The sequence below is a fragment of the Dokdonella sp. genome (genome assembly GCF_051958935.1).
GTDB lineage: Bacteria > Pseudomonadota > Gammaproteobacteria > Xanthomonadales > Rhodanobacteraceae > Dokdonella_A.
The window spans coordinates 1-56,916 of record NZ_JBQCFP010000081.1 but is presented as its reverse complement, the minus strand read 5'-3'; the positions used below and the strand labels follow the sequence as shown (position 1 = coordinate 56,916).

Annotated in this window: 51 protein-coding genes and 2 pseudogenes (1 of these 53 only partly in view); 14 read left to right on the top strand and 39 right to left on the bottom strand. The window is 68.5% G+C overall.

Annotated features, from left to right (window positions below):
* The 6 genes from ACTHK2_RS07400 to ACTHK2_RS07375 form a co-directional block, all read right to left on the bottom strand.
* A protein-coding gene (locus tag ACTHK2_RS07400; RefSeq protein WP_440245064.1) for a hypoxanthine-guanine phosphoribosyltransferase crosses the window boundary here: on the bottom strand, positions 1–303 show its 5' portion. Its footprint begins 240 nt before the window's first position; the window shows 303 of its 543 coding nt (coding positions 1–303); the start codon lies at positions 301–303; its stop codon lies off the left edge, out of view.
* The gene (gene nagZ, locus ACTHK2_RS07395; protein ID WP_440245063.1) at positions 300–1,316 is read right to left on the bottom strand and encodes a beta-N-acetylhexosaminidase; all 1,017 of its coding nucleotides are present in this window, start codon (positions 1,314–1,316) and stop codon (positions 300–302) included. The genes ACTHK2_RS07400 and nagZ overlap by 4 nt, the downstream gene beginning before the upstream one ends.
* Before the next feature lie 14 nt (positions 1,317–1,330).
* Positions 1,331–1,834: a CYTH domain-containing protein gene (locus ACTHK2_RS07390; protein ID WP_440245062.1), complete on the bottom strand. Its 504-nt coding sequence runs from the start codon at positions 1,832–1,834 to the stop codon at positions 1,331–1,333.
* Between the two features lie 154 nt (positions 1,835–1,988).
* Positions 1,989–3,290 carry a 23S rRNA (uracil(1939)-C(5))-methyltransferase RlmD gene (gene rlmD, locus ACTHK2_RS07385; protein WP_440245061.1) on the bottom strand — a complete coding sequence of 434 codons (1,302 nt, stop codon included), beginning with the start codon at positions 3,288–3,290 and terminating at the stop codon, positions 1,989–1,991.
* Between the two features lie 61 nt (positions 3,291–3,351).
* Positions 3,352–3,954, bottom strand: a complete 603-nt coding sequence (locus tag ACTHK2_RS07380; RefSeq protein ID WP_440245060.1) for a YdbL family protein — start codon at positions 3,952–3,954, stop codon at positions 3,352–3,354.
* A 31-nt stretch (positions 3,955–3,985) separates the two neighbouring features.
* On the bottom strand, positions 3,986–6,790 hold the full coding sequence (locus ACTHK2_RS07375) for a hypothetical protein (RefSeq protein WP_440245059.1): 2,805 nt from the start codon (positions 6,788–6,790) through the stop codon (positions 3,986–3,988).
* 41 nt (positions 6,791–6,831) lie between these two features.
* Here ACTHK2_RS07375 and ACTHK2_RS07370 point away from each other — a divergent pair, with 41 nt between their 5' ends.
* Positions 6,832–7,593, top strand: coding sequence for a response regulator (locus ACTHK2_RS07370; RefSeq protein WP_440245058.1), 762 nt, complete (start codon positions 6,832–6,834; stop codon positions 7,591–7,593).
* Here ACTHK2_RS07370 and recO read toward each other — a convergent pair.
* The 12 genes from recO to ACTHK2_RS07310 all read right to left on the bottom strand — a co-directional run bounded on the left by recO (position 7,585) and on the right by ACTHK2_RS07310 (position 20,181).
* Positions 7,585–8,304, bottom strand: coding sequence for a DNA repair protein RecO (gene recO, locus ACTHK2_RS07365; protein WP_440245057.1), 720 nt, complete (start codon positions 8,302–8,304; stop codon positions 7,585–7,587). The genes ACTHK2_RS07370 and recO overlap by 9 nt on opposite strands.
* Before the next feature lie 15 nt (positions 8,305–8,319).
* A complete protein-coding gene (gene era / locus ACTHK2_RS07360; RefSeq protein WP_440245056.1) occupies positions 8,320–9,222 on the bottom strand; it encodes a GTPase Era in 903 nt (300 codons plus the stop codon).
* A complete protein-coding gene (gene rnc, locus ACTHK2_RS07355) occupies positions 9,212–9,880 on the bottom strand; it encodes a ribonuclease III (protein ID WP_440245055.1) in 669 nt (222 codons plus the stop codon). The genes era and rnc overlap by 11 nt, the downstream gene beginning before the upstream one ends.
* The gene (locus tag ACTHK2_RS07350) at positions 9,877–10,266 is read right to left on the bottom strand and encodes a DUF4845 domain-containing protein (protein ID WP_440245054.1); all 390 of its coding nucleotides are present in this window, start codon (positions 10,264–10,266) and stop codon (positions 9,877–9,879) included. The genes rnc and ACTHK2_RS07350 overlap by 4 nt, the downstream gene beginning before the upstream one ends.
* A 49-nt stretch (positions 10,267–10,315) precedes the next feature.
* A complete protein-coding gene (gene lepB / locus ACTHK2_RS07345; RefSeq protein WP_440245053.1) occupies positions 10,316–11,149 on the bottom strand; it encodes a signal peptidase I in 834 nt (277 codons plus the stop codon).
* A gap of 108 nt (positions 11,150–11,257) precedes the next feature.
* Positions 11,258–13,048, bottom strand: coding sequence for a translation elongation factor 4 (lepA, locus tag ACTHK2_RS07340; RefSeq protein WP_440245052.1), 1,791 nt, complete (start codon positions 13,046–13,048; stop codon positions 11,258–11,260).
* 148 nt (positions 13,049–13,196) lie between these two features.
* Positions 13,197–14,636: a DegQ family serine endoprotease gene (locus tag ACTHK2_RS07335; RefSeq protein WP_440245051.1), complete on the bottom strand. Its 1,440-nt coding sequence runs from the start codon at positions 14,634–14,636 to the stop codon at positions 13,197–13,199.
* Positions 14,637–14,758: 122 nt separating this feature from the next.
* Positions 14,759–15,703, bottom strand: coding sequence for a MucB/RseB C-terminal domain-containing protein (locus tag ACTHK2_RS07330; protein WP_440245050.1), 945 nt, complete (start codon positions 15,701–15,703; stop codon positions 14,759–14,761).
* A 49-nt stretch (positions 15,704–15,752) separates the two neighbouring features.
* Positions 15,753–16,433 (bottom strand): sigma-E factor negative regulatory protein, encoded by a 681-nt coding sequence (locus ACTHK2_RS07325; protein ID WP_440245049.1) that lies wholly within the window; start codon positions 16,431–16,433, stop codon positions 15,753–15,755.
* On the bottom strand, positions 16,430–17,023 hold the full coding sequence (gene rpoE, locus ACTHK2_RS07320) for an RNA polymerase sigma factor RpoE (protein WP_440245048.1): 594 nt from the start codon (positions 17,021–17,023) through the stop codon (positions 16,430–16,432). The genes ACTHK2_RS07325 and rpoE overlap by 4 nt, the downstream gene beginning before the upstream one ends.
* 84 nt (positions 17,024–17,107) lie before the next feature.
* Positions 17,108–19,696, bottom strand: a complete 2,589-nt coding sequence (locus ACTHK2_RS07315; protein WP_440245047.1) for an EAL domain-containing protein — start codon at positions 19,694–19,696, stop codon at positions 17,108–17,110.
* Positions 19,693–20,181 (bottom strand): hypothetical protein, encoded by a 489-nt coding sequence (locus ACTHK2_RS07310; protein ID WP_440245046.1) that lies wholly within the window; start codon positions 20,179–20,181, stop codon positions 19,693–19,695. Before ACTHK2_RS07310 ends, ACTHK2_RS07315 begins: the two co-directional genes overlap by 4 nt.
* Before the next feature lie 202 nt (positions 20,182–20,383).
* Between ACTHK2_RS07310 and ACTHK2_RS07305 the strand changes: the two genes are divergently transcribed.
* The gene (locus ACTHK2_RS07305; protein ID WP_440245045.1) at positions 20,384–22,432 is read left to right on the top strand and encodes a 3-hydroxyacyl-CoA dehydrogenase NAD-binding domain-containing protein; all 2,049 of its coding nucleotides are present in this window, start codon (positions 20,384–20,386) and stop codon (positions 22,430–22,432) included.
* A gap of 5 nt (positions 22,433–22,437) precedes the next feature.
* On the opposite strand, the gene ACTHK2_RS07300 is transcribed toward ACTHK2_RS07305, so the two are convergent.
* The 5 genes from ACTHK2_RS07300 to ACTHK2_RS07280 all read right to left on the bottom strand — a co-directional run bounded on the left by ACTHK2_RS07300 (position 22,438) and on the right by ACTHK2_RS07280 (position 26,900).
* Positions 22,438–22,923: a GNAT family N-acetyltransferase gene (locus tag ACTHK2_RS07300; protein ID WP_440245044.1), complete on the bottom strand. Its 486-nt coding sequence runs from the start codon at positions 22,921–22,923 to the stop codon at positions 22,438–22,440.
* A 43-nt stretch (positions 22,924–22,966) separates the two neighbouring features.
* Positions 22,967–23,674, bottom strand: coding sequence for a phosphate signaling complex protein PhoU (gene phoU / locus ACTHK2_RS07295; RefSeq protein WP_440245043.1), 708 nt, complete (start codon positions 23,672–23,674; stop codon positions 22,967–22,969).
* A gap of 67 nt (positions 23,675–23,741) precedes the next feature.
* A complete protein-coding gene (locus ACTHK2_RS07290) occupies positions 23,742–24,551 on the bottom strand; it encodes a phosphate ABC transporter ATP-binding protein (RefSeq protein ID WP_440245042.1) in 810 nt (269 codons plus the stop codon).
* Positions 24,552–24,567: 16 nt separating this feature from the next.
* The gene (locus ACTHK2_RS07285; protein ID WP_440245041.1) at positions 24,568–25,833 is read right to left on the bottom strand and encodes a PstA family ABC transporter permease; all 1,266 of its coding nucleotides are present in this window, start codon (positions 25,831–25,833) and stop codon (positions 24,568–24,570) included.
* Entirely contained in the window at positions 25,830–26,900 is a 1,071-nt protein-coding gene (locus ACTHK2_RS07280) for an ABC transporter permease subunit (RefSeq protein WP_440245040.1), read from the bottom strand. Before ACTHK2_RS07280 ends, ACTHK2_RS07285 begins: the two co-directional genes overlap by 4 nt.
* A gap of 146 nt (positions 26,901–27,046) precedes the next feature.
* On the opposite strand from ACTHK2_RS07280, the pseudogene ACTHK2_RS07275 reads away from it, so the two are divergent.
* Both ACTHK2_RS07275 and ACTHK2_RS07270 read left to right on the top strand, forming a co-directional pair.
* A pseudogene (locus tag ACTHK2_RS07275) lies at positions 27,047–28,191 on the top strand (glycosyltransferase family 4 protein).
* A 50-nt stretch (positions 28,192–28,241) separates the two neighbouring features.
* Entirely contained in the window at positions 28,242–28,715 is a 474-nt protein-coding gene (locus ACTHK2_RS07270) for a phosphatase PAP2 family protein (RefSeq protein ID WP_440245070.1), read from the top strand.
* Position 28,716: 1 nt separating this feature from the next.
* Here the strand turns inward: ACTHK2_RS07270 and ACTHK2_RS07265 are convergent, their stop codons facing one another.
* The 9 genes and pseudogenes from ACTHK2_RS07265 to ACTHK2_RS07225 form a co-directional block, all read right to left on the bottom strand.
* Entirely contained in the window at positions 28,717–29,598 is an 882-nt protein-coding gene (locus tag ACTHK2_RS07265; RefSeq protein WP_440245069.1) for a carbon-nitrogen hydrolase family protein, read from the bottom strand.
* A 2-nt stretch (positions 29,599–29,600) separates the two neighbouring features.
* Entirely contained in the window at positions 29,601–30,203 is a 603-nt protein-coding gene (locus ACTHK2_RS07260) for a GNAT family N-acetyltransferase (protein WP_440245039.1), read from the bottom strand.
* Positions 30,200–31,495 carry a TIGR03862 family flavoprotein gene (locus tag ACTHK2_RS07255; RefSeq protein WP_440245038.1) on the bottom strand — a complete coding sequence of 432 codons (1,296 nt, stop codon included), beginning with the start codon at positions 31,493–31,495 and terminating at the stop codon, positions 30,200–30,202. The genes ACTHK2_RS07260 and ACTHK2_RS07255 overlap by 4 nt, the downstream gene beginning before the upstream one ends.
* Positions 31,496–31,646: 151 nt before the next feature.
* Positions 31,647–32,054 carry a ketosteroid isomerase-related protein gene (locus ACTHK2_RS07250; protein ID WP_440245037.1) on the bottom strand — a complete coding sequence of 136 codons (408 nt, stop codon included), beginning with the start codon at positions 32,052–32,054 and terminating at the stop codon, positions 31,647–31,649.
* A 117-nt stretch (positions 32,055–32,171) separates the two neighbouring features.
* Positions 32,172–32,357 (bottom strand): hypothetical protein, encoded by a 186-nt coding sequence (locus ACTHK2_RS07245; protein WP_440245036.1) that lies wholly within the window; start codon positions 32,355–32,357, stop codon positions 32,172–32,174.
* A gap of 101 nt (positions 32,358–32,458) precedes the next feature.
* Entirely contained in the window at positions 32,459–33,109 is a 651-nt protein-coding gene (gene lolA / locus ACTHK2_RS07240; RefSeq protein WP_440245035.1) for an outer membrane lipoprotein chaperone LolA, read from the bottom strand.
* A 63-nt stretch (positions 33,110–33,172) separates the two neighbouring features.
* A complete protein-coding gene (locus tag ACTHK2_RS07235) occupies positions 33,173–35,500 on the bottom strand; it encodes a DNA translocase FtsK (protein WP_440245034.1) in 2,328 nt (775 codons plus the stop codon).
* Positions 35,501–35,604: 104 nt separating this feature from the next.
* The gene (locus ACTHK2_RS07230; protein ID WP_440245033.1) at positions 35,605–36,150 is read right to left on the bottom strand and encodes an NAD(P)-binding domain-containing protein; all 546 of its coding nucleotides are present in this window, start codon (positions 36,148–36,150) and stop codon (positions 35,605–35,607) included.
* A gap of 169 nt (positions 36,151–36,319) precedes the next feature.
* Positions 36,320–36,670, bottom strand: a pseudogene (locus ACTHK2_RS07225) (alanine dehydrogenase); the annotation flags it as partial.
* A gap of 215 nt (positions 36,671–36,885) precedes the next feature.
* Here ACTHK2_RS07225 and trxB point away from each other — a divergent pair.
* The 4 genes from trxB (at position 36,886) to infA (ending at position 40,295) form a co-directional block, all read left to right on the top strand.
* Positions 36,886–37,836, top strand: a complete 951-nt coding sequence (gene trxB / locus ACTHK2_RS07220) for a thioredoxin-disulfide reductase (RefSeq protein WP_440245032.1) — start codon at positions 36,886–36,888, stop codon at positions 37,834–37,836.
* A 144-nt stretch (positions 37,837–37,980) separates the two neighbouring features.
* Complete coding sequence (locus ACTHK2_RS07215; RefSeq protein ID WP_440245031.1) at positions 37,981–39,144, top strand: GNAT family N-acetyltransferase; 1,164 nt, start codon at positions 37,981–37,983, stop codon at positions 39,142–39,144.
* Between the two features lie 102 nt (positions 39,145–39,246).
* Positions 39,247–39,969: a leucyl/phenylalanyl-tRNA--protein transferase gene (gene aat / locus ACTHK2_RS07210; RefSeq protein ID WP_440245030.1), complete on the top strand. Its 723-nt coding sequence runs from the start codon at positions 39,247–39,249 to the stop codon at positions 39,967–39,969.
* 107 nt (positions 39,970–40,076) lie between these two features.
* Positions 40,077–40,295, top strand: coding sequence for a translation initiation factor IF-1 (gene infA / locus ACTHK2_RS07205; protein WP_131997832.1), 219 nt, complete (start codon positions 40,077–40,079; stop codon positions 40,293–40,295).
* Between the two features lie 355 nt (positions 40,296–40,650).
* Here the strand turns inward: infA and clpA are convergent, their stop codons facing one another.
* Both clpA and clpS read right to left on the bottom strand, forming a co-directional pair.
* Positions 40,651–42,930: an ATP-dependent Clp protease ATP-binding subunit ClpA gene (clpA, locus tag ACTHK2_RS07200; protein ID WP_440245029.1), complete on the bottom strand. Its 2,280-nt coding sequence runs from the start codon at positions 42,928–42,930 to the stop codon at positions 40,651–40,653.
* A gap of 180 nt (positions 42,931–43,110) precedes the next feature.
* Positions 43,111–43,437: an ATP-dependent Clp protease adapter ClpS gene (clpS, locus tag ACTHK2_RS07195; RefSeq protein ID WP_440245028.1), complete on the bottom strand. Its 327-nt coding sequence runs from the start codon at positions 43,435–43,437 to the stop codon at positions 43,111–43,113.
* Positions 43,438–43,579: 142 nt separating this feature from the next.
* Here clpS and ACTHK2_RS07190 point away from each other — a divergent pair, with 142 nt between their 5' ends.
* The 4 genes from ACTHK2_RS07190 to acnA all read left to right on the top strand — a co-directional run bounded on the left by ACTHK2_RS07190 (position 43,580) and on the right by acnA (position 48,842).
* Positions 43,580–44,050 (top strand): NUDIX hydrolase, encoded by a 471-nt coding sequence (locus ACTHK2_RS07190; protein WP_440245027.1) that lies wholly within the window; start codon positions 43,580–43,582, stop codon positions 44,048–44,050.
* Between the two features lie 67 nt (positions 44,051–44,117).
* Positions 44,118–45,230: a tRNA 2-thiouridine(34) synthase MnmA gene (gene mnmA, locus ACTHK2_RS07185; protein ID WP_440245026.1), complete on the top strand. Its 1,113-nt coding sequence runs from the start codon at positions 44,118–44,120 to the stop codon at positions 45,228–45,230.
* A complete protein-coding gene (hflD, locus tag ACTHK2_RS07180; RefSeq protein WP_440245025.1) occupies positions 45,223–45,846 on the top strand; it encodes a high frequency lysogenization protein HflD in 624 nt (207 codons plus the stop codon). Before mnmA ends, hflD begins: the two co-directional genes overlap by 8 nt.
* 245 nt (positions 45,847–46,091) lie before the next feature.
* Entirely contained in the window at positions 46,092–48,842 is a 2,751-nt protein-coding gene (gene acnA, locus ACTHK2_RS07175; protein WP_440245024.1) for an aconitate hydratase AcnA, read from the top strand.
* 360 nt (positions 48,843–49,202) lie between these two features.
* Here the strand turns inward: acnA and ACTHK2_RS07170 are convergent, their stop codons facing one another.
* Positions 49,203–49,628 carry a nuclear transport factor 2 family protein gene (locus ACTHK2_RS07170; protein WP_440245023.1) on the bottom strand — a complete coding sequence of 142 codons (426 nt, stop codon included), beginning with the start codon at positions 49,626–49,628 and terminating at the stop codon, positions 49,203–49,205.
* Between the two features lie 142 nt (positions 49,629–49,770).
* Between ACTHK2_RS07170 and ACTHK2_RS07165 the strand changes: the two genes are divergently transcribed.
* Positions 49,771–51,453, top strand: coding sequence for a long-chain-fatty-acid--CoA ligase (locus ACTHK2_RS07165; protein ID WP_440245022.1), 1,683 nt, complete (start codon positions 49,771–49,773; stop codon positions 51,451–51,453).
* 22 nt (positions 51,454–51,475) lie between these two features.
* On the opposite strand, the gene ACTHK2_RS07160 is transcribed toward ACTHK2_RS07165, so the two are convergent.
* On the bottom strand, positions 51,476–51,781 hold the full coding sequence (locus tag ACTHK2_RS07160; RefSeq protein WP_440245021.1) for a PilZ domain-containing protein: 306 nt from the start codon (positions 51,779–51,781) through the stop codon (positions 51,476–51,478).
* A gap of 415 nt (positions 51,782–52,196) precedes the next feature.
* Here ACTHK2_RS07160 and ACTHK2_RS07155 point away from each other — a divergent pair, with 415 nt between their 5' ends.
* Positions 52,197–53,117, top strand: a complete 921-nt coding sequence (locus ACTHK2_RS07155; protein WP_440245020.1) for a crotonase/enoyl-CoA hydratase family protein — start codon at positions 52,197–52,199, stop codon at positions 53,115–53,117.
* A gap of 26 nt (positions 53,118–53,143) precedes the next feature.
* Here the strand turns inward: ACTHK2_RS07155 and ACTHK2_RS07150 are convergent, their stop codons facing one another.
* From ACTHK2_RS07150 to ACTHK2_RS07140, 3 genes are all read right to left on the bottom strand, one after another.
* Positions 53,144–55,294: an ATP-binding protein gene (locus tag ACTHK2_RS07150; RefSeq protein WP_440245019.1), complete on the bottom strand. Its 2,151-nt coding sequence runs from the start codon at positions 55,292–55,294 to the stop codon at positions 53,144–53,146.
* Positions 55,295–55,327: 33 nt separating this feature from the next.
* Positions 55,328–56,377 (bottom strand): HD domain-containing phosphohydrolase, encoded by a 1,050-nt coding sequence (locus ACTHK2_RS07145; protein WP_440245018.1) that lies wholly within the window; start codon positions 56,375–56,377, stop codon positions 55,328–55,330.
* A 139-nt stretch (positions 56,378–56,516) separates the two neighbouring features.
* A partial coding sequence (locus tag ACTHK2_RS07140; protein WP_440245017.1) for an amino acid--tRNA ligase-related protein occupies positions 56,517–56,916 on the bottom strand: 400 nt, incomplete at its 5' end.

The following is a 56,916-nucleotide window of genomic DNA, read 5'->3' as shown; positions in this document are numbered from 1 at the left end:
CAGCACGGTCCTGCCAGCGAGCGAAATCGACGGCTGCTTGATCCACATCAGCGCGCCGCCGCTGGTGGCGCCGCGATAGCGCGTCGCGTGCACGTAGTCGAACACGAGCGGCGCGCGCATCGCGGTCGCGAGCTGGCCCGCGAACGGCAGCGCGCCTTGCATGACGGTGAGGAAGACCGCGGGCGCGCCGGCGAGTTCGGCATCGATTTGCGCACCGACGCGTTCGATCGCCGCGGCGAGCGTCGCGCGGTCGTGGACGAGATCGGCGCGCACGAGCACGTCGGCGAGGTCGGCTGTGCTCATGGCGTGGTCCGTGCGTCATCGAGCTGGTCGAGGCGCGCAATGAAGGCGTCGCGTTGCGGGTTGGCCACCAGCGCATCCCAGGTCTGCGCGACCGCGCCTTGCAACGCGGCGACGCATTCGGGGTCGCATGGCGTGGCGTGCGCGCTCGCCGCGATCGATTCGTCGACGATGGCCGGGCTGCAGGCGAGCAGCAGGTCGCAACCGGCGAGCAGGTGCGCCTCGATGCGCGCGGCGATGCTGCCGACCTGCTCCGCCGCGGCCATGCCGATGTCGTCGCCGATCACGCAGCCGCGAAAACCGAGTTCACCGCGCAGCACGTCCTCGATCCACGCGCGGGAATAGCCCGCCGCGCGCGCATCGACCGCGGGGTACGTCACATGCGCCATCATCACGGCTTCGGCACCGCTCGCGATCGCGTCGGCGAACGGCACGAGGTCCGTCGCGAGCAGTTCCTCGAGCGGGCGCGGATCGACCGCCGCATCGAAATGCGTGTCCTCGGCGACCGTGCCGTGGCCGGGAAAATGCTTGATCGTTGCCGCCATCCCGGCGAGCCGCATGCCGCGCAGGTACGCCTGCGCGAGTTCGGAAGCGACGTGCGGGTCCGCATGGAAGGCACGCTCGCCGACGGCGCGGTTGCCGCGCGCAAGATCGACGACGGGCGCGAAACTCAGGTCCACCCCGATCGCGCGCATCTCGCTCGCCATCACCCAGGCGTGTTCTTCGGCCGCGCGGATCGCCGCGTGCGCGTCGCGCTCGTACAGCTCGCCGATGCGCGCGAGCGCCGGCAGGTGCGTGAAGCCCTCGCGGAAGCGCTGCACCGGGCCACCTTCCTGGTCGACGCAGACGAGGAAAGGTTCGGGGCGCTCGGCGCGGATGTCGTCGATGAGGTCGACGACCTGGTCGCGGCTCTCGAAATTGCGCGAGAAGAGGATCACGCCGCTGACCTGCGGCGCGGCGAGCTGGCGCCGGTCCGCGTCGGTGAGGGTCTTGCCGGGAAGTCCGATGATGAGCATGGGCGTGGATCGTATCAGGCCGCGTCGCCGGCGTTGCGTTCGGTCTCGCTCCAGCACGCATACGGGTGCGTCGCGAGGCGCAGGTTGTAGTAGCGCTCGAGATGGCTCACCTCTCGGCCGAGCCAGGCCGGCCGCGGGAACGGTGCATCGACCGCCGCGAGTTCGATCTCCGCGACGACGAGCCCCGCGTTGGCACCGGCGAACTCGTCGATCTCGAATAGATGGCCCTCGACCTCGACATGATGGCGCACCTTCGCGACGACGTCACCCGCGAGCGTCGCGAGCATGCGCCGCGCATCGTGGAACGGGATCGCGTACTCGTACTCGTCGCGCTGCACGCCCGCGGTCGCCGACTTGATGTTGAGGAAGGCGCGCACGCCGGCTAGGCGCACGCGCACCGAGCAACGCGCGGCCGGAGGACCGGCGAGATAACCCTGCTCCATCGGCTCGCTGTGCGAAACCTCGTCGCGCCAGGCATCGCCGGAGAGGAGGAATTTCCGTTCGATTTCGATTGGCATGGTTCGAGACCAAAGGAAGGATTGAAACACGAAGGACATGAAGGAAAGAAAAAAAGTCTTTCTTGCGCTCCGCTTCGTGTCCTTCGTATCGAAAGCTCCTGCTCTTCGCCGGCTCCGCTCAACGCTCGAACAGGGCGATCGATTCGACCTCCGCTCAACGCTCGAACAGGGCGATCGATTCGACGTGGGCGGTGTGCGGGAACATGTCCATCACGCCCGCGGCGACGAGTCGGTAGCCGTGTTGCGTGACGAGCGTGCCGGCGTCGCGCGCGAGCGACCCGGGGTGGCAGGAGACATAAACGACGCGGTCGGTGCCCTTGCGCGGCAGGTATTCGAGCACGGCGGCCGCGCCCGAGCGTGGCGGGTCGAGCAGCAGCTTGTCGTAGCGCGCCTGCGCCCAGGCGGTGCCGCGCTGGTCGGCGGCGAGATCGGCCGCATGGAACTCCGCATTGGCGATGCCGTTGCGGGCGGCGTTCTCGCGCGAACGGGCGACGAGCGCCGCCTCGCCCTCGACACCCACCACCTCGCCCGCGACGCGCGCGATCGGCAGGGTGAAGTTGCCGAGGCCGCAGAAGAGGTCCAGCACGCGATCGTCCGCACGCAGGTCGAGCAGTTCGAGCGCACGCGCGATCATGCGCTGGTTCATGCCCGCGTTGACCTGGATGAAATCGAGCGGGCGAAAGGCAATGTCGATGTCGGACGCGGGGATGCGGAACGACAGCGGCACGTGCTCGGGCCACAGCGGCACGACACTGTCCGGTCCCCCCGGCTGCAACAGGATCGCGAGGGCGTGATGCTGGCCGAACGCGACGAGCGCGGCGCGGTCGCCATCCGACAGGGGCCGCAGGTTGCGGAACGTCAATGCGACCGTGTCGTCACCCGCGGCGATCTCGATCTGAGCGATCTCCGCGCGGGCATCGAGCGAGCCGACCAGCGCGCCGAGTTCGGCGAGCCGCTCGCCGACCTCGGGCAACAAGGTATGGCAGCGTGCAAGGTCGGCGACGAAGCGCGGATTGTCCTCGCGGAAACCGACCAGCGCCTTGTCCTTCTTCGCGACCCATTTGACCGAGAGGCGGCCCTTGCGGCGATAACCCCACGGGTCGCCGGTGAGCGGCTCGAGCCAGCGATCGGGCGCGACCTTGCCGATGCGTTCGAAGTTCTCCACCAGCACGTGCTGCTTCGCGGCGATCTGCGCCTCGGGCGGCAGGTGCTGCAGACTGCAGCCGCTGCAGTGGCCGAAATGCGCGCAGCGCGGCTCGATCCGCTGCGGCGAGCGCACGAGGATCTCCTCGACCTTCGCCTCGTCGTAGTTGCGATGGCGCTGCACGCGCCCCAGGCGCACGCGTTCGCCCGGCAGCGCGCCGGCGACGAACACGGTCTTGCCGTCGATGCGGGCTACGCCGCGGCCGTCGTGCGAAAGATCGATGATGTCGACTTCGTGGTTCTGGTTCTGCATGGGATCCAAACGAAGCGCCCGCCGTCGAGGCGGGCGCGGGAAAAGCGGCGGGCGGCGCCGGCTACTTCTGCTTCCAGACGCCGGAAGAGTCCTGATAATACCAGCCCGGGCGCGCCTGCTGGATCCACTGCCGGGCGAACGTGTCGCGGATCTGCGCTTCCCACTCGGCGTGACCGTTGGCGAGCGCGATCTCGCGATAGACCGCTTGGCGGTCGCGGTTCTCGTCAGCCACCGCCGCATTGAGCGCGGCGCGTTCCGCCAAGGGCACGCTGGCGGCGTCGCGCACGGCGACGAGGCCATCGCGTGTGAAGCCGACCGCGCCGCTCGCGCAGTATTTCGCCAGCACGGAGGAAAAGCGCTGGCGCATGCGTGCCTGGATCGCCTGGATCTGCGGCGTCTGGATCGTGATGTCCGCGCTTTGTGCGTACGCACTCGGCACGACGAGGTCGAGCAGCATCGCGCCGGGGGAGCGGCCCGGTGACGGCTCGCCGGGTGGCTGGGCCGGCGGCTGCGCCTGTTCCGCGGCCGGGCCGATCACCTTGTCGACGAACTGCTCGGCGGCCTTCTGCGCGGCGGCCTCGGGAAAATAGACGTTGATCGTGACGCACGCCGCCGGCAGCGCGAGCGCGGCGGCGAGGACGGACCAGCTGAGGAGGTGGCGCATCGATGGTTCTCCCGTATGCGGATGCCCGCGATCATTCGATGACCGGGCCGCTGCCGCGCGTCGCGTCGATGAGCCGTCGCACGAGCGTCGGCCAGTCGACGCGGCGGCGATGGCCGACGATCGTGATGCGCGGCAGGCCCGATCCTTCGACGATAGTGTAGCCGTCGGTCGATGCGCCGGTGCCGCCCGCGACGACGCCCGCCGGAATCGGCTCGATGCCGCCCATCGCGCAGACGTCGTCGCGCAGGATGCAGCGGATGCCGAGCCGGCGGTAGCCGAAGGTGTCGAACAGCTTCAGCGCCATCGTCTGCAGGTTCGCCGACAGGCCGCCACCGCCACCGATCGCGGTGAGGTCGTTGACCGCCTTGTAACTCATGCGGCCGCCGCCGTCCGTGCGCAGCCACGCATCGAACGCGACCGGGCTCCAGTCGACGAGGCGCACGCCGCCAATCGTGCCGAACAGCCGCCCGCTCATTCCGCCGAACGAGAATGCGCGGGTGACCTGCTCGAGATCGAGCTTTTCGAAATGCGCATCGGCCGACAGCGACGGCGCAATGCCGAACGGCCGTTCGAGCGCGAGGCCGCTGAGGCCCAAATGGCCGTCGAACGCGTACAGGTCGAGGCCACCGCGGAATTCGATGCGATCGCCCGCGAATTCGATTTCCGGAATGCCGCCGGACAGCTTGCCCGGGAAGCGCGGCCAGCCGAACAGCTCCGACAGGCGCGCCATGTCGATGCCACCGAGCGCGAACGAACCGGCGTAGCGCTCGCCACGCGGCGAGCGCGGCTGCGCGGTGAAGCGTTCGAGCCGCACCTGCCCGCCGAGCACGTCGACCGCGAGCGGTTGGCGAAGCGTGAGCACCCCCGCGTGGGACGCGAGCTCCGCATGCGCGCTGCCGAGCGGCAGGCGGAAGATCTCCACCGACCGCCAGCCGAACGTGGTCGCGGGTCGGTCCGCCGCGACGTCCCAGTCGATCGCGCCATCGATCCCATCGAATGCAAAGCGCCCGGCGCCGTCGCGCAACGACGCGCCGTCGACCGCGACGGCGAATCGCCGGAGCTGGCCCGCGTGGAGTTCGAGCGCCCCTTGCACGCGGCCTTCCGCGGCGAGCTCGGCATAGCCGCGCGTCGCGAGCCAGCTCTGCGCGTAACGTCGCAGCGCCGGTCCCAGCCGGGCTTCGCGCAGCTCCAGCCGCACGGCCTGCACCGGCGCGGCAGCACCCGGCGCGAAGGTGCCGCTCGCGGCAAAGTCAAGCACGTCGGGATCGTTCCATTCGAACCGATCGAGTTGCCAGCGATCCGCGCGCGCGGCGAGATCGGCTGCGACGACAACCGGTTTGTCCGGCAGTTTCGCGTAGAAGGCGCCGGCAAGGATCTCGCCACTGCGCATCCGTGCGTCGAGCCGGATGCGCGGCTCGCCCGCATCGAGAGCAATGGAGAGTTCGCCCTCGCCGGAAACCTGCGCGGCGGCGAGCGTGCCGGCGGCATTCTCGTAGCCGAGGCCGTCCACCCGCGCGTGCGTGCGGATGCGCTCGCCCGCGTCGGCGAACGGTCGCAACCGGGTGCGTTCGAGTTCCAGCGTGCCGCCGAACAGCTTCGTATGCAGCGATCCGGCCTGCACGAGTACACCGTCGCGGGCCTGCCAGGTCGACCGCGTGGATCCGAGCGCCACGCCAGCGATGTTCGCCCGGCGCCACGCAAGCGGCGTCGGCACGCCGTCGCCCTGCGCGCGCCAGTCGATGCCGCCGGAGAGGCCGTCGATGTCGAGGGCATGGGCCGGGTCGCGCACACCGAGCGCGTCGGTCGCGATCGTGAGCTGGCGCACGCCGCCGGCATCGACTTCGACAGTGCCGGTCACGCGGCCGTCGAGCTCCAGGCCGGCGAGCCCGTACGCGGCGAACAGGTCGGCCGCATAGCGCTGCTTCGCGGCGGGGAAAACGAGCTTGGCGGTGGTCACCGCGAGCGCACGCAGCGGCGCCGTCGCGGCCGGCTCGAACTCGCCGCGCGCCTCGACTTCGAGCGCATCGGGATCGCGCCAGCCGAAGCGATCGACCGCCCAGCGGCCGTCGTCGCCGATGCGCGCGTTTAGCGCGGCGTCGACCGGTGTCGCGGGCAACCGGACGCGCAGGGTACCCACCTTCAACGTGCCGCCTTCGGCCTGCAGGGTCGCCGCGACGTGGCGTGCCTGCGCGCTCGCGCCGGCCGTGAGCGTGCCGTGCAGCGCGAGACCGTCGCCGGCGACGCTGCCATCGGACGTATTGAAGCGGACGTCTTCCGCCGCGCAGGTCGCCTCGGCGCTGCCGTCGCTGCGCAGCCGAACCTGTGCGTCGAACGTGCCCGAGCGCACTTCGCCGCCCTGCCATGCGATGGCGAGCGGTGCACGCAGCCATTCGGCCGGCACGCGTTCGATGCGCGCGATCGCCACGATGTCGCCGCCGAACGGCACAACGAGTGCGACACCGCGCTGCTGCTGCGACAGGGCGAGTTCGGCCTGCGCACGGTTCACGCGCACGTGCAGCTCGGCCCGTGCATCGCCCTGCCTGCCATGGAGGATCACGGGACCTTCGCATGCGCTGACCCCGTCGCCGCCGCGCCGCAGCGTGCACGACCATTCGAGACGTCCTTCCAGGCCGAGCGTGGCGCTGCGCAGGTCGTCCACGACCAATGTCAACGCATCGCCCGCTGCGGCCGGCGTGAGATCCAGGCGGATCCCGCGCGCTTCCACATGCCGATCCACCGCGCGCGCCAGTTCGACGGACACGCTGCGTGCCGCCGCGGGCATGCCTGGCGCGGCGAGCAGCGAAATCAGCAGGACCTGCGTTGACGGGCGGCGCATCGCCGGCCATTCTGCCTCATCGCCACCGCCTTACCAGCCCCGTGCCGCGCATCCTCGTCGCCGACGACAATCCGCTGAGCCTGCGTTTCCTCGCCGACGCACTCGCCGACGCCGGCGTCGAGGTCGCCGAGGCGGACGACGGGCCGGCCGCGGTCCGGCTCGCGAAGGAACGGGCATTCGACCTGTTGCTGCTCGACGCGCGCATGCCGGGCCTCGACGGCGCGGCGGCACTGGCGCGCATCCGCGCCGACAGCGGCCCGTCACGGCATGCGATCGCCCTGGCGACGACCGCCGACGACAGTGCCGGGACCACCGCCGCATTGCGCGAGCACGGCTTCGCTGCGGTGCTGCCCAAACCACTGTCCATCGACGCGCTGCGCGCGGCCGTTGCGAGTCACCTGCGCACTGCGGCGTTCGCCGTGCACGAAAGGCCTGCGCGCGCGGCACGCGTCGAAGATCGTGCCGACGAGGATCGCGCCGACGATGACGCGCTCGACGACGAGCAGGCCCGGCGCGCGGCGGGCGGCGATCAGGCGATTGTCGCCGCCCTGCGCGGTCTCCTCGTCACCGAACTCGAGGCACTGCCCGCCGAGGTCGCCGCGATGGCCGCGCGCGACGACCGTCCGGCCCTGCTCGAGCGGCTGCACCGACTCGATGCGTCGGCCGGATTCTGCGGAGTGCCGGCGCTCGTCGCCGCATCGGCGCGCCTGCGTGGCCGCCTCGGCGACGAGGACTGGCCGGGCGCGGGCATGGCCGATTTCCTCGCCGCGTGCGATCGTGCCCGCGAACGTCTCTCAGGCTGAATCCGTCGTCCGCGGCACGGCGGGACGTGCCCATGTCCATGCGTTGAGCTCGCCGCCCAGATGGTGGCGGATCACGCTGCGCATGAGCCGTCGCAGTTGCGCCTGCTGCGTCGCATCCGGCATGCGGTCGGCGCCGAACGCGAGCAACGCCGCGCCGGAAACGCGCGGCGCGCGCGCGTCGATGTTCGCGCTGCGTGCGCCCGCTTCCGGATCGTAGGCGTAGTCCTGTTGCGGCAGCAGCGGTTCGCCCGCGGCGTCACGATCGAGCACGAGCGCGTAGCCGAGGTCGGCGAGCAGTTCGCGCTCGAAGCGGCGCAACGTCCAGCCCGCGGGTTCGGCGTTGGCGAGGCGGGCGAGGCATTGCGCATACGCGACGAACGCGAGCGGATGTGCGTCGTTGCGAGCGCACAGGCGCTGCACGAGTTCGTTGAGATACATCGCCGAGAACAGGGTCTCGCCGTCGAACGCGAACGGCGCGCTGGCGACCTCGGCCGCGATCAGCGTGCCGAGCTCGCCGCGGGCGACCCAGTCGAGCAACAGCGGCTGCAGCGGCTGCAGCACGCCGCGCGACAGGCGACTGCGTTCACGTCTGACGCCGCGGGCGACGAGGCCGACACGGCCGTGGTCGCGGGTGAACACGTCGAGCAACAGCGACGTCTCGCGATAGGGCCGCGCGTGCAGGATGTAGCCCGGCTGCTGGTCGACGCGCATCCGCGGTGGCGGCGGCTACTCGCTGTAGCCGAACTGCTTGAGCGCCGCGGCGTCGTCGCTCCACGATAGGCGCACGCGCACCCAGACTTCGAGGAAAACCTTGCGATCGAACACGCGCTCCATCGCCCGCCGGGCCGCGCTGCCGATCTTCTTCAGCTGCGCACCGCCGGCACCGATGACGATGCCCTTCTGGCCGTCGCGCTCGACCCAGATCACGGCACCGACCCGGGTCAGGCCGGGCGTGTCCTCGAAGCGCTCGATCTCGACGGCGGCCGCGTACGGGAGCTCCGCAGCCAGTTGCAGCATGAGCTGTTCGCGCACGAGTTCGGCGGCGAGGAAGCGCTCGCTGCGGTCGGTGAACTCGTCCGCCGGTAGTTCGGCCGGACCTTCCGGCAGCAGCGCGACGATCTCGTCGAGCAGGGCCGGCACGCCGTCGCCGCGTCGCGCAGCGAGGAAATGCACTGCCGCATAGCCGCGCTCGCGCGTGACCTCGGCCGCGAACGGCAGCAAGGCCTTCTTGTCGGCGAGCTTGTCGACCTTGTTGACGACGAGCAGGCACGGTGCCGACTGTCTGGACACGAGCTGCCAGACCGCTTCGTCCTCCTCGCGCCAGCGCACGCCGTCGATCACGTGCACGAGCAGGTCGGCTTCTTCCGGCACCTGGCGCGCGACGCGGTTGAGCTGCCGGTTCAGCGCGCGCTTGCCGTCGTTGTGCAGGCCGGGCGTGTCGATGAACACGATCTGTGCATCCTCGCGCGTCTCGACGCCAAGGATGCGATGGCGCGTCGTCTGCGGCTTCGGCGTGACGATGCTCAGCTTGGTGCCGAGGATCGCATTGAGCAGGGTCGACTTGCCGACGTTCGGCCGGCCGATCAGCGCGACGCGACCGAAGCGGTGCGCGGGTACGTCAGGTTTCATCATCGATCCTCGCCTGCGCCAGTCGCAGTGCCTCTTCGGCAGCGATCTGCTCGGCCGCACGCCGGCTGGGTGCGATGCCGCCGGTGCGGACCGCCAGCGCGCCGATCGCGCAGCTCACCTCGAACATGCGCGCGTGGTCCTCGCCGTGCGCCGCGACGAGTTCGTACGCGGGCAACGGCAGGTTGTGTGCCTGCAGGAGCTCCTGCAGACGGGTCTTCGCATCCTTGGGCGTGTGCGCACCCGCCTGCACGCGGGCCGTGAACAAGCGGCGCACGTGGTCGCGGCACTCCTGCCATCCCGCATCCAGGTAGATCGCGGCGACGACGGCCTCGAATGCGTCGGCGAGGATCGAATCCCGGCGGAATCCACCGCTCTTGAGTTCGCCCGCGCCGAGATTGAGCCGGTCGCCGAGCTCCTCGATGCGTGCCATCTCGGCCAGTGCGGCGCCGTTGACGAGCGCCGCACGCAGGCGCGTCATTTCACCCTCGGTCGCGCGCGGATGCAACTCGTAGACGAGCTCGGCGACGAACAGGTTGAGCAATGCATCGCCGAGGAACTCGAGACGTTCATTGTTCTCGTGTCCTGCGCTGCGATGCGTCAACGCGCGGCGCAACAGTCCGGCGTCGGTGAACCGATGTCCGAAAACGCTTTCGTTCACTCACCACCGGCGTCGGACAGGTTGACCGATTTGTCGAACGTGCCGACCAGGTCGATGTTGTAGATGAACGGCACGCGCTTCTCGTAGTTGACGCGTACCGTGGAGGCGCCGGCCTCCTTCTTCAGCGAAATCGCCTGCGGCGGCACGCTGTTCTCGTCGACGTATTGCGTGTTGAACTTGAGCGATAGCTCGGCACGCACTTCGGTGAGCCCCATCGTGGCGGAGCGCGGATCCTGTCGCAGCTGGTCCAGCGCCTTCAGCACACCAAAGTACTCGACGTACATCGGGATCAGGCGCATCGCCATGTACGCGAAGAAGCCGGCGACGATGAGCAGGATCACGAAACCGATCAGGGTGACGCCTTCGACCTTCTTGCGCGTGTGCATGTGTCGCTCTCCCCGTTCTGCGGCCGTGCAGCCGCCCCTGTGAAAAAAATCAGTGGATGACCGTGCCGATCCGGCTGAAATCGATGCCGCCGTCCAGGTTCATCCAGATCACGAATGCCCTGCCGACGAGGTTGGCCTCCGGAACGAACCCCCAGAAGCGGCTGTCGGCGCTGTTGTCGCGATTGTCGCCCATTGCGAAGTAGTGTCCAGCCGGTACCTTCCAGGTCCCCTCCTTCGCACCCCACGCCTGCGGCAGCTCCAGGATGCGATGCTCGACGCCATCGAGATTCTCGCGCTTGACCTGCGCCCCGTCCATGCGGTGACCGGGCTCGGCCGGCCCCGTGTAGGCGCCGAGGTCGACTTCATCCACCGGCTTGCCGTTCACCGAAAGCACCTTGTTGCGGTAGGTGATCTCGTCGCCCGGCAGGCCGATCACGCGCTTGATGTAGTCCTCCTTCGGGTTCTGCGGATAGCGGAACACGAACACGTCGCCGCGCTTGGGCTCGCCGACGTCGAGGATCTTGGTATTCAACACCGGCAGGCGCAAGCCGTATGCGAACTTGTTCACGAGGATGAAGTCGCCGACCAGCAGCGTCGGCATCATCGAGCCGGACGGGATCTTGAAGGGTTCGGCGACGAACGAGCGGAACAGCAGGATCACCAGCAGCACGGGGAAGAACGAGCGCGCGTACTCGACCGGCACCGATTCCTGCATCGCGGTGCGCGCACGCGCCTCGCGCTCTTCCTCGGTGAGCGCCGTCATCGCCTTGATCGCCTCGGCGCGATGGGCGCGGCGCCGCGCGAGCAGCAGCCAGTCGAACAGCCAGACCACGCCGGTGACGCCGGTCAACACGACGAGCAGCAATGCGAAATCGAAATCCATCATTGTTTTCCTTCGGAAAACGGGAAGCAGGATGGGGATTCATTCGTGAATCACGGAAGTGCTGGTCGCGCTTCTGCCGATTCCCGATTCCCCATTCCCCATTCCCGGCTATTTGTCCATCTGCAGCACGGCCAGGAAGGCTTCCTGCGGAATCTCCACGCTGCCCACCTGCTTCATGCGCTTCTTGCCTTCCTTCTGCTTCTCCAGCAGCTTGCGCTTGCGCGTGACGTCGCCGCCGTAGCATTTCGCGAGCACGTTCTTGCGCAGCGCCTTCACCGTCGAGCGGGCGATGATCTGCGCGCCGATCGCCGCCTGGATCGCCACGTCGAACTGCTGGCGCGGGATCAGGTCCTTCATCTTCTCGACCAGCTCGCGGCCGCGGCGGTCCGCGCTCGAGCGATGCAGGATCAGGCTCAACGCATCGACCCGGTCGCCGTTGATGAGCACGTCCACGCGTACGAGCGGGCCGGCCTGGAAACGTTCGAAGTGGTATTCCATCGACGCGTAGCCGCGCGACACCGACTTCAGCTTGTCGAAGAAGTCGAGCACGACCTCGGCCAGGGGCAGCTCGTAGCTGATCTGCACCTGGCTCGCCATGTAGTGGATCGAGCGCTGCACGCCGCGCTTCTCCTCGCACAGCTTGATCACGTTGCCGATGTGGTCGGGCGGCGTGAGGATGTTGGCGACGATGATCGGTTCACGGATCTCCTCGACGTACTGCGTCGCGGGCAATTTCGCCGGATTGTCGAGCGACAGGATGGTGCCGTCGGTCCTGAGCACCTCGTAGATCACGGTCGGGGCCGTCGTGACGAGGTCGAGGTCGTACTCGCGCTCGAGCCGCTCCTGGATGATCTCCATGTGCAGCAGGCCGAGGAAGCCGCAGCGGAAGCCGAAGCCCATCGCCTCGGAGTTCTCCGGTTCGAAGCGGAGCGCCGCATCGTTGAGCTTGAGCTTTTCGAGCGCCTCGCGCAGCTTCGGATAGTCGTCCGCGGCGGTCGGGAACAGGCCGGCGAACACGCGCGGCTGCATCTCGCGGAAGCCCGGCAGCGGCTTTTCCGCCGGCTTGCCCGCCTGCGTCAGCGTGTCGCCGACGGGCGCGCCATGCACGTCCTTGATCGACGCGGTGACCCAGCCGACCTCGCCCGCGCGCAGCGCGTCCTTGACCAGCCGCTTGGGGGTGAACACGCCGACCTGGTCGACCTCGTGGCCGCGCCCCGTCGACATCACCAGGAGCCTGTCGCCCGGCCGGATCTCGCCTTGCATCACGCGCACGAGCGAAACCACGCCGAGGTAGTTGTCGAACCACGAATCGATGATGAGCGCCTGCAGGCGGTCCGTACCGAGCGGCTTGGGTGCCGGGATGCGCGCGACGATCGCCTCGAGCACGTCACCGACATTGAGGCCGGTCTTCGCGCTGATCGCGATCGCGTCGGTGGCATCGATGCCGATGACGGCCTCGATCTCCTCCTTTACCTTGTCGATGTCGGCGGTCGGCAGGTCGATCTTGTTGAGCACGGGCACGACTTCCAGCCCCATCTCGACCGCGGTGTAGCAGTTCGCGACCGACTGCGCCTCGACGCCCTGCGCCGCGTCGACGACGAGCAACGCGCCTTCGCACGCGGCGAGCGAGCGGCTGACCTCGTAGCTGAAGTCGACGTGGCCCGGCGTGTCGATGAAGTTGAGCTGGTAGGTATGGCCGTCCTTCGCCTTGTACGGTAGCGACACGGACTGCGCCTTGATCGTGATGCCGCGCTCGCGCTCGATCGGATTGTTGTCGAGCACCTGCGCTTCCATCTCGCGCTCGGTCAGGCCTCCGCAGAGCTGGATGATGCGGTCGGCGAGCGTGGACTTGCCGTGGTCGACGTGGGCGATGATCGAGAAGTTGCGGATGTGTTGCATTCGGATTGCGGCTGCGGGCGAGCGATCGGCACAAGAGCCGGATTATCGCAGAAAGTCACCCTCCGCGTCCCGTCGCGGAAGGCCGGTCCCCGGATGAACGGACGGGGCCGCGCGGCCCCGTCCTTCGTTGCAGCTGTCCCGGGCGCGCTCAGCCCTTGCCGGCCGGGGGCACCGTCAGCGCGAGGAACTGCGTCTGCTCGTCGCGACGCACGAGCAGCATGACCGACTCGCCGGGCTTGGCATCCTTGAGGCTCGCGTTGAAGTCGCCGACCGACTTGACCGGCTTGCGGCCGACCATGAGGATCACGTCGCCCGGCGCGAGCGCGGCGCGGCGTGCTGCAGTGCCGGTGATGCGCGTGACGACCACGCCCTGACCGTCGGTGATGCCGAGCTGCTTGCGTTGGTCGGCGGTGAGTTCTTCGACGACGATGCCGAGCGGGTTGCCGGCGACCGCCGCCGGCGCCGTGCTGCGCGCGCCGGCGAGCGCGTCCTTGTCCGCCGGCAGTTCGCCGACCGTGACCGGGATCGTGATGGTCTTGCCTTCGCGCCAGACCGACAGGTCCGCCTTGCTGCCCGGCTTGCTCGACCCGACCAGCGGCGGCAGGTCGGCCGACATCGCGATCTCGTGCCCGGCGAATCCGAGGATGACGTCGCCGACCTGCACGCCGGCCTTGTCGGCAGCGCTGCCCGGAGTGACCTTGTTGACGAGCGCACCGCCGCTGCGCGGCAGGCCGAGCGCCTTGGCCTGCTCGCGGTCGACGTTCTGGATCTGCACGCCGATCATCCCGCGGCTGACGCGGCCGGTCGCCTTGATCTGTTCGACCGCGTTCATCGCGATGTCGATCGGGATCGCGAACGACACGCCCATGAAGCCACCCGTGTTCGAGAAGATCTGCGAATTGATGCCGACGACCTGGCCATTGAGATTGAACAGCGGGCCGCCGGAGTTGCCGCGGTTGATCGGCACGTCGGTCTGGATGAACGGCACGTACTGCTGATCGGCGCCACCGAACTGGCGGCCGACCGCACTGATGATGCCGGCGGTCACCGAATGGTCGAAGCCGAACGGCGAGCCGATCGCGACGACCCACTGGCCGGCCTTGACCGCCTTGGAATCGCCGAGGCTGACCACGGGCAGGCCCGTCGCCTCGAGCTTGAGCAACGCGATGTCGTACTGCGCATCCGTGCCGACCACCTTGGCGTCGAGTTCGCGCCGATCGGACAGGCGCACCGTCACTTCATCGGCGCCGTCGACGACGTGGTTGTTGGTGAGGACGTAGCCGTCCGGCGAAATGATGAACCCCGAGCCCATCGACACGCGCATGCCGCGATCGCGCGGTTGCGGCATCGGGCCAAAGAAACGCCGGAAGATCTCCGGCACGTCCTGCTGGTCGATCTGGTCCTGCGACTGCGCGTCCGGGTTGCCGCTCGCCTGCACGTTCACCACGGCCGGGCCGTAGCGCTCGACCAGGCCCGAGAAGTCCGGCAACTCCACCGCCGGCACGTTCGCGGCGAACGCGAACACGATCAGCGGCGCCGCCGCCCAGCGCGACAGGGAGCGCCATTCCTTCCTTGAAGTCATCGTCATGGTGTCACTAGCCTCCTGGAGATCCGGTTCCGGCACGGCCCGGCATCGGGCGGCCGATTTCCGCTATTGACGCGCGCGTCGCGGCAAAGTTCCGCGCCGGGCACGAGGTTTTCAGCACGGCTTCAGCCCGCCGGCGCGATCGGCTGCAGGGATCGCGCCATGCGTTCGAGCGTGATGCGCGGGACATCGCCGATCGCGGTGACGCGCACGTTGCCGAGCGCGTGCGAATAGATGCCGAGCATGCCACGGCTGAGGCGCTGGTCGGCCACGCGGGTCGCGCCCGCCGTCGGCTCGACGTAGATCGACACGCTCGCCACGCCGTCGCTGTACAACTGGTGCTCCACCCCGTCGGCCGCATGCGTGCGGGCGAGCGCGAACCCCGGCGGCGCATCGGCGACGCGCCAGTGCGCCACGCCGGTCGCGGGTTCTCCGGCGGGTGCGGCGATGGTCGCGCCGGCCGCGCCCGCAAGATCGCTTTCACGCGGCTTGGCACCGATGTCGAGGGTCACGAACATGTACTCCTCGAGGGCGCGGTGGTTCGCATCGACGACCGCGGCACGAAGTGGCAAGCCGCTGTCGTCCTCGAGCCACAGGCGATAACCGTAGCGGTAACCATCGCGCGGAACCACGTCGATGCGGCGCGCCCTGTAGCCGGCGACGCGATCGGTGCCGGCGGCGGTGACGGCATAGAAGCGCGTGGATGCGACGCCGCGTGAATCAGGCAGCAGCGGCAGCAGGTGACCGCCCGCGCCGCGGAACAGCATCGTCGGCGCGGTGCCCTGCAGGCAGGTCACGCTGGCACCGTCGCGCACGACTTCCGTCGGCGAGCCGTTCAAACCCACCAGCCGCTCGCGCTCGAGCGCCCCGCCCGAATGGAAAATGCGCAGCGCGTCGAACTGGGCGCCGCGCGCATAGACGAATGACCCCTGGTAATCGAGCTGGCGCAGCGCGCCGTACATGCGCGCCAGCGCGTCGGATGCGGACGGCTCGGCCGCGTGCCCGGTGCAGGCGGCGGCGATGCTTGTCGACAGGAGGACGAGCAGCCGGAGCGACCCGGGCGGCGTCATGCGCGCAGCGGACTTCGCGCGCCGCGGTGATCCGCGCCGGAACGACGTCTCAGCGGTTCTGCGCACCTGCCGCGCCCGGCTGCGTGGCCTCGGGGTTCTGCGGTGTCGCGAGCAGCACGTACGGCACGAACCCCGACGCACCACCCGCACCGGCCGACTGGTAATGCCGCACCAGGTACGACTGCAAACGCGGGTCGAGCACGACGATCTGGCCGCCTTCACCGCCGAAGCTCACCGGCGAGACGTCGGCGGGCGTATTCGGCAGCAACAGCGGCGGGCGCACGTCGGGCAGCGCCGTGACCGCCGGCGCGGAACTCGCCGCGGCCGGTGCCGCGGTGATCGTCGGCCCGGCCAGCGTGCCGGCGGCCGGTCGTGCGGACGCGACGGCGGGCGCCTCGCCCGGAACCGGTGCCGGGCGCGTCACGACCAGTGCAGCGACGGCGACCGAGGCCGCGATCGCGCCGCTCGCGCCCCAACGCAGCCAAGCGCCGCCGCCGCGCGCATGCACGGTGGTCTCGGACTCGAGCCGCGCCATGACCGTGTCGGCGAACCCCTGGCGCAGCACGACGACCTCTTGCCGGCGCAGGGTCTGGCGCGCGATGTGATAGCGCTCCCAGCGAAGTGGCAGCGCGGTGTCGGTGGATGCACGGCGCAGCAGGAAGCGCGTCTGGTCGCGCTCCAGCTCCCCGTCCATCAGGGCCGACAGCTGTTCGTCGATGTGCTCGTTCATGAGGTTCTGTTTTCCTCGGACAACAACGGACGCAATTGCTCGTCGATCGCCTCGCGGGCTCGGAAAATGCGCGAACGGACCGTTCCGATCGGGCAATTCATCGCTTCGGCGATTTCCTCGTAGCTCAACCCGTCGACCTCGCGCAGCGTGATCGCGGTGCGCAGCTCTTCGGGCAACTGTTCGACCGTGGCGAACACGGTTCGTTCAATTTCCTGGCGCATGAGTTCACGTTCCGGCGTGGCCGACTCGTGCAGGCGCGCCGCGCCGTCGTACTGCACCGCATCCTCGACCGCCACGTCCTCGGTCGGCGGGCGCCGCCCCTGCGAAACGAGCCAGTTCTTGGCGGTGTTGATCGCGATGCGGTAGATCCAGGTGTAGAACTGGGCGTCGCCGCGGAACGAGCCGATCGCCCGGTACGCGCGCACGAACGCCTCCTGCGCGACGTCCTGGCACTCGCTCCAGTCGTTGACGTAGCGGGAAATGACGCTGACCAGCTTGTGCTGGTACTTCCTGACCAGGAGATCGAACGCGCGTTTGTCGCCATTCTGGACGCGTTCGACGAGCGCCTGGTCCAAGTCGCTTTCGCCCATCCGGGCCTCTCTCCCTGTTTGCCGGCGCGTTCGGGCATGCCACCCTCGACCGCGTCCGGCGCGAATAGTTCCGCTCCGCGGCCCTCAGGCGCGTGCGGTCGGTGCGGCGACGCGGCCGAGCAGCCGCGCCCGTTCCTGCAGCAAGGCCTCGAAGCTGGCCGCGGGCAGCGGCCGGCAGAACAGGAAGCCCTGCAGCACCTCGCAGCCCTCGGCGCGGAGGAAATCCAGATGCTGCTCGATCTCGACGCCCTCGGCAACGACCTCGCGGTTGAGATTGTGCGCCATCGAGATCGTCGCGCGCACGATCGCCTCGTCGTCGGGATCGACGCCGATGTTGCGCACGAACGCCTGGTCGATCTTGATGCGGTCGGCCGGGAACCGCTTGATGTAGTCGAGCGAGGACTGGCCGGTGCCGAAGTCGTCGATCGAAATGCCGCAACCGAGGCCGCGCAGGCCGTGCAGCGTCTCGAGCAGGTTCGGGATCGACTTGACGTTGATGCTCTCGGTCACCTCGAGATCGAGCAGGTGCGGGTCGAGCCCGGTCTCCTTGAGCACGTCGGCGACGACCTGCACGAGGTTCGGCTGGCGCAGCTGCAGCGGCGACAGGTTCACGCCGATGCGCAGTGGCAGGCCGTACTGCAGTTGCCAGCGGCGCGTGTCGCGGCAGGCTGCGCGCAGGATCCACTCGCCGATCGGGATGATCAGGCCCGATTCCTCGGCCAGCGGGATGAAGAAGCCGGGGCTGATCATGCCGAGCTCGGGGTGCTCCCAGCGGATCAGCGCCTCCATGCCGACGATGTCCTCGGTCTGGCCGTCGAGCTGCGGCTGGTAGAACACGCGCAGTTCGCCGTTGCGCTCGGCCAGGCGCAGCTTCGCCTCGAGCGCGAGGCGCTGCTGGTGCGATTCCTCGGGGACCGCGACATAGGCCTGGAAATTGTTGCGCCCCATGCCCTTGGCCGAGTACATCGCGACGTCGGCATGCTTGAGCAGGCGCTCGGCGTCGGTCGCGTCGTCCGGATAGAAGCTGAGGCCGAGCGACGCGGTCATGCTCAGCTCGAGGCCGCCGGCGAGCTGCAGCGGCGCCTCCATCGCGCGCACGATCTTCTCGGCGATGCGCACGACGTCCACGCGCTGCACGCTGTGGCGCAGGATCAGCGTGAACTCGTCGCCGGCGTAGCGCGCGACCGTGTCGGAACTGCGCACGCTCGCGCGCAGGCGCTTGGCGACCGCGGCGAGCACCTGGTCGCCGACCGCGTGGCCGAGCGAGTCGTTGATGTTCTTGAAGCGATCGAGATCGACGAACACGACCGCGAACATCTCGCTCGTGCGATGCGCCTCGTTGATCGCGGAATTGAGGCGGTCGTTGAACAGCAGGCGGTTGGGCAGGCCGGTCAGCGGGTCGCGCAGGCCGATCGCGCGCCCCTGCGCACGCGCGTGGCGCAGGTCCAGTTCGTTGGCGAGCGAATGCGCGACGACACGCACGCCGGCGATCACCGCGGCGTCGAGCACGAGCGATTCGCGGCGCGCCATCATGAGCGCGCCGAGGCAGGTCTGCCGTTCGCCGTACAGCGGCAGGCCGATCACGCATTCATAACGGTGCTCGCGCACCGACGCGTCCGCGCCCGCGTTGCGCCAGGCACCGGATGCCTGCAGGATTTCGTTGCCGTCGAGCACGTGGCGCAAGTTCACCTCGCGCAACGGGTCGGGGCCTTCACTGTCCTCCATGCGGCGGAACACCGCGAGCGCCTGCGGTTCCGCGGCCTGCTCGGCCGGTGCCTCGACGAACACCGCGTAATCGAGCGCGAGCCAGTCGACCAGGCAGCGCAGTGCGGTATCGGCCTGGTCGTGCGAGCCGCCCTGCGCCATGCGCAGCAGCGCGACGAGCGCCTCCTGGTGGCGGCTCAGTTCCTCGATCTCGCGGAACAGGTAGAAGTGGACGACGCGCCCCTCCTGCACCGCGAGGCGCACATGCAGGTCGACCGGGTAGCTGCCGCCGTCGGCACGCGGCTTGCGCGCGCGCACGTGCACGCTGCCGTCGCGCTCGAGCTTGCGCGCGATCTCCTCGCGACGTTCCGCGGGAAGCACGAGGTCGAAGCCGTCGATGCGCCCGGCGAGGATCTGCGCTCGCGGATAGCCCGAACGCTGCACGAACGTCGCGTTCACCTCGAGGATGCGACCGCTCGCCGGATCGACGATCGCGAGTTCGTCGAGGCTGCCGTCGAAGGCGAACTGGTACCGATCACCGACGGGGGCATGCTGGCTGCGCGCGGTGCCGGCGCTGCGCGCGGCGAGCGCGACCTTTATCCGCGCGAGCGCGTCGTCGGGCTTGACCGGCCGCGCGATCCATTCGATCAGGCCCGCCGGCAGGCGCCCGTCGCGCCAGCTGCCGCCGCGGCTGCCCAGGATGCCGATCACCGGCAGGTCGTGCCGGGCCAGCTTGCGCAGTTCGTCGCAGAAGGTGAGCGCCTCGGCCGGGTCCTCGCCGAATTCGAGCAGCACGAGGTCGATGTCGAGGTCGGGCACGAGGAACCCCCGCGCCTGCTCGATGTCCTTCGCCGAATAGATCTCCTCGAAAGCCTGCGCGTCGAGCGCGTCGAACAGCACGCGCCGGTCATCGCGATCGGCCGCGACGATCAGCGCCCCACCGCGGGCTTCGGCGGCCGGATTGTTCATGTCACCCAGCGTCCGTCGCGCAGGCGCAGCTGGCGGTGCAGCTCGCTTTCCACCGCGAGGCGGTCGTACATCCCGTCCAGTTCCTCGGGCAACTCGTTGCGGTTGCTGACGAAGACGAGTTTGCGCTCGTTGCTCGTCGGCGTGCGCGAAATGCGTCGCAACAGGAGCACGTCCGCGGGCTTGAGGTGCGGTTCGTAATCGACGAACAGGTAAATGCCGAAATGCATGCTCTGCAGCACGTAGCGCAGTGCATCGGACATGCGCTTGGAACCCGGCACGTGCATGCCGCTCTCGCGCAGCGAGGCGAGTCCGCCATCCGGGTCCCAAGCGTAGATCGACGTGCCTCCGCGCATCGCCAGCACGCGCATCTGCGCCACCGTGTCCGCGACGCCCGAGGTCTGCAGGGCCACGATGTGCTGTGTCGACTGCACGATGCGGTCGAGCAGCTTCTGGACGACCGGCAGTTCAGCTTTGTTGTCGATCACACACTCCCCTGAAAATGTGACCGGAGCGCGCCGGTGGCCGATGGTTCGCCGTGCGGGGCATCCAGCCGATGCGGCGCGCACGGCAGCTCGGCTTGCGATCGTACCGCAAGTGTGTCGTGCAACTCCTTGCTCGTGCTGGATTGACCCGGCGCACGGCTTGCCCGGATTATAGCCGTCCCCCAGCACGCACCCGGAGCCGGTCATGTTCGAAGGCCTGCGTTTCCAGCATTGGCAGACCGCCAGTGATGCCGACGGCATCGTGGTGCTGACGCTGGACCGTGCCGGCAGCTCGGTCAACGCGCTGTCGCGCGCCGTGCTCGACGAGCTGTCCGAGATCATCGAACGCCTCGCGATCGAGCCGCCGAAAGGCGTGATCGTACGCTCGGGCAAGGCGAACGGGTTCATCGTCGGCGCCGACATCAAGGACTTCGAGGGTTTCGGCAAGAACGGCACGGTGCAGGACGCGCTCGAGAACGGCCAGCGCGTCTTCCTGCGCCTGGGGCGGCTGCCCTGCCCGACCGTGGCGGCAATCCATGGCGTGTGCATGGGCGGCGGCACCGAGCTCGCGCTCGCCTGCCGTTACCGCATCGCCTCGCGCGACCCGTCCACGCGCATCGCGCTGCCCGAGGTCAAACTCGGCATCTTCCCCGGCTGGGGCGGCTCGGCGCGCCTGCCGCGCCTGATCGGGGCGCCGGCGGCGCTCGAACTCATGCTGACCGGACGCAGCGCCTCGGCGGACAACGCGAAGGCAATCGGCCTCGTCGACGGGCTGACGTCGCCGGAACTGCTCGTCGAGGCGGCCAGGGAACTGATCCGGCATCCGCGCCGGCGCCCATTCGCGCAACGCGCGACCGCTTGGGCGACCAACACCTGGCCGGCACGCCAGATCCTCGCGCCGATCCTCGTCAAACAGACTGCCGCGAAGGCACGCAAGGAACACTACCCCGCGCCGTTCGCGCTGATCGAGACCTGGCGGCGCGGCGGTTCGAGCCTCGTGCAGCGGCTCAAGCTCGAGGCGCGCGCGGTCGCCAGGCTCGCCGCGACGCCGACCGCGCACAACCTGATCCGCGTGTTCTTCCTGCAGGAACGCCTCAAGGGCCTCGCCGGCGGCGCCGAGCATGGCATCAAGCATGTACACGTGGTCGGCGCCGGCGTCATGGGCGGCGACATCGCCGCCTGGTGCGCGCTGCGCGGCTTCGACGTGACCTTGCAGGATCGCGAGATGAAGTACGTGCAGCCCGCGCTCGACCGGGCGAAGGAGCTGTTCACGAAGAAGCTCAAGACCGCCGAACGCGTCGCGCCCGCGCTCGCCCGTCTCAAGGCCGATGTCGAGGGCAACGGCATCCCCGAGGCCGACCTCGCGATCGAGGCGATCTACGAGAATGCCGAGGCGAAGGAAACGCTGTACCGCGCCACCGAGCCGAAGATGAGGGCCGACGCGCTGCTCGCGACGAATACCTCGAGCATCCCGCTCGCCGAACTGCGCACGACCGTGCAGCAGCCGGCACGCTTCCTCGGCCTGCACTATTTCAATCCGGTCGCGCTGATGCCGCTGGTGGAAATCGTGCGCCACGACCAGCTCGATCCGGCGATCGAAAAGCGCGCGGTCGCGTTCTGCAAGGCGCTCGACAAACTGCCGGTGCCGGTCGCCGGCACGCCGGGCTTCCTCGTCAACCGCATCCTCATGCCGTACATGCTCGAGGCCGCGCGCGCCTACAGCGAAGGCGTGCCCGGCCCGGTCATCGATCGCGCCGCGAAGAAGTTCGGCATGCCGATGGGCCCGATCGAACTCATCGACACGGTCGGCCTCGACGTCGCGGCGTCGGTCGGTGCCGAACTCGGCCCGTTCCTCGGCCTCGACATCCCGCCCGGCCTCGACGAACTCGTCAAGGGCGGCAAGCGCGGAAAGAAGGACGGCGAGGGTTTCTACGTCTGGAAGGACGGCAAGCCGCACAAGCCCGAAGTCGATCCGAACTACGTCGCACCGGACGACCTCGAGGATCGCCTCATGCTGCCGCTGCTGAACGAGGCGGTCGCCTGCCTGCACGATCGCGTCGTCGACGACGCCGACCTGCTCGATGCCGGCGTCATCTTCGGTACCGGCTTCGCGCCGTTCCGCGGCGGCCCGATCAAGCACGTGCGCGACACCGGCGCGGACGCGCTGAAGGCACGCCTGGAAGCGCTCGCGACGAAACACGGCGCGCGCTTCGCACCGCGGCCCGGCTGGGGTTCGGCTGCGCTGCGTTCCTGAGCGGCTTACGCGGGTGGCAGCGCCGGCGGGGCGAGCCAGATGTCCTTCGCCAGGCGCACCGCATCCTCGCCCGGCGCGTAGTAGCCGGCGCTGAGCATGACCTCTTCGTAGCCGAGCCGGCGGTAGAACGCACGCGCCGCGGCGTTGCCCCTGCGCGCCTCGAGGCGGATCACGCCGATGCCCGCTTCGAGCGCGGCCGCTTCCAGCCAGCGCACGAGGCGGGTACCGATGCCGTGGCGCTGGCAGTGCGGCAGCACGCCGAGCAGGCACAGGTGGGCTTCCTCGTCCAGGTACTGCATCACGCCGAACCCGGCGAGGCGGCCGTCGCGGCGCGCGACCGCGACATTCGTGTCGTTCGCGCCGATCGCGCGTTGCAGGCGCTGCGGGGTCCAGCGCCAGCGCAGGCCGTGCTCGATCAACTCGCGCGACTGCCCGGCAATCGCCACTGCCTCGTCGACGCGGGCCAGACCGATGTCGATGGCGGTATCCACGCCTGAGCTATGGCGTCGCCGCCCGCCGTGTACAAGGGGCGATTCAGGCGTGCGACGCATCGCCCCCGCCGGCACCCGCATGGCACACGTCCTTGCCGCGCACGAGGTAGAGCACGAACTCGCACAGGTTCTTGCAGCGGTCGCCGACACGCTCGAACGAACGAGCACACCAGAGACGATCGAGTTCGAGCGGAATGCGTGCGGGCGCATGCTGCATGCGCGCCACGAGCATCGCCGACACCGCATTGAAGCGGTCGTCGAGGCGGCGGTCGCGCTGCAATACGTCGGTCGCGAGCGCTTCGTCGAGTCGCGCGAACGCATCGAGTGCACCGCGCAGCATCCCGCGCGCGATATGGCCGAGTTCGGCGAGCGCCGCAGCGGCGTCGCCGTCGCCGTCCTCGCCGATCAGGCGCTCGCCGAGCCGCGCGATGCGCTTGGCCTCGTCGCCGATGCGCTCGAGGTCGCCGAGCATCTTCATCACGCACAGGACGAGGCGCAGGTCCGACGCCGCCGGCTGGCGCCGCGCGAGGATCGACGCGCACTGCTCGTCGATCGCGAGTTCGGCCGCATTGATGCGCTGTTCGCGCGCGAGGATTCCGCCCTCGGCGGCTTCCTGCGCGGCCAGCACGCGCGTGGCGGCGGCGATCTGCTCTTCGACGATGCCGCCCATCGCGAGCACCTGCCGCCGCAGGTCCTCGATCTCGTCGTTGAATTGGCGGGAAATGTGCTGCGAGAGATGCAGGCGGTCCATGGCAGGGCGAAAAGCGTGACGGTAGGATGGAACATGCGCGGCCGCGACTGCGGGGCGCGCGGAACGTTCAGCCGTAGCGGCCGGTGATGAAAGCCTCGGTGCGCCGGTCGCGCGGACGCGTGAACACGGCGCCGGTGTCGGCGAACTCGACCAGCCGGCCGCCATGCATGAAAGCGGTGAAATCCGCCACCCGCGCCGCCTGCTGCATGTTGTGCGTGACCAGCAGCAGTGTGTAACGGGCGGCGAGTCCATGCAGCAGTTCCTCGAAGCGCAACGTGGCCGCCGGGTCGAGCGCGGACGCGGGCTCGTCGAGCATGAGCACCTCGGGTTCGACCGCGATCGCGCGTGCGATGACGAGGCGCTGCTGCTGGCCGAGCGAGAGTCCCGGCGCGCCGTCCTCGAGGCGGTCCGCAACCTCGTCCCACAACGCCGCCGCCCTCAGTGCCGCCTCCACGCGGTCGTGGATCTCGCGGCGGTTGCGCAAGCCGAGCAGGCGCAGGCCGTAGGCGACGTTGTGGTGGATCGACGACGGGAACGGGTTCGGCCGCTGGAACACGATGCCGACGCGTCGGCGCACTTCATGCACGTGTACGTCCGACCCGTACACGTCGATCCCGCCGAGGCGCACTTCGCCTTCGACGCGCGTACCCTCGATCTCGTCGTTGAGACGGTTGAAGCAGCGCAACAGGCTCGACTTGCCGCAGCCGCTCGGCCCGATCAGCGCGGTGATGCGCCGCGCCGGCAGGTCGAGGTCGACCGCATCGAGCACGCGCCGCGAGCCGTACCGGAGACCGAGCGCGCGCGCCTGCAGCGCGGTTGCCGCAGCGGTCGCCTGTCCGGGCGAATTGCTGGCGCCACTGTCGGCGGTGCGGGTCATGTGGACTGGCATGCGTTCAGGGGTCCATGGCGCGATAGCGATCGCGCAGGCGATTGCGCAGCACTATCGCCGACAGGTTGAGCACGATCACCACGGCTGCGAGCAGCATCGCACAGGCGTATGCACGCGGCACGCCGCGGATCGCGTCGGGGCTCGCGAGCGCGGCGTCGTAGATCGCGAAACCGAGGTGCATGAACTGGCGCGACGGGTGCAGGTACGGGAACTCGCCGTCGAGCGGCGAGGCCGGCGCGAGCTTGACCATGCCGACCAGCATGAGCGGCGCGACCGACCCTGCCGCACGCGCGATCGCCAGCACGAGCCCGGTCAGCACCGCCGGGCGCGCAGCCGGCAGCAGCACGCGCCAAAGGGTTTCCTCGCGCGTCGCGCCGAGCGCGAGCGAAGCATCGCGCAGGCTCGCCGGAATGCGCGCGAGCCCCTGCTCGACGCTGACCACGACCACCGGCAGCGTCAGCAAGGCGAGCGTGAGCGCCGCCCACAGCAAGCCGCCGCCACCGAAGGTCGGCACCGGCAGCCGATCGGCGAAGAACGCGCGGTCGATGCCCGCGCCGATGCCGTGCACGAACAAGCCGAGACCGAGCACGCCGTAGACGATCGCGGGCACGCCCGCGAGCGTATCGATCGCCGTGCGCACGATGCGCGCGCCGATCCCGCGCCGCTCGTGCAGGTAGACCGCCGCGGCGACGCCGAACGGCATCACGAGCACGCTCATGAGCAGCACGAGGACGACCGTGCCGACCAGTGCCGGCAGCACGCCGCCGGAGAGGTTGGAGGCGGTTGGGGGCGTCGTGACGAAGCGTGCGATGCGCCGCACGAGGACACTCGCGCGCGCGACCGCGCCGAGCGTGTTCGGTCGCAGCACTTCGATCACACGGTCGCCCTCGCCCGCTTCGCGCAGCGCGGCCTCGAGCGCGGTGTCGTCGCCGCGGCCGACGACGCGCCGGCCGTCCGCCATTTCGAACGCGAAGGCGTCGGCGGGCTGACTGCGCGCGACGATCCCGTGCTGGCGAAGCCGCTCGTAACCGTCGCCGATGCGCCGCGTTTCGCTCGTGCGCAGCAGCAGTGCGTCACCGTCGTCGGTGAGCACCTCGCCGAGCCGGAAACTGCCGTCGGCGAGCGCGATGCGCTCGATCGCTGCGGGCGCGAACGCCGCGAGCCCGCTGCCGAGCGTGAACAGCAGCAGGCCGAGCATCGTCGCAATGCACGCGCCGACGAGGCCGCCGAGCAACCACGTGACCGCCGCCGCGCCGCGCGTGTCGCTCATGCGGCTACACCGCGATGCAACCGGCGCCGCAGACGCGCGCGAACGAACCCTGCGGCAAGGCTGAGCACCATCGTGGAGGCGAGCAGCGCGAGCGTGGCGACCAGCAGGTCGCGCCAGATCGTGCCCGCCGGCGCGGCATCGGGCATGCCGAGCGCGATCTCGGCGCCGAGCGAGCGCAGGCCGACCAGCGGATCGAAGCCGCCGATCGCGGTGTTGCCGCTCGCCATGAGCACGATCATCGTTTCGCCGAGGCATCGCGCGGCACCGAGCAGGGCCGCGGCGATGAGGCCGCTGCCGGCCGCCGGCAACACCACGGTCGCGAGTGCCTGCCAGCGCGTCGCACCGAGGGCGAATGCCGCCTGTGTGTGCTCGCGGGGCACGAGGAACAACGCATCTTCGGCGACCGTGAAGACGAGCGGCACCGCGGCGACGCCGAGGGCGAGACCGACCAGGGTCGCGTTCCACGGACTGGCAGGGACGATCAGGGGCGACGCCGTTCGCGACGCGAACCACAGGCCGAACGCGACCGCCGCGCACGACAGCGGCAGCGTCGACAACGGCAGCCAGCCGTCGCCCCTGGACGTCCGCCCGAAAGCGAAACCGGCCGCGAGCAGCAGCGTCGGCAGGGCCACCGCGAGCGCGAGAACGGTCGCGACATGCCGTTCGAGCCACGGTGCGAACGAGACCGCGGCCATGAGCCCGAGGATGACCGTCGGCACCACCTCGAGCATCTCCAGTGCGGGCTTGAGCCACGCACGCAGAGCCGGCGCGCAGAAATGCGCACAGAAAATCGCGGTCGCCAAACCGAGCGGCAGCGCGACAGCGGTCGCGCAGGCGGTCGCACGCAGGCTGTCCGCGAACAACACGCCCAGATGCGGCCAGTCGACCGCGGCCGGCGCGTGCGAGACGGCGAGCGCCGCAACCAGATAGACCGGGATCGCGAGCATGCCGAGGAGCACGAACGAAGCGCCGGCGGCGACGAACAGGCGCTGCACGCGGCCGCGCCGGTCACGACGGCGCCACGACGCGCGTCCGGTATCGGACGTCGAGAGCGCGTCGCACGTCACTGGATTTCCCGGCATGCGCCTACGCTAGGCGGTTCATGTGACAGTGATGTTACAACGGCGGCGGCGTCATCGATCCGCCATGGCATCGCAATACGCGCTTCAAACGCACGCGCGAACCTTGCCGCATGGCCGATGTGGATTTCCCGATGCGCGTTGCCGTCGTCACTGAAACCTGGCCGCCCGAGATCAATGGGGTCGCGCTGACGGTGCAGTCCCTCGCCTTCGGCCTGGTCGCACTCGGGCACGACGTCGAACTCGTGCGACCGCGCCAGCCCGCCGATGCGGGCGAGTGCACGCGATTGCGGCAGTTGCTCCTGCCGGGGGCTACCCTGCCTCGCTATCCGGGACTGCGCTTCGGCCTGCCTGCGCTTCGCCGTCTCCATCTCCATTGGTCCGAACGGCGGCCGGACGCGCTCTATGTAGCGACCGAAGGCCCGCTCGGCTGGTCCGCGCTCCGCGCCGCGGCCCGCCTGGGTGTACCCGTGTGCACGGGTTTCCACACGCGCTTCGACGAGTTCGCGAACCACTACGGTCTCGGCCCGCTTGCACCGATCGTGTTCGCGTACCTGCGTCGGTTCCACAATCGCGCCGCGGCGACGCTGGTACCGACCGCCGAACTGGTCCGATTCCTCGGCTCGGCCGGTTTCCGCAACGTGCGCCTGCTGCGCCGCGCGGTCGATACGAGCCTGTTCCATCCGCGCCGGCGCGATGCCGTGCTGCGCGCGGAGTGGGGCCTCGCTGCCGACGAGCTCGCCGTCATCCACGTCGGGCGCCTCGCAACGGAGAAGAACCTCGGTCTCGCGATTCGCGCGTTCGAAGCGATCCGCGCCGCCCATCGAGGGGCGCGCTTCATCATCGTCGGCGACGGCCCGGCGCGCGCCCCGCTCGCCGCGCAGCACCCTGGCATCATCTTCGCCGGCATGCGCCGTGGCGAAGACCTTGCGCGTCATTACGCGAGCGGCGACGTGTTCCTGTTCCCGAGCCGCACGGAAACCTTCGGCAACGTGACGCTGGAGGCACTCGCGAGCGGCGTGCCCGTCGTCGCGTTCGACTATGGCGCCGCGCGCGAACACCTGCGCGACACGCTCGCCGGCGCACGCGTCGCGGTCGCCGACGATGACGGCTTTATCGCCGCCTCGGTCGCCGTCGCTGCGCGGGTCGCGGCATCGCGAGCCGGCGCGGGCCGCGTGCGTGAAGCGGCGCGCCGAGCGTGGCGACACTGAGCCCTTCCCGCGTCGCCGGACAGTTCGCCGCGCTGCTCGGCGACCTCGACAGGAGGAGCGCCGCGTGACCACCTGGCAGCGCATCGGGGACTGCAGCGAACGCCGGCTGTGCCTGGCGATGAACCGCTGGGGCGCGCGCCGCGCACTGACGCGCGTATTCCGCCTCGTCAGCCGGCTCGGCGACGGCGTGTTCTGGTACGCTCTCATGCTCGCGCTGGCCGTGTTCGGCGGTCGACGCGGCGTACAGGCTGCCGTGCACATGGCCGGCGTCGGCATCGTCGCGGCCCTGCTCTATCGCACGCTCAAGCGCTGGACGCGCCGACCGCGTCCGTTCCGCACGCACGCGGACATCACGCCCTACATCGCGCCGCTCGACGAGTTCAGCTTTCCCTCGGGCCACACGCTGCACGCCGTAGGCTTCACTTCGATCGCCTTGGCGTACTTCCCGTGGCTCGCGCCACTGCTGCTGCCGTTCGCGATCCTCGTCGCGATGTCACGCGTCGTGCTGGGCGTGCATTACCCGAGCGACGTGCTCGCGGCGACGTTCATCGGTGGCGCACTCGCGGGCTCGTCGCTCTGGCTGGTCGGCTGACTCAGGCGCGTTCGACGCGCGCGCGAGCGAGCGCGGGTCGCTCCTGCGCGGGCCAGTCGGCGGCATTCGCGACCTGGCCTTCGCGGCGCGCCTCGGCGAGTGCGCCGAGGTCGACGTCGGCGAGGGACCATTCGCTGCCTTCGGGCGCTGCCGCAGCGATGCCGTCGGGCGGGAAACCATGATCCACCGGCGTGTAGATCGCGGCGCTGCCGGTATTGCGATCGAGCGCCGGGCTCCAGTCTGCGATGCCGGCGGTGACCGCACACGCGACGAACACCTGGTTTTCCAGCGCGCGTGCCTGGCAGCCGATGCGCACGCGGTTCGCGCCGGCTTCGGTGTCGGTGCAACTGGGGACAAGAATCAGCGTCGCGCCGGCCTCGGCCTGCGCGCGCGCGTACAGCGGGAACTCGATGTCGTAGCAGACGTCGATCGCGACGCGGCCGAACGCGGTTTCGAACACCTTGAGCGCGTCACCGGGCTCGATCACGCCACTCGCGCGTTCGAACCCGGTCAGGGTGAGCTTGTCCTGGAACGCGAGCGTGCCTTCGGGCGTCGCGAGCCAGGCGCGGTTGCGATAGCGGCCGTCGCCGCGCGCGACCAGGAACGTGCCCGCCACCAGGTAGATCGAATGGCGACGCGCGAGTTCGCGCGCGAGCGCTTCGTAGTCGGCGCGCACGCCCTGCAGCGCGTCGAGCGAGCGTACGAAGTCGGCGCGAACCTCGCCGGCCTGTGCGGCCGCCGCTTCGAGCGCGAGGTACTCGGGCAGGACGACGCACTGTGCGCCGGCGCGCGCGGCAACATCGACATGCTCCGCCACGCGCGTCGCGAACGCCGCGAAATCGGCCGGCTCGCCGATCGCGTACTGCGCGACCGCGACCCGCACGATCACGCGGACTCCAGCGGTCGCAGCCAGAAACGGAGCGCGTGCGGACTCGCCTCGGCCGCGCCGACTTCGGGCCAGTCGAGCCGGCAGAACATGTCGTCTTGGCGCCGGTAGCCGCGCTTGCTCCAGAATGCGTCGTTGCTGCGATGGCCGGGCGGGCAACGCGGATCGTCCGCGTCACGCTCGACCGCGCAGAACGCGGTCATGCGGAAGCGCCCGAGCTGCCGGGCGTGCCGTTCGCGTTCATCGAAGAAGCGGTGGCCGAGGCCGCGACCGCGGAATTGCGGCAGCAGCACGGACTCGCCGAAATAGAACACGTCCGCGCCGGGGATCCCGCGTGCGATGAACGGCTCGACGAACGTGGCCGTCTCGTGCTCGAGCGGAATGCCGGTCGATGCGCCGATCACGCATGCGCCGTCGAAGGCGAGCACGAATACGCTCTCGGGCGACTTCGCGTAGGCAGCGAGATATTTCGCCTCGTAGTCGAGGTCGCCTTCGTAGAGGTACGGCCAGTCGCGGAACACGGCGATGCGCAGTGCAGCGACCGCATCGAGGTAGCGCGCGACGTCGGGACCGGCGAGGGCCCGGATTTCGATTCCGCTCATGCCGGAACGGTATCGCCGCTCGCGCGCGAGCACCAGTCCGCGGCCGCGGCGCCCGCGATGCGGCCGCTCGCGAAGCACGCGGTCAGCAGGTAGCCGCCGGTCGGCGCTTCCCAATCGATCATCTCGCCCGCGCAGAACACGCCCGGGAGTTCGCGCAGCATGAGCCGCGCGTCGAGCGCGTCGAAGCGCACGCCGCCGGCCGTACTGATCGCTTCCTCGAGCGGCCGCGTGCGGAGCAGCGTCAGCGGCAGCGCCTTGAGCGTCGTCGCGACGGTCGCCGCGTCGCCGAGGCCGTCCTTGCCGAGCACTTCGTAGAGCAAACCTGCCTTGACGCCGTCTATGCCGGCGGCGCGGCGCAGGTGCTCGCCGACCGAGCGGCGCCCGCGCGGACGCGCGAGGTCGCGCGCGAGGCGTTCGACGTCTCGGCCGGGCGCGAGATCGAGGCGGATCGTCGCGTGGCCGCGCGCGGCGATCATCTCGCGCAGCAACCCGCTGTAGGCATAGACGAGGCTGCCTTCGATGCCGTGCGAACTCACCACGAACTCGCCCTGGCGCCGATGCGTGGCGCCCGCGGCGTCTTCGAATTCGAGCACGACGGGCTTGACCGGCTCACCCGGATGGCGCGCGGCGAAATGCGTACTCCAGGCGACGTCGAAGCCGCAGTTCGACGGCTGCAGCGGCGCGATCGCGACACCACGTCCGGCGAGCGGCGCTACCCAGCGACCGTCGGAACCGAGCACCGGCCAACTGCCGCCGCCGCAGGCGAGCACGACCGCATCGGCCGGGACCGTCCGTTCGCCGTGCCCGGTGGCGAAGCGCAGGGCGCCGTGTTCGTCCCAACCGAGCCACTCATGGTTGACGTGGAAGCGCACGCCGGCCGCGCGCAGGCGCCGCACCCAGCCACGCAGCAGCGGCGCCGCCTTGAGGTCGAGCGGGAACACGCGGCCCGAGGTGCCGACGAAGGTCTCGACGCCGAGTCCCCGTGCCCATGCACGCAGCGCATCGGCGTCGAACGTTTCGAGCCACGCGCGCACCTCGCCGGCGCGCTCGCGATAGCGCGACACGAATCGCTCGAACGGATCGGAATGGGTCAGGTTGAGACCGCCCTTGCCTGCGATGAGGAACTTGCGGCCAACCGAGCCCATGCGATCGTAGACGTCGACCTCGGCGCCGGCGGCGCGTGCGGTTTCGGCCGCCATCAACCCCGCCGGCCCAGCGCCGATGATGAGTGCGTTCGTCCTTGAACGCGGCTCACTGGCGGGGTGCGTCGGATGTGTTTGCGATCGGGTCATGGTGTCCAGAGCGGCCATCCATGGCCGCACTTTCGAGTGGAGCATTCCAGCCGCGCGGCGAGTCCACCGTGGGACTCCCGGTTGCGTGCGTCGCGCGGCGGCATGCGGCGTACGCTGCGTTCCACCCTGCGCCGCGCGTCATCGTCGTGGATCAGGCGCCGACTTGGCGCAGCCAGTCGTGCAGGTTGTAATAGTTGGTCACGCGGGCGATACGGCCATCGCGCAGATCGAAGAACGCGCCGCCAGGGAGCATGTAGCGCTGGTCGCGCGCAGGCGGCAGGCCTTCGTCGGTCGCCTTGTAGCGGCCGTGCACGACGTATTCGGCCGCGGCACGCGTGCCGTCGCCGGCGGCGAGCACGACGATGTCGTGCAGCCGTTCCTCGTAACAGCGGTCCATGCGCGCGAGGAACGCGCGGAACGCTTCACGGCCGTATTCGCGCGTACCTTGGTTGGGGTCGTGCACGACATCGCCGGTGAGGCAATCGAGCATCGCGTGCCAGTCGGCGCGGTTGAAGGCCGCGTAGTAGGTTTCGATCAGTGCGCGTGCGTCGTGCGTCATGCTCGTTCCGTGCGGATCACCGGGCACATCGCCGCGGCCTGCGCCGTCTATCGTAACAGGCCACGGTGATTGCCCTGGTGGATTCCGTCCGCCGGCTGCGTCGGTGATTGGGCTCGCTCAGTGGAACAGGCGCCACGGGTGCATCCAGTGGATTGCCCAGTACAGGCCAAACATCGACCAGGCGAACTTCCTCACGCCGCGCGCGGCGAGCCACGCGATGCCGAGGACGAGCCCATACGGCAACAGCTTGACGAGCGTCTCGCGCTGCGCCGGCGACAGATTCGAAAGCAGGCCCTGGTTCATGGCGATCTCCTCCGCACCGCATCGGTGCGGAAGAATCATCGCGATGCGCACGGCGGCGCGGCAGGCGCAGTCGTCAAGGATCGCGGGTGATGCCTGTCACGTCAGTCGCGCAACGGCATCACTTCGGCATCGGGCTTGACGTCGCCGACGACGTCGACGCCTTCGGGCGGCGTGAAGCGGAACGTGCCTGCAGGCAGGGCGGGGTTGCGCTTCCAATCGGAGAAGCGGATCTCGGTGACGTTGCCGAGCTGGTCCTTGAAGCGCATGCGTTGCAAAGCGGTCGCGTCGAAGCCGAGTTCGGCGTATTCGAAGTCCGGCTCCTTCGCCTTCGAGGCCAGGCGCAACCACGCGAGGCCATCGCGCTCGCCGGCTTCGGACGCGGTGAACTGGCTGTCGAGCTGCGAGAGGTCGGTCAGCACGGTGAGGGGACTGTGCGCTTCGGCCGCGCTCTGGTTGCGCACGGACACCTGCTCGAGATCGGGTTCGTAGACCCACACCTTGGCGCCGTCGGCGACGATCGTCTGCTGGTAGGGCGCGATGGTCTCCCAGCGGAACTGGCGCGGCGCTTCGAGCGCGAGCGTGCCGCGTGATTCGTCACCACGATGGCCATTGGCATCGGTGACGGACTGGCTGAAGCGGCCGCTCACCGCGTGCAGGTCCCTGGAGAACGCCTCCATGCGCGCGCGCGCACTGTCGGCGGCGCCGGCGTGGGTGGCCAGGGTGAGGGCTGCGAGGGCGGCGATCAGGCGCATGGAAGTCGTCGTCGGTGGATCACGGCGCGCGATTATGCGCGCGATCGATGAATCGGAGCCGGCTCAGTCGCCCGGCGGCGGCGGCGCGAGCACGGTACGGTTGCCATTGTGCTCGGGCGCGCTGACGACGCCGTCGCGTTCCATCTGCTCGATCAGGCGCGCAGCGCGGTTGTAGCCGATGCGCAGGTGGCGCTGCACGCCGGAGATCGACGCGCGGCGCGTCTTGGTCACGATTGCGACCGCCTTGTCGTAGAGCTGTGCGTCCTCGCCGCCTTCGCCGTCGCCGGCGTCCTGCGGCAGGCCGGTCTCGCTGATGACCTGGCCGTTGCCGAGCGACTGCACTTCCTCGAGCACGCCCTCGATGTAGTCGGGCTCGCCCTGCTGGCGCAGCCAGTCGACGACCTTGTGCACTTCGTGGTCGTCGACGAAGGCGCCGTGGACCCGCTCGGGCATCGCGGTGCCGGGCGGCAGGTAGAGCATGTCGCCGTGGCCTAGCAGCGTTTCCGCGCCGGACTGGTCGAGGATCGTGCGCGAATCGATCTTGCTCGACACCTGGAACGCGATGCGGGTGGGAATGTTCGCCTTGATCAGGCCGGTGATGACGTCGACCGACGGACGCTGCGTGGCGAGCACGAGGTGCACGCCGGCGGCGCGCGCCTTCTGCGCGAGGCGCGCGATGAGTTCCTCGACCTTCTTGCCGACGATCATCATCATGTCGGCGAACTCGTCGATGATGACGACGATGTACGGCAGTGGCTGCAGCGGCTCGGCCACGCGCGAGGGTTGCGACGCATCGGGCCGGAACAGCGGATCGAGCAACGGGTGGCCGGCGTCGTCGGCGTCCTTGACCTTCTTGTTGAAGCCGGCGAGGTTGCGCACGCCGACCGCGGACATCAGCTTGTAGCGTCGTTCCATCTCGGCGACGCACCAGCGCAGCGCGTTGGCGGCCTCCTTCATGTCGGTGACGACCGGCGCGAGCAGGTGCGGGATGCCCTGGTAGACCGAGAGCTCCAGCATCTTCGGGTCGATCATGATCAGGCGCACGTCCTTCGCGCTCGACTTGTACAGGAGGCTCAGCACCATCGCGTTGACCGCGACCGACTTGCCCGAACCGGTCGTGCCGGCGACGAGCAGGTGCGGCATCTTGGCGAGGTCGACGACGACCGGCTTGCCGCCGATGTCCTTGCCGAGCGCGAGCGCGAGCGGCGACTTCAGCGCGTCGTACTTGTCCGAGCGCAGGATCTCGGAAAGGTAGACGATCTCGCGGTTCGCATTCGGGATCTCGAGGCCGATCACCGACTTGCCCGGGATCACGTCGACCACGCGCACGCTCGTCACCGAAAGGCCGCGCGCGATGTCCTTGTCGAGCGTGGAGATCTGGCTGCCCTTGATGCCGGGCGCTGGCTGCATCTCGAAGCGCGTGATGACGGGTCCCGGAAACACGCCGACGACCTGCGCCTCGATGCGGAAATCCTTGAGCTTGAGCTCGACCTGGCGCGACAGCGCCTCGAGCGTCTCCTCCGAATAACCCTTGACCTGCTGGCGCGGCTCGTCCAGCAGCGACAGCGGCGGCAGCTGGCCCGAGTCAGCCGCGCCCGAGAACAGCGGGATCTGCGTTTCGCGCTGCGCGCGTTCGCTCTTTTCGATCGGTGCGACGACCGGCTCGATGCGGATCGGCTCGCGCTTGGCCTGCTTGACCGTTTCGATCTTGCGCACGACCTCGCGTTCGGCACGCGCCTCGCGTGCGGCGTTCCAGTCCTCGGCCCGCTTCATGCGATCGGCGACGCCGGCGCCCGCGCCGAGGAGGAAGCGACCGATCGCGTCCATGAGCTTGAACCAGGAGAGCCCGGTCGCGAGCGTGATCGCGATGAGCAGCAAGGCGAGCAGGAACAGGCCCGCGCCGAGCGGGCCGAAACTGCCGACGAGGCTGCCGCCGACGAGGTGGCCGAGGATGCCGCCACGGCCCGACGGCAGCACGCTCGGCCCGGCCCCCTGGAGGAACGCGAGGCCGGGAGCGGCGACGAAGAACGAGACGAACCCGATCAGGCGCAGGGTCGGCTCGAGCGGCGAGCGTTCCTCGCGCACCGCGCCGCGCAGGACGACCCAGCCGACGACGAGCAGCAGCAGCGGGAACGCATAGGCGACCACGCCGATCAGATAGAACACCAGATCGGCGATCCAGGCGCCGAAGGCGCCGCCGAAATTGTGGATGCCGCGCGCGGGGTCGCCCGCATGCGACCAGCCGGGATCGTTCGGGCTGTAGCTCGCGAGGCAGGCGAACAGGTAGATCGCGAACGGCAGCAGCAGCAGGAAGCCTGCTTCGCGCAGGCGCTTGTGCCAATGCTCGTCGAGCTGCGGGGCCGGTTTAGCGGATTTGATTGGACGCGCCACCGGGAGAATCTACCTGAAGTTTCTCTGACAGGCCACTGTATTGACTGGAAATTCAGTGACCAGCCTCCCGCGCGGGACGAGCGCCCGCGCGGGATGCAAGCCTCTCAGCCCTTCAGCGCCGGATGGACGATCTTGCCGCCCTCGACGTTGATGCCGCGCTTGAGCGGTTCGAACTTCTTCCAGTTCTTGTCCGAGGCGAGGCGCTGCACGTACGGCAGGATCGCCGCGCAGATCGCCTGCGAGGAGGTCTGCGGCACGGCGCCGGGCATGTTCGTCACGCAGAAGTGGGTGACGCCGTCCACCTGGTAGGTCGGTTCGGCGTAGGTCGTCGGCTTGGACGTCTCGAAGCAGCCACCCTGGTCGATCGAGATGTCGACGAGCACCGAGCCCGGCTCCATCGACTTCACCATCTTGCGCGTGACGACGTGCGGCGCCTTCGCGCTGGGGATCAGCACGGCGCCGATGACGAGGTCGGCGTCGCGCACTTCGCGCGCGACGTATTCCTCGTACGGATAGAGCGCGGTCACGTTGCTGCCGAGCGCCATCATCTGCGCGAGGCGGTCCTGGCGCTTGTCGAACACGACGACGTTCGCGCCCATCGCGGCGGCGAGCGCGGCGGAATTGCCGCCCGCGGCGCCGGCGCCGAGCACGACGACCTTGCCGCGCTCGGTCGACGGCAGGCCGCCGACCGAGCAGCTTGCCCTTGCCGCCGGCCGGCTGGTGCAGCAGGTGCGTGCCGATCTGCGTCGCGATGCGGCCGGCGATGATCGACATCGGCGCGAGCAGCGGCAGCGAGCCGTCGTCTTCCTGCACGCTCTCGAATGCGACGCCGGTGAGGCCGATGTCGAGCAGCGCCTTGGTCAGCTTGGGCTCCGGTGCGAGGTGCAGGTAGCAGAACAGCAGGTGGTCCTTGCGCAGCAGCTTGAGGTCGCCCGCGATCGGTTCCTTCACCTTGACGATGAGTTCACCCACCTCGTACAGCTTCTTCGCGTTCGCGGCGATCTTGACGCCGACGCGCGTGTAGTCCTCGTCCTTGTAGCCGCTCTTCAGGCCGGCCCCGGCCTGCACGTACACCTCGTGGCCGCGGCGCACGAGATCGGCGCAGGCAGCCGGCACGAGCGCGACGCGCCCTTCCAGGGTCTTGGTTTCCGAAGGCACACCGATACGCATTGCAGGTTCCTCGAAAGAAGTATTGCCGGAGTCGTTGGACGCAGGGCGCCTTGAATCGTGCACGCGTTCCCTCCATCCTCCGGTCTCCCGCACGACGGTCGCCGCAAGCGGCGCTTCGACGAGCGAGGAATCGGATTCGCCGGCCACATCGATCGATGCGCCGGTGTACGGAAAACGCCACGAGTCGGTCGCCTCGAAAGCGGCCCGGATTATACATGAGCACTGCCAAGCACTCGCGACTGATCATTCTCGGTTCCGGCCCGGCCGGCTATACCGCTGCGGTGTACGCCGCACGCGCGAACCTCAAGCCGACCCTCATCACCGGCCTCGCCCAGGGCGGTCAGCTCATGACGACGACCGACGTCGACAACTGGCCCGGCGATGTCGAAGGCCTGCAGGGCCCGGACCTCATGCGGCGCATGGCCGAGCATGCGGAGCGCTTCAACACCGAGATGGTGTTCGACCACATCCACAGCACAGACCTCACGCAGCGGCCGTTCCGCCTCAAGGGCGATGCCGGCGAGTACACCTGCGATGCGCTCATCATCGCGACCGGCGCGACCGCGAAGTACCTCGGCATCCGCTCGGAGGAGCACTACAAGGGCAAGGGCGTATCCGCCTGCGCGACCTGCGACGGCTTCTTCTTCCGCGACCACGACGTCGCCGTCGTCGGCGGCGGCAACACCGCGGTCGAGGAGGCGCTCTACCTCTCCAACATCTGCCGCAAGGTCACCCTCGTGCACCGCCGCGACAAGCTGCGCGCCGAGAAGATCATGCAGGACAAGCTGTTCGAGAAGGAACGCGCGGGCAAGGTCGAGATCGTCTGGAACCACGCCGTCGATGAAGTGCTCGGCGACGGCGCCGGCGTCACCGGCCTGCGCCTGCGCAGCACCCTCGACGACAGCAAGCGCGAGGTCGCGGTCAGCGGCGCCTTCATCGCGATCGGCCACACGCCGAACACCTCGATCTTCGACGGCCAGCTCGAGATGAAGAACGGCTACATCGTGATCCGCACCGGCCTCGAGGGCGGCGCGACCGCGACCAGCGTGCCGGGCGTGTTCGCTGCGGGCGATGTCGCCGACCAGGTCTATCGGCAGGCGGTCACCTCGGCCGGCTTCGGCTGCATGGCCGCCCTCGACGCCGAGAAGTATCTCGACAAGGGCTGACCTGAAAAGCCCCTGAAACACGGATCACTCGGAGCACTCGGAGAAGGCAACAAGCAAATCCGAAGATTTTTCCTTCGTGTGTCCCGTGTGCTCCATGTTTCAGCTTTCGCCTTCCCTCCGGACCGTCTCGCCTTCGCCCCAACGATGAAAGTGCGCTTCCATGGCCGGCTGCGGGACATTCCCGCTGCGCAGTGGGATGCGCTGCGCGGCGACGACAGCCCGTTCCTCGCGCATGCGTTCCTTTCCGGACTCGAGGAACACGGCTGCGCGACCGTGCACAACGGCTGGCAGCCGCATCACCTCGGCCTGTACGAAGGCGATCGGCTCGTCGCGGCGGCGCCGCTCTACCTCAAGTACGACTCTCACGGCGAGTTCGTGTTCGACTGGAGCTGGGCGCATGCGTATGCGAGCCACGGCTTCGCGTATTACCCGAAGCTGCTGTGCGCGGTGCCTTATTCCCCGGTCGGCGGTTCACGCCTGCTCGGCGGCAGGGGCACCGGCGCAAATGCGCTGCGACGCACGCTGCTGGAGGCGATCCGCGACGAGGCCGAACGGCTCGACCTGTCGTCCGCCCATCTCAATTTCGCTTCGCCCGCCGATGCGCAGGCGTTCGCCGGCGGCGCATGGCTGCCGCGGTTCGACTGGCAATTCCACTGGCGCAACCCGCCAGTCGCCGACGGGGCTGCCTGGCGCGACTTCGACGACTTCCTCGACGCGCTCACCCACAGGAAGCGCAAGAACATCCGCCAGGAACGCGCGCGCGTCGCACGCGCCGGCATACACTGCGACATCCGCCACGGCGACGAACTCGACGGGCACGAATGGCAGATGCTGCACGATTTCTATCTCGCGACATTCGAGGAGAAAGGCAACTACCCTGCCCTCACCCTCGCGTTCTTCCGCCATCTCGGGGCGACGATGCCGCGCAACGTGGTGGCCGTGCTGTGCCGCCGTGGCGGCGAAACCGTCGCCGGCAGCCTGATGCTGCGTGGCGGCGACACCCTGTACGGACGCTATTGGGGCTGTCGCGAATCGGTCGCGGGACTGCATTTCGAAGCCTGCTACTACCAGGGCATCGAGTATTGCCTGCGCGAAGGACTGCACGTGTTCGAGCCCGGTGCGCAGGGCGAGCACAAGCTAGCGCGAGGCTTCCTGCCGACGCGCACGCGCTCGTTCCACTGGATCGCCGAACCGCGCTTCCGCGCGGCGATCGCCGCCGCGCTGCGACGCGAAGCGCACGCGCTCGAGGAATACCGCGGCGACCTCCTCGCGCACTCGCCGTATGCGGCTGCGCGCGTGGAAGATTAAAGCGGCGCAACCTGCGGTCGTCGCGGATGTACATTCGAGCCATATGAGCCTGCAGGAAGCGTCCACGGTGCCCGCCTCGGCCTCGCTCACCGGCTGGGCGAAATGAGAATCCACTGGCTGCCTGCAGGCACCACGGTGTTTCCACCCGTCAGCCGCGCGCTCGACGAACCCGACGGGCTGCTCGCGGCGGGCGGCGACCTCTCGCCGGCGCGGCTGCTGTCGGCTTATCGCCAGGGCATCTTTCCATGGTATTCGGACGGCCAGCCGATCCTCTGGTGGTCGCCGTCGATGCGCACGGTCTTCGACACGGGATCGATCCACGTGCCACGTCGGCTCGCGCGGTGGCTGCGCACGTGCAGCTGGCACATCCGCGCGGACACGGCGTTCGCTGCCGTCATGCGCGCCTGCGCGGCGCCGCGCCGACGCGAGCACGGCACGTGGATCACCGACGACATGCTCGCCGCATACGGCGAGTTGCATGCGCTCGGCCACGCGCATTCGGTGGAGGCATGGGACGGCGATCGCCTTGTCGGCGGCATCTACGGCGTGGCGATCGGCCGGATGTTCTTCGGTGAATCGATGTTCAGCGCGGCTACGAACGGCTCGAAGGTGGCCCTGCTCGCTCTGTGCCGCGCAATGCACGACTGGGGCTGGCCACTCCTCGACGCGCAGGTCGCATCCGATCACCTGTTCACTCTCGGCGCGCGCGAAATGGCGCGAGCGGACTTCTGTGCCGCCGTCGCCGCGCTGACCGCCCGACCGGGCCTCGACGGACCCTGGCGCGAGCGCTTCAGGCCGCTGCAACCCTCCGATCTGGCATGCTGAAACCGCTCGAACACGCATATTGCGGACATTTTCGCTTCCCGCAGCCGCCCGATCGTGGCAGAATCGCGCGCCTTTCCGGGCCTGACGCCCGGGCATATCGGGAAACAATGTCCAAAGACGACGTCATCGAAATGGAAGGCTCGATCCTCGAGACCCTTCCGAACACGATGTTCCGCGTGAAGCTCGAGAACGGCCACGTGGTGACCGCGCATATCTCCGGCCGCATGCGCAAGAACTACATCCGCATCCTCACCGGTGACAAGGTCAAGGTCGAGATGACCCCGTACGACCTCACCAAGGGCCGCATCACCTACCGCATGAAGTGAGCGCAGCGTGCGCTCATTCGGGACATGGGGTTGGCGTTGATCCCCTGCTTCAGCTCGGCTCCCGCTCATCCGGCCAGCGTCATGTGCAGGCCGCCACCCGTCCACGCAGCGGATCAGCCATCGGCATGGCCGGGCAAAGCGTGTCCGCTCGCCCGGGCACACCGACGTCATTCCCGCGAAAGCGGGAATTCAATTTGATCTTGCTCTCGCCATGAGCACAGCCCGATTTCGCGGGAACGACGACCGTGGGGCGGACCGTGGCGAGTGGAACCCGGCATGGTCCGTGCAACCGGATCGAAGAAACGAAAAGGCCGCGCACTGCGCGGCCTTTTGCGGTTCATGAACGAACGATGCCCTACTCCACTACCGCGGGCAGCTTCTCCGCGGCCTCGCAATCGACCGCGAGCTTGCCGTCCTTGACCGACAGCAGCACCTTGCCGCCCTCGGCGAGCTTGCCGAACAGCAGTTCGTCGGCGAGCAGGCGCTTGACGTTCTCCTGGATCACGCGCGCCATCGGGCGTGCGCCCATCTGCGGGTCGAAGCCGTGCTCGGCGAGCCAGCGCCGCGCGTCGGCGTCGACGTGCAGCACGACGTGCTTCTCCTGCAACTGCGTCTCGAGCTCGATGAGGAACTTGTCGACGACGCGCAGGATGTGCTCGAAATCCAGCGAGTTGAACTGCACGATCGCGTCGAGGCGGTTGCGGAACTCCGGCGTGAACGCGCGCTTGAGCGCTTCCATCGCGTCCGTCGTGTGGTTCTGGTCGACGAAGCCGATCGTGCGGCGCGATGCCTGCTGCGCGCCGATATTCGTCGTCATCACGACGATCACGTTCTTGAAGTTCGCCTCGCGCCCATTGGTGTCGGTCAATGCGCCGCGATCCATGATCTGCAACAGCACGTTGTAGACGTCCGGATGCGCCTTCTCGATCTCGTCGAGCAGCAGCACGCAGTGCGGATGCTTGACGATCTGCTCGGTCAGCAGGCCGCCCTGGTCGAAGCCGACATAACCCGGGGGCGCACCGATCAGGCGCGACACGGAATGGGCTTCCATGTATTCGGACATGTCGAAGCGCACCAGCTCGATGCCGAGCTGCATCGCGAGCTGGCGCGTGACCTCGGTCTTGCCGACGCCGGTCGGGCCGGTCAGCAGGAAGCAGCCGATCGGCTTGGCCGGGTTGCCGAGGCCCGAGCGCGCCATCTTGATCGAGGCGGCGAGCTTGTCGATCGCCTCGTCCTGGCCGAACACGACCATCTTGAGGTTGCGGTCGAGGTTGCGCAGCACGTCGCGGTCGGACGCGGACACCTGCTTGGGCGGGATGCGTGCCATGCGCGCGACGATGAACTCGATATCGGGCACGTCGACGAGCCCGCTGCGGTCCTTCTCGGGCAGCAGGTGCTGGCGCGCGCCGGCCTCGTCGATCACGTCGATCGCCTTGTCCGGCAGCAGTCGGTCGGCGATGTGCTTGACCGACAGGTCCACCGCCGCCCTCAGCGCGTCGTTGGTGTACTCGACCTTGTGGTGCTCCTCGAAGCGCGTCTTGAGGCCCTTGAGGATCTCGACGCTGTCGGCGATCGAAGGCTCCACGACGTCGATCTTCTGGAAGCGCCGCGCGAGCGCGCGATCCTTCTCGAACACGCCGCGGTATTCCTGGAACGTGGTCGAGCCGATGCAACGCAGCTCGCCGCTCGCGAGCACGGGCTTGATCAGGTTGGACGCGTCCATGGTGCCGCCCGAGGCGGAACCGGCGCCGATGATCGTGTGGATTTCGTCGATGAACAGGATCGCGCCCGGCTCCTTCTTGAGCTGCCCGATCACGCCCTTGAGGCGCTTCTCGAAATCGCCGCGGTACTTGGTGCCGGCGACGAGCGCGCCGAGGTCAAGCGCCCAGATCGTGCAGTGCGCGAGCACCTCGGGCACGTCGCCCTCGACGATTCGCTTGGCCAAGCCTTCGGCGAGCGCGGTCTTGCCGACGCCGGCCTCGCCGACGTAGAGCGGATTGTTCTTGCGCCGGCGGCACAGCACCTGGATCGTGCGCTCGATCTCCTCGTTGCGGCCGATCAACGGGTCGATCTTGCCCTGGCGCGCGAGTTCGTTGAGGTTGTTGGCGAACTCGGCGAGCGGGTTGCCGCGCGCTTCCTCGCCACCTTCGGCGTCGCGGCCGCCCTCGCCGCTCGCGGGCTGCGAACCACCTGATTCGTGGCCAATCTTGGCGATGCCGTGCGAGATGTAGTTGACGACGTCGAGGCGCGACACTTCCTGCTGGCCGAGGAAGTAGACGGCGTGCGAATCCTTCTCGCCGAAGATCGCGACGAGCACGTTGGCGCCCGTGACTTCCTTCCTGCCCGACGACTGCACGTGGTAGACGGCGCGCTGCAACACGCGCTGGAAGCCGAGCGTCGGCTGCGTGTCGCGCTCGTCGTTCGGCGGCAGCACCGGAACGGTTTCGGTGATGATCGAACGGAGGTCGCGGGCGAGCTTGGCCGTGTCGACGCCGCAGGCGCGCAGCACGGCGATCGCCGACGCGTTGTCGAGCAGCGCGAGCAGGAGGTGCTCCACCGTCATGAACTCATGACGCTGTTCGCGTGCCTCCTTGTAGCACGGGCCGATGGTGACCTCGAGATCCTTGCTGAACATTCAGGGTGCTCCGGACTGCGTATTACCAGAATGGCATGCAATATGTGGACCGGCCCGGCGGGTTCAACGGTGCGATCGTCCCTGGTCGCTGCAATCGTCCTTCGCTGGGTCGCTTCCACTGAAGCCAGCGTGTTCCGCGGGGCATCGCGGCACCCGTCGCCGCGCTTTTCCAGGTGCAGTTCAAGCCTTTTCCATCGTGCACAGCAACGGGTGCTGGTGGCTGCGCGAGAACTCGTTGACCTGGGTCACCTTGGTTTCGGCGACCTCGCGGGTGAAGACGCCGCAAACGCCCTTGCCGCGCGTATGCACGTGCAGCATGACCTGGGTCGCGCGTTCGCGGTCGAGATTGAAGAAGGTTTCGAGGACGACGACCACGAAATCCATCGGCGTGAAGTCGTCGTTGAGCAGGACCACCTGGTACAGCGGCGGGCGCACGACCTCGGGGCGCGCCTCCTCGACGGCCAGGCCGGGGCCACGTTCGGGTTGTTGGTCGGATTGGTTCGCCATCGGCAAGGATTCGATTTCGTCGGCTTCGAGTATAGCGCCGCGGCATGCCGGCACGCTGCGCAGATGGTGCCGCCCGCTCCGTGTACAAGGCCTGCACGGCACGGGCTGTTACACTGGCGCGATGACCCGAATTCCCGCCATCGTGACCGAGCTTGAAGAGGACGTCTGGCGTCCACATGTGACGGTCGCCACCGTCGTGCCACATGACGGTCGGTTCCTGCTCGTCGAAGAAAACGTGCGCGGTCGCATCGTGCTCAACCAACCGGCCGGCCACCTCGAACCCGACGAATCCCTGCATGACGCCGCCCTGCGCGAGACGCGCGAGGAAACCGGCTGGGACGTCGGCTTGACCTGCCTGCTCGGCGTGCAGCAGTGGCGCTCGCCATCGGGCAGCCAGTTCGTGCGCTTCACGTTCGGTGCCGAGCCCCTGCGCCATGACGCCGCGCGCCCGCTCGATGCGGGCATCCTGCGCGCGCTGTGGCTCACGCGCGAAGAGATCGCCCTGGCCGCAACGCGCCTGCGCAGCCCGATGGTGCTCGCGAGCATCGACGACTGGCTCGGCGGCCGGCGCCTGCCGCTCGACAGCGTGCGTGCGTTCAGCGTGGAACCATGACCACGTGCTGCACCCGGGGACGGCGCGCGGGCGCCGCCGTGCGCGACCTGCCCGGACGTCCGACGCGGTGAGGGCACGCACCATCGTCGGCATGTCCGGCGGCGTCGATTCGTCGGTCGCCGCCCTGATGCTGCAGCGCTCAGGCGAATCGATCGCGGGCCTCTTCATGCAGAACTGGGAAGAGGACGAGCGACGCGGCCCATGTCGCGCCGACGAGGACCGCCGGGACGCGGTGGCGGTGAGCGCGAAACTAGGCATTCCGCTGTACCTGCGCAACTTCGCCGACGAATACTGGGACCAGGTGTTCGAACACTTCCTCGCCGAGTACCGCCGCGGGCGCACGCCGAACCCGGACGTGCTGTGCAACCGCGAGATCAAGTTCAAGACCTTCCTCGACCACGCGCAGGCGCTCGGCGCGGAACGCATCGCCACCGGCCATTACGCCCGCGTCGACTGCGTCGACGGCCGCTGGCGCCTGCTGCGCGCACGCGACACGGGCAAGGACCAGACCTACTTCCTGCATGCGCTCGGCCAGCACGCACTTGCCGCGACGGTGTTCCCGCTCGGCGACCTGGAAAAATCCGAGGTGCGCACGCTCGCGCGCGAGGCCGGGCTCGCCACGCACGACAAGAAGGATTCCACCGGCATCTGCTTCATCGGCGAGCGCGACTTCCGCTCGTTCCTCGCCGAATACATCCCGGCCCGGCCGGGGCCGATGCGGACGCCGGACGGCACCACGGTCGGCGAGCACGCCGGCGTGTTCTACTACACGCTCGGCCAGCGCAGTGGCCTCGGCATCGGCGGACGCCGCGGCGCCGAAGGCGAACCCTGGTACGTGATCGGCAAGGATGTGGTGGACAACGTGCTCTACGTCGCGCAAGGCCATGCGAACCACTGGCTGCAGTCGCATCGGCTCGCGGCGAGCGCGCCGACGTGGGTCGCCGGCACCGCGCCGGCGACGTCGTTCCGATGCACGGCGATGACGCGTTATCGACAGGCGCCCGAGCCCTGCTCGGTCGAACTCGATGCGCGCGGCTGCACGGTCGCCTTCGACGCGCCTCAGCGCGCGGTCACGCCCGGGCAGTCGGTCGTCTTCTACGACGGTGAGGCCTGCCTCGGCGGAGCCGTGATCGAATGCAGCGACGCGCCGTACGGCGGCTGGGAGGCGCGTGATGCGTGAGTCGCGGGTGATCGCGCTCGCCGGCGTGCTGCAGGGCTGCCGGCTCGTGCACGAGGTCGCCACGCGCGGACGCGCCGATGCGGCGAGCATCGAGGCGAGCCTCGCGAGCGTGTTCCGCATCGATGCCGACAGTGCCGCCGCCGTGTTCGGCGGCCTCGACGGCGTCCGCCTGGGACTGGAGACCCTGCTGCACCAGTTCGAGGGCGCCGAGCGCAACCTCGCCCTGACCCGCCTCGTGCTCGGCACCCTGCGCCTGCAGAAGCGCCTTGCACGCAACCCACGCATGCAGCGCGCGCTGCGCGATGGCATCGAGGGCATCCAGCGCCAAGCCGACCATTTCGGCCTCGCCCACCCGACCGTGCAGGCGCGCCTCGCCGACCTCTACGTCGCGACCCTGTCGCAACTGCGCCCGCGCGTCGTCGTCCACGGCAATCCCGTGCAGCTGTCCAATCCGCAGGTGGTCGCGCAGATCCGCGCCCTGCTGCTCGCCGCGGTACGCGCCGCCGTGCTTTGGCGCCAGGTCGGCGGCGGCCAGCTGCGCCTGCTGCTGCGCCGGCGCGAATACGCGATGCTCGCGCGCGGCCTCCTCGCCCGCAGCACGCTCGACCGGGGCTGATGGCCGGAAAGGGCTGAAACACGAAGGAAGAGCGAATCCGAAGGCATCCGGCAGCAGGCACCGATCATCCCTTCTCGTCTTCGTGTCCTTCGTGTTTCAGGCTGTCGCTGTCGAAGGCCTCTTTTGGCGTAGGCCAAGGGTTTGCGCGATAATGGCGGGCCCATTCGCCGGTCCGTCCCAGGACCGCGCCCGCGGCGCCGCCGCGGCCTTGCGCCAAGCGAAACGCCAGCCAGCAGGAGATGCAGATGACAGATTCGTTCTCGACCCGGGACGTCCTCGAGGTCAACGGCAAGCGCTATCACTACGCCAGCCTGGTCAAGCTCGGCCAGCGCTTCGACCTCAAGCGGCTGCCGTACTCGATGAAGATCCTCCTCGAAAACCTGCTGCGCCACGAGGACGGCTTGAACGTCACCGCGAAGGAGATCGAAGCGGTCGCGAACTGGGACGCGAAGAAGGAGCCGGACACCGAGATCTCCTTCATGCCCGCGCGCGTCGTGCTGCAGGACTTCACCGGCGTGCCGTGCGTCGTCGACCTCGCCGCGATGCGCGACGCGGTGGTCAAGCTCGGTGGTGACGCGACGCAGATCAATCCGCTCGCGCCGGCCGAACTCGTGATCGACCACTCGGTGCAGGTCGACGCGTTCGGCTCGCCGACGGCGCTGGAAACGAACGTCGAGATCGAATTCGAACGCAACCAGGAGCGCTACTCGTTCCTGCGCTGGGGCCAGAAGGCGTTCAACAACTTCAAGGTCGTGCCGCCGCGCACGGGCATCGTGCATCAGGTGAACCTCGAGCATCTCGCGCGCGTCGTGTTCACCGCGGACAAGGACGGCGAAAGCTGGGCCTACCCGGACACCGTGTTCGGCACCGACTCGCACACGACGATGATCAACGGCATCGGCGTGCTCGGCTGGGGCGTCGGCGGCATCGAGGCCGAGGCCGCGATGCTCGGCCAGCCGTCGTCGATGCTGATCCCGCAGGTGGTCGGCTTCCGCCTCACCGGCAAGCTCGCCGAAGGCGTGACCGCCACCGACCTCGTGCTCACCGTGACGCAGATGCTGCGCAAGCTCGGCGTGGTCGGCAAGTTCGTCGAGTTCTTCGGCGACGGCCTCAAGCACCTGCCGCTCGCCGACCGCGCGACGATCGCCAACATGGCGCCCGAGTACGGCGCGACCTGCGGCATCTTCCCGGTCGACGCCGAGGCACTCGCCTACATGCGCCTGTCCGGCCGCGACGAAGCGCAGATCCGCCTCGTCGAGGCGTACGCGAAGGCGCAGGGCCTGTGGCACGACGAGTCGACGCCGGCGGCGGAGTTCAGCGCGACGCTCGAACTCGACCTCGGCGACGTCAAGCCGTCGCTGGCCGGTCCCAAGCGTCCGCAGGATCGCGTCCTGCTCGAGGGGGTGCAGAAGAGCTTCCGTGACGCCGTCGGCCCGCTCACCGCGAACCGCAGGCCGCGCACGCAGGCGACGGCCGACTACATCGCCGAGGGCGGCAGCGCGGCGATCGGCAACCCAGCCAACTCGCTCATCAATGGCGGCGTCGTAGTCGAGAAGGATGGCCGGTCGTTCAAGCTCGCGGACGGCGCGGTCGTGATCGCCGCGATCACCTCGTGCACGAACACCTCCAACCCGGCGGTCATGCTCGGCGCCGGCCTGCTCGCGAAGAAGGCCGCGGCGAAGGGGCTCACGGCGAAGCCGTGGGTGAAGCCCTCGCTCGGCCCGGGGTCGCTTGTCGTGACCGACTACCTCGAGAAGACCGGCCTGCTGAAGGAACTCGAGAAGGTCGGCTTCTACGTGGTCGGCTATGGCTGCACCACCTGCATCGGCAACTCGGGGCCGCTGCCGATCGAGATCAGCAAGGGCATCGCCGAGGGCGATCTCGCGGTCGCATCGGTGCTGTCCGGCAACCGCAACTTCGAGGGCCGCGTGCATCCCGAAGTGAAGATGAACTACCTCGCTTCGCCGCCGCTCGTGGTCGCGTACGCGCTCGCGGGCACGCTCGACATCGATCTCACGAAGGAACCGCTCGGCGTCGGCAACGACGGCCAGCCGGTCTATCTCAAGGACATCTGGCCGAGCAACAAGGAAATTTCCGATACGATCGCGGGCGCGATCAACCCGGCGATGTTCACCAAGAACTACGCCGACGTGTTCAAGGGCGACAGCCGTTGGAACCAGATCGCCTCGCCCGACGGTTCGGTTTATCGCTGGGACGATTCGACCTACATCAAGAACCCGCCCTATTTCGAAGGCATGGGCAAGGAGGCCGGCCGCATCGAGGACATCCACGGCGCGCGTGCGCTCGGCGTGTTCGGCGATTCGATCACCACCGACCACATCTCGCCGGCCGGCTCGATCAAGAAGGACAGCCCGGCGGGCCGCTTCCTGATCGCCAGGGGCGTCGATCCGAAGGACTTCAACTCCTACGGCTCGCGTCGCGGCAACGACGACGTCATGGTGCGCGGCACGTTCGCCAACATCCGCATCAGGAACCTCATGCTGTCCGGCGTCGAAGGCGGCTACACCCTGCACGTGCCGAGCGGCGAGCAGATGGCGATCTACGACGCCGCGATGAAGTACAAGGCGGAGAAGACGCCGCTGGTCGTGCTCGCGGGCAAGGAATACGGCACCGGCTCGTCGCGTGATTGGGCCGCGAAGGGCACCTTGCTCCTCGGCGTGAAGGCCGTGATCGCCGAGAGCTTCGAGCGCATCCATCGTTCGAACCTCGTCGGCATGGGCGTGCTGCCGTGCCAGTTCATGGACGGCGAGAACGCGCTGTCGCTGGGCCTCACCGGCAAGGAAACCTTCGACGTCACCGGCCTGCAGGACGGCGAAGCGAAGATCGCCGATGTCGTCGCCACGGCAGCCGACGGCAGCCGCAAGGCGTTCAAGGTGCGCGTGCTGCTGCTCACGCCGAAGGAACGCGAGTTCTTCCGCCATGGCGGCATCCTGCAGTACGTGCTGCGCCAGCTGGCGGCGAAGAAGGCCGCGTAAGCGCGCTGCCACGCGCGTGCACGCACGCGAAAAGAAGACGGCGCGGAATTTCCGCGCCGTTTTTTTTTCGCCGGCATCCCGGCCGCGTGACGGGATTCACGGCGCATTCCGCGCGTGCATCCAGCGCAAGAGCAACATGGATTCCCGCTTCCGCGGGAATGACGCCGGTTGCTGCTGGGCGATTTTTGGCCCTTGCGTTTCCTACAGCACGCCTCTACACGAGTGATGGCCGGCGCTTCGACTTCGCACTGCGCGGGCTGCGCTCAGCGCGAACGGAATTCCGGGGCGGGCCCGGCGGCGACACGTTCTCCCAAACCCATCGAGGAGGACGTCCGGCGGTTCGACCGCGCCGCACGCCGATCACGACCCGCCGTCCGACCACTTCGCGTTGTAGCAGCGCCAGGCGCCATCCTCGCGGCGCCAGCCCGTTTCGAAATGTACGGTGGTCGCGCGATCGGCGATCCAGCGGCCGCTCGAATCGGTGATGTCGGCGTCGAAGCGCGCGACCGCGCGGTCGCCGTGCAGTTCGACCGCGACCGAGCCGATGCGCACGCCGAGCGCGTTCGCGCCGAGCAATTGGGCGCGCAGGACGTTGGCGAGTCCCGCACGGTCGACGCCGTCGTTGCCGACGAAATCCTCGGTGACGAGGTCGAGCACTTCCTTGCCGCGGTGTGCTTCGATCGCCGCGGCGCCCGCGGTGATCGCCGCGCGGATCGCCTCGTCGTCGGGCTGTCGCGCGCAGGCGGCGAACAGCAGGCAGGAAAGAAGAATCAGGGTCGGACGCACGTTCACCTCGCCGGGCCACGTTGCATTGCGGCTTGCCGCTCGTTCCGGCCTTGTGCTGCAATCGACCGTACCCGTGCGGATCGTCGCAGGGTAAACGAATCCGGCGCGTCTGCGCGATCGACGCCGCCCACGGGGGAATTGCATGGCGAACACGAACCGTCCCTGGCTGGCCAGCTATCCGGCGGGGACGCCGGCCGAGATCGACCCGGGTCAGTACCGCTCGGTGGTGGCGCTGCTCGAGGAGTGCTGCGATCGCTTTCGCCACCGGCCTGCCTTCACCAACATGGGGCGCGCCATCACCTATGGCGACCTCGATCGGCTCAGTGCGACGTTCGCGGCATTCCTCGTCAACGACCTCAAGCTCGCCAAGGGCGATCGCGTCGCGATCATGATGCCCAACCTGCTGCAATATCCGATCGCGATCATGGCGGTGCTGCGCGCGGGTCTGACGGTCGTCAACGTCAACCCGATGTACACGCCGCGCGAGCTCAAGCACCAGTTGGTGGATTCGGGTGCGAGCGCGATCATCGTGCTCGAGAATTTCGCCCATACCGCCGCGGAAGTCCTCGCCGAGACGCCGTGCAGGCACGTCGTTGTCACCGGCGTGGGTGACATGCTCGGCTTCCCGAAGTCGGCGATCACCAACTTCGTCGTGCGCCACGTCAAGAAGATGGTGCCTGCCTATTCGCTGCCGAACGCGATCCGCTTCAACGAGGCACTCGGGCGCGGCACGCGATCGAAGTTCGCCAGGGTCGATGTAGGCCCGGAGGACCTCGCCTTCCTGCAGTACACCGGCGGCACGACCGGCGTCGCCAAGGGCGCGATGCTGACCCATCGCAACATGGTGTCGAACATGCTGCAGTCGTCGGCATGGATCTGCTCCAACCTGCTCGAGGGCGAAGAGGTCGTAGTCACTGCGCTGCAGCTGTACCACATCTTCGCGCTGACGGCGAACTTCCTGGTGTTCGCGCGGATCGGCGGCTTCAACCACCTGATCACCAACCCGCGCGACATGCCGGGCTTCGTCAAGTCGATCAAGTCGATCCGGTTCAGTGCGCTCTCCGGCGTCAATACGCTGTTCGCCGGCCTGCTCAACACGCCCGGTTTCGACGAGGTCGACTTTTCGAAACTGCACCTGACGCTCGGCGGCGGCATGGCGGTGCAGCGGGCCGTCGCCGAGCGTTGGAAGAGCGTGACGGGTTGCGCCCTGCTCGAAGCCTACGGCCTCACCGAAACCAGCCCGGCCGCCTGCATCAACCCGCTCGACCTCAAGGAATACAACGGCTCGATCGGCCTGCCGATCCCGTCGACCGACGTCAACATCCAGGATGATGACGGCAACGTGCTCCCGCTCGGCGAGATCGGCGAGCTGTGCATCCGCGGCCCGCAGGTCATGAAGGGCTACTGGAACCGCCCCGAGGAGACGGCGAAAGTGCTGTCGGCGGACGGCTGGCTGCGCACCGGCGACATCGCGCGCATCGACCCGAGCGGCTATGTCTACATCGTCGACCGCAAGAAGGACATGATCCTCGTCTCCGGTTTCAACGTGTATCCGAACGAAGTCGAGGACGTCGTCGCGCAGATGCCCGGCGTGCTCGAGGTCGCCGCGGTCGGCGTACCGGACGAGAAATCCGGCGAGGCGGTCAAACTGGTGATCGTGAAGAAGGACCCGGCACTCACCGAGGAAGCCGTGCGCGCGCACTGCAAGGCCAACCTGACCGGTTACAAGCTGCCCAAATACGTCGAATTCCGCGAATCCCTGCCGAAGACCAACGTCGGCAAGATCCTGCGCCGCGAGTTGCGCGAGTCGGCCGCCGCCTCCTGAGGCTGCCGGCCCTGCCCCGCTTTCAGGCCGAATACGGCTCGAGGCGGTCGGCGTAGCCCCCGAGCAGGTTCCACAACGGCGCTTCCTTGTTCTCCGGGATGCGCTCATAGGCAAAACCGAGCTGCGTCTCGGTCACGCGCGCGAGGCGTGCATCGACATGGATGTCGAGCGCCTCGCCGCTCAGCATGTCGAGCACGAAGACGTCATCGACCTTGCCGCGCCAGTTGTCCGGCTTGGCGACAAGCACGCCGGTCGCCGAGATGTCCTCGATCTCGCTGCTCCAGGCGTTCAAGCCGCTGCTGATCAGCACGGCGGAACGGATCGACATGCGAGCCGGCCGCAGGTTTTTCTTTTCCCCTTCGTTGGTCATGCTTCCTCGCGCGTGCTGCTTGCAGCCCCAGACTTGTCCCGATTCGGTTCCTGCAAGAACCGAACCATCGCGGAAATGTTAGTACCTGACTCGCACCCGCGCGAGCGCGGGCGCGCACGATCCCGAGTCCGGCGGATCCCCTGGTTTTTCCCGCCGCGGCAGTATGGATATGCACCGTGCCGCATGCAATTCCGTGACGCAGTCGACAGAATTGATATTGACATGTCACATCTGACCGTATTTGTCAATGCTCCTCGGCGTTTACGCTAGACTCGATCGCGATCGCACGGATCAGGCACCGGGATGTGCAACACCATTCGTCGGCCGTTCGGCGGCGATCACGATCGGCCTCTTAACTCTCCAGGGGTGCAACATGAGTGCCGTCGAAGCGCTGCATCGCGACAACGATTTCCGCCTGCTGCGTACACAAGAAGATCCCGTCGCCAACGCCAGTTGGTGTTTCATGCACGCGACGCGTTTCCCGCGCGACAGCGGCTATCGCGCGTGTTTCAGCACGCTGCTCATCAAGGAAATACGCGAGTTCCAGAAGCGCGTATCGGACCGGCTGACCTTGCAGTCCACCAATGGCGACGAGCGCATCGCGCACGTCGTGCTCGCGTCCGACGCAGACGTGTTCAACCTCGGTGGCGACCTCGAGCTGTTCTGCCGGTTGATCAAGGCGCGCAACCGCGAACACCTGCTCGCCTACGCGCGCCAGTGCGTGGAAGGCGTGTACGGATTCCACGAGCAGCTCAACCGCCACATGCACAGCGTCGCGCTGGTCCAGGGTGATGCGCTCGGAGGTGGTTTCGAAGCGGCGCTGTCGTGCCATTCGATCGTCGCCGAAAGCGGTGTCGGCATGGGTTTCCCCGAGGTGCTGTTCGACCTTTTCCCGGGCATGGGCGCGTACTCCTTCCTCTGCCAGCGCGTCAGCCCGCGTTTCGCCGAGGAGATGATGCTCAACGGCACCATCTATTCGAGCGACGAGTTGCACCGCCTCGGCGTGGTCGACGTGCTGGTGCCGAAGGGCGAAGGCGTCGCCGCCGTGCACGACCTGATCCGCCGCAACCAGCGCATCTCGCACGCACGCACGGCAATGAACCGCGTGCGCCAGATGCGCGCTCCGGTGAGCCTGGTCGAATTGATGCAGATCACCGAGATCTGGGTCGACACGGCGATGCAGCTCGGCGACAAGTCGCTGCGCACGATGGAACGCCTCGTGCGGGCGCAGCGCAAGCGGCCGCAGGAAATGGCGGCGCCTCAGCTGGAGATGGTGCAGTCCGCGATGGGTTGACCCGTTCGACTGGCCGAGCGTCCGTGTCAGGACGGCCGCTCGGCCTCGGCATGTTCCGGCTTGCCCTTCAGGGCGACGCGCGCGACCTCGAGGTGTTCGCGCAGGCCACGCACCGACTGTCGCCACTCGCGCGGCAGTTGCCAGTTGCCCAGCCGCATCGCCGTGGCGGCGGCTTCCGAAAGATGCGTCGCGCCCATGTTGCCCGCTACGCCCTTGAGTGCATGGCAGCCGTCTCGGAAAGCGTCCCATCGCGCCGCCGCACCCGCCCGCTCGAGTTCACCGATGTTCGCCAGCGCATCGCGCAGGCATTCGTCGACGAAGAGCGAGACGAAATCGGTACCGAGTTGCAGTTCCTCGAGTTCGCGCAGCACGTCGGGTTCGATCGGTGAACTCGGGGTGCGCGGTTTGTCGCGGCCGACCGCCGTGAGTTCCGTGCCGGCCCGCTCCGTCGCCGTCGGCGCGCTGGCGATGTCGCCGAGCGTGTCGAGCAGGCGAGCGATCTGCACCGGCTTGGTCAGGAATGCGCGCGCGCCCGCCTGCTCGCACTGGCGCACGGTGCTGGTCGTCGCATCGGCACTCAGCATCACGAACGGTGTCGGCGTGCGCCCCGCCTGCATCACGCGTGCCTGCTTGAGCACGTCCAGGCCGCTGACGCCGGGCATGTGCAGGTCGATGATGACGGCGTCGAAATCGCCCTGTTCGATCGCGTCGAGGACTTCCTCGCCGCTGTTGACCGCGATTGCCTTGTGCCCGGCCTTCTCGAGCAGGCGCTGCAGCACCGTGATGTTGGTCGGCTGGTCGTCGGCGATGAGCAGCTGCAGCGACCGCGTGCGCGCTCGATGGCGCACGAACGGGTCGCCGAACGCGATGACGTTGGGCGGATCGACCGCCTCCGCCGCCGCCGGCGCGACGAGCGCGAACGGCAGTTCCACCCAGAAATGCGAGCCTTCGCCTTCGAAGCTCTCGAAGCCGATGCGACCGCCGAGCAGTTCGGTGAGCGACTTGGCGATCGTCGTGCCGAGGCCGCTGCCGCCGAAGCGGCGTCCGTGGCCGCTGTCGGCCTGCTCGAACGCGTTGAAGATGCGTGCCTGCGCTTCCGTCGGGATGCCGACGCCGGTATCGCGCACGGAAAACAGCAGGGTCGACGACGCGGCGCCGGCGGATTCGCCGCGCGTCCGCTGCGACACCTCGACCACCACACTGCCTTCCTCGGTGAACTTGATCGCGTTGGAAACGAGGTTGATGAGGATCTGGCGCAGATGGTTGGCGTCGCCGTGCAGGGAGGTCGGCGTGCCGGGCGCGACGCGGATTTCGAACAGCACGCCCTTGCCGTTGGCGAGCGGCTGCAGCATCACGCGCAGGCCGTCGAGCAGGTCGTCGAGGCGAAAATCGTGGTCGACGCGGCGCAGCTTGCCGACTTCGATCGCGGAAATGTCGAGCACGTCCTCGATCAGCCCGAGCAGGGTCTTCGCCGAGGTCTGGATCACCGTCGCGCATTCGCGCTGCTCGGTGCTGAGGCGCGTCGTCGCCAGCAGCTCGGACATGCCGACGATGCCGTTGAGCGGCGTGCGGAACTCGTGGCTCATGTTGGCGAGGAAGGTGCTCTTCGCCGCATTCGCGCGCCGTGCGTCTTCGGTCGCGCGGGTCAACGCACGCAGCAGCGAGGACAGGTACATCGGAATCGCGATGAGCCCGCACAGGAGTCCCCACGACAGCGCCTTGTTCTGCTGCCAGAACGGTGTGGTGGTGATCACCGCGAAGAACGACAGGCTCGCGAGGCCGATCGCCGCGCGCAGGTAGGTCGGTCCGTAGCGCAGGCCGTTGCCGATCGTGACCCACATGATGATCACGTAGAGCGGTGCGACTTCCTGGCCCGACAACGCCATGATCGCGCCGATCGAGCCGTAATCGGTGAGCATGCCGAGCACGCGGCGCGGATGCGATACGCCGGGACGGCGGATGAGCCAGCCGAGGATCGCCGCGCCCACCACCGCGTCGAGCATGACGTAGCGCAGCGCGCCTTGCACCGTCGCGGTATGCGAGCCGGAAACGGTGACCAGCCCGGCGAGGTAGACCAGGAAGACCGTGACGATCGCCATGCGGACGATCGCCTGTTCATGCTCGCTGTCGGGGCGCTTCTGGAAGCGCGACTTGAGCTTGGCCAGCAGAGGGTGCATGCCCTACCTCGGCAGCGACCGGGATCGCGGCGTTCAGCCTTCTCCCGGCGGTTCCAGTTTCGCAGTGAGGATGTCGAGGATGCGCGCCTCGTTCGCCTTCAATGCGTCCACACAGGAAGGATCAAAAAGCGTGCCACGATGGGCCGTCATGTAGTCGAACGCCTCTTCCGGCGTCCACGCACGCTTGTAGGGTCGTTCGGACGTAAGGGCGTCGAATACGTCCGCGGCGGCCACGATCCGCGCTGGCAACGGGATTTCCTCACCCTTGAGCCCGTCCGGGTATCCGCTGCCGTCCCAGCGTTCGTGGTGGCGCAGCGCGATCAGGGCGCCCATCTGCACGAACTTGCTCTTGCTGTCGCGCAGGATGTCGTATCCGATCAAGGGGTGTCGGCGCATGACCCCCATTTCCTCGTCGGTCAGGCTCGCCCGCTTGAGCAGGACCGCGTCGGGGATGCCGATCTTGCCGATGTCGTGCAGGGGCGCGGCCGAGGTCAGGATCGCGACTTCCTCCTCGCTCATGCCGAGCGCCTCGGCCAGCACTTCGGCATAGTGCGACATGCGCAGCAGGTGCAGGCCGGTGCCGCAGTCGCGGTATTCGATCGCCCGGGCGAGCCGGTACAGCGTTTCGCGCTCGCGTTGCTCGACCTCGCGCACGCCTTCGAGCACGCGTTCCTCGAGAGAACGGGCGCGCTCCTTGACCGATTCGCCCTGCTGGCGCAGCTGCAGCAGGTTCTTGCAGCGCGTGCGCAGCTCGCGCGGGCGCACCGGCTTGACCAGGAAGTCGATCACCCCGGCTTCGAGCGCCGCTTGGCGCACCGGCTCGTCGCCGACCACGCTGATCAGCACGATCGGCACGTCGCGGCGCGAGAGCGAGCGACGGAAGCGGCGCGCGAACTCGAGCCCGTCCATGTCGGGCATGCGGTAGTCGAGCAGGACGAGGTCGGTCGCATGCGCCTCAGACCAGCGCAGCGCCTCGACCGGGTTGCCGAAATCGGCGGTATGGACGCCCGGGCCGATCGCCTCGACCACATGCCGGAGCATGGTGCGAGCCGAGGACTGGTCATCGACGATCAATACATTCACGCAACTCTCCGCGAACGCGTTGCGGACGCTCAGGGGAAACACCCACCGCTGAGCCAATCCTGCACAGGCGGTGTCTTCACCCTAGGTTAGCACGCGGGCGCGCCCGCTCGTCCACAAGTATCCCTGCGCGAGGCGCGGTTCACGTTTCCGGGCGCATGTACGGGAACAGCAGCACGTCGCGGATCGAGGGCACGTCGGCGAAGAACATCACGAGGCGATCGATGCCGACGCCGAGGCCCCCCGTCGGCGGCATGCCCACTTCGAGTGCGCGGATGTAATCGGCGTCGAAATGCATCGCCTCGTCGTCGCCGGCGTCCTTGGCCGCGACCTGGGCGCGGAAGCGCGCGGCCTGGTCCTCGGGGTCGTTGAGCTCGGAGAAGCCGTTGGCCATCTCCTTGGCGCCGACGAACAGCTCGAAGCGGCCGGTCACCGCGGGGGCGCGGTCGCTCGCGCGCGCGTGCGGCGACACCTCGACCGGGTAGTCGGTGATGAAGGTCGGCTGCACGAGCGTGCCCTCGACGGTCGCCTCGAAGAGCTCC

What these genes read in the sequence shown, in the direction of transcription:
- ACTHK2_RS07335 (WP_440245051.1), bottom strand. Translation starts at nt 14,636, where the DNA reads ATGACGATGACTTCAAGGAAGGAATGGCGCTCCCTGTCGCGCTGGGCG.
- ACTHK2_RS07250 (WP_440245037.1), bottom strand. Translation starts at nt 32,054, where the DNA reads ATGACGCACGACGCACGCGCACTGATCGAAACCTACTACGCGGCCTTC.
- ACTHK2_RS07165 (WP_440245022.1), top strand. Translation starts at nt 49,771, where the DNA reads ATGGCGAACACGAACCGTCCCTGGCTGGCCAGCTATCCGGCGGGGACG.
- clpS (WP_440245028.1), bottom strand. Translation starts at nt 43,437, where the DNA reads ATGGCGAACCAATCCGACCAACAACCCGAACGTGGCCCCGGCCTGGCC.
- recO (WP_440245057.1), bottom strand. Translation starts at nt 8,304, where the DNA reads ATGCGCGTCGACCAGCAGCCGGGCTACATCCTGCACGCGCGGCCCTAT.
- ACTHK2_RS07215 (WP_440245031.1), top strand. Translation starts at nt 37,981, where the DNA reads ATGAAAGTGCGCTTCCATGGCCGGCTGCGGGACATTCCCGCTGCGCAG.
- ACTHK2_RS07285 (WP_440245041.1), bottom strand. Translation starts at nt 25,833, where the DNA reads ATGAGCGACACGCGCGGCGCGGCGGCGGTCACGTGGTTGCTCGGCGGC.
- lepA (WP_440245052.1), bottom strand. Translation starts at nt 13,048, where the DNA reads ATGCAACACATCCGCAACTTCTCGATCATCGCCCACGTCGACCACGGC.
- ACTHK2_RS07255 (WP_440245038.1), bottom strand. Translation starts at nt 31,495, where the DNA reads ATGACCCGATCGCAAACACATCCGACGCACCCCGCCAGTGAGCCGCGT.
- ACTHK2_RS07375 (WP_440245059.1), bottom strand. Translation starts at nt 6,790, where the DNA reads ATGCGCCGCCCGTCAACGCAGGTCCTGCTGATTTCGCTGCTCGCCGCG.
- ACTHK2_RS07330 (WP_440245050.1), bottom strand. Translation starts at nt 15,703, where the DNA reads ATGACGCCGCCCGGGTCGCTCCGGCTGCTCGTCCTCCTGTCGACAAGC.
- ACTHK2_RS07260 (WP_440245039.1), bottom strand. Translation starts at nt 30,203, where the DNA reads ATGAGCGGAATCGAAATCCGGGCCCTCGCCGGTCCCGACGTCGCGCGC.
- ACTHK2_RS07325 (WP_440245049.1), bottom strand. Translation starts at nt 16,433, where the DNA reads ATGAACGAGCACATCGACGAACAGCTGTCGGCCCTGATGGACGGGGAG.
- ACTHK2_RS07270 (WP_440245070.1), top strand. Translation starts at nt 28,242, where the DNA reads ATGAACCGCTGGGGCGCGCGCCGCGCACTGACGCGCGTATTCCGCCTC.
- trxB (WP_440245032.1), top strand. Translation starts at nt 36,886, where the DNA reads ATGAGCACTGCCAAGCACTCGCGACTGATCATTCTCGGTTCCGGCCCG.
- clpA (WP_440245029.1), bottom strand. Translation starts at nt 42,930, where the DNA reads ATGTTCAGCAAGGATCTCGAGGTCACCATCGGCCCGTGCTACAAGGAG.
- nagZ (WP_440245063.1), bottom strand. Translation starts at nt 1,316, where the DNA reads ATGCTCATCATCGGACTTCCCGGCAAGACCCTCACCGACGCGGACCGG.
- acnA (WP_440245024.1), top strand. Translation starts at nt 46,092, where the DNA reads ATGACAGATTCGTTCTCGACCCGGGACGTCCTCGAGGTCAACGGCAAG.
- aat (WP_440245030.1), top strand. Translation starts at nt 39,247, where the DNA reads ATGAGAATCCACTGGCTGCCTGCAGGCACCACGGTGTTTCCACCCGTC.
- ACTHK2_RS07160 (WP_440245021.1), bottom strand. Translation starts at nt 51,781, where the DNA reads ATGTCGATCCGTTCCGCCGTGCTGATCAGCAGCGGCTTGAACGCCTGG.
- lepB (WP_440245053.1), bottom strand. Translation starts at nt 11,149, where the DNA reads ATGGATTTCGATTTCGCATTGCTGCTCGTCGTGTTGACCGGCGTCACC.
- ACTHK2_RS07155 (WP_440245020.1), top strand. Translation starts at nt 52,197, where the DNA reads ATGAGTGCCGTCGAAGCGCTGCATCGCGACAACGATTTCCGCCTGCTG.
- ACTHK2_RS07390 (WP_440245062.1), bottom strand. Translation starts at nt 1,834, where the DNA reads ATGCCAATCGAAATCGAACGGAAATTCCTCCTCTCCGGCGATGCCTGG.
- ACTHK2_RS07315 (WP_440245047.1), bottom strand. Translation starts at nt 19,696, where the DNA reads ATGAACAATCCGGCCGCCGAAGCCCGCGGTGGGGCGCTGATCGTCGCG.
- ACTHK2_RS07150 (WP_440245019.1), bottom strand. Translation starts at nt 55,294, where the DNA reads ATGCACCCTCTGCTGGCCAAGCTCAAGTCGCGCTTCCAGAAGCGCCCC.
- ACTHK2_RS07245 (WP_440245036.1), bottom strand. Translation starts at nt 32,357, where the DNA reads ATGAACCAGGGCCTGCTTTCGAATCTGTCGCCGGCGCAGCGCGAGACG.
- ACTHK2_RS07290 (WP_440245042.1), bottom strand. Translation starts at nt 24,551, where the DNA reads ATGACCCGCACCGCCGACAGTGGCGCCAGCAATTCGCCCGGACAGGCG.
- rlmD (WP_440245061.1), bottom strand. Translation starts at nt 3,290, where the DNA reads ATGCAGAACCAGAACCACGAAGTCGACATCATCGATCTTTCGCACGAC.
- ACTHK2_RS07305 (WP_440245045.1), top strand. Translation starts at nt 20,384, where the DNA reads ATGTTCGAAGGCCTGCGTTTCCAGCATTGGCAGACCGCCAGTGATGCC.
- era (WP_440245056.1), bottom strand. Translation starts at nt 9,222, where the DNA reads ATGAAACCTGACGTACCCGCGCACCGCTTCGGTCGCGTCGCGCTGATC.
- ACTHK2_RS07380 (WP_440245060.1), bottom strand. Translation starts at nt 3,954, where the DNA reads ATGCGCCACCTCCTCAGCTGGTCCGTCCTCGCCGCCGCGCTCGCGCTG.
- hflD (WP_440245025.1), top strand. Translation starts at nt 45,223, where the DNA reads ATGCGTGAGTCGCGGGTGATCGCGCTCGCCGGCGTGCTGCAGGGCTGC.
- infA (WP_131997832.1), top strand. Translation starts at nt 40,077, where the DNA reads ATGTCCAAAGACGACGTCATCGAAATGGAAGGCTCGATCCTCGAGACC.
- lolA (WP_440245035.1), bottom strand. Translation starts at nt 33,109, where the DNA reads ATGCGCCTGATCGCCGCCCTCGCAGCCCTCACCCTGGCCACCCACGCC.
- phoU (WP_440245043.1), bottom strand. Translation starts at nt 23,674, where the DNA reads ATGGACCGCCTGCATCTCTCGCAGCACATTTCCCGCCAATTCAACGAC.
- rpoE (WP_440245048.1), bottom strand. Translation starts at nt 17,023, where the DNA reads ATGGGCGAAAGCGACTTGGACCAGGCGCTCGTCGAACGCGTCCAGAAT.
- ACTHK2_RS07350 (WP_440245054.1), bottom strand. Translation starts at nt 10,266, where the DNA reads ATGCACACGCGCAAGAAGGTCGAAGGCGTCACCCTGATCGGTTTCGTG.